Genomic DNA, 54,601 nt, shown 5'->3' on the forward strand with positions numbered 1-54,601 from the left:
TTGCCATCTTTTTCCTTTATCGGACGTTGCCCATGTTTGCTCATCCATTGTAAAGCAAGCGTCGCGTCCTGCACCTTATTTCAGTAAAAAACGCCTGCGTGGGAGGGCTATTTTCCCCGGCGATAGCGTGACAGAAGTAGCATTATTCTCAGTAGCATGCAGACGAACGGCAAAAATTTGCTATCTTTTAGTAAAAATTTACTGGAGGTGAGAGATGGATACCGTAGCTTACGCTGATTTTGCCAAACTGGAGATGCGCGTCGGCAAGATTGTCGAGGTGAAGCGCCATGACAATGCTGACAAACTGTACATTGCGCGGATTGATGTCGGCGGCCGCACGCTGCAGACGGTCACCAGCCTGGTGCCCTACTACAGCGAAGAGGAGCTGCTGGGGAAAACGGTGGTGGTGCTGTGTAATCTGGCGAAAGCCAAAATGCGTGGTGAAACTTCTGAGTGCATGCTGTTATGCGCAGAAACCGAAGACGAAAGCGAAAGCGTGCTGTTGACGCCGGAGCGAGTCATGCCGGCAGGCGTGCGGGTGGTATAACGAAAATACCCTCTCCCGACCGGGAGAGGGTTGTGTGTGAATTACGCCTCTGCAACCGAGACGCGCAGGGCCGCCAGCGCCTTACGCGCCGCCTTCAGCACCTGCTCGCACTGCTCAAGGGTGAGCGTCAGCGGCGGTTCAACGCGGATCGTCTTGGCGTTGTTTAACGTCCCGGCGACCAGCACCCGCTGTCTGAACATCTCGCTGGCAAAGTCGTAGCCAATCTCGTTATCGACAAACTCGATGGCCATCAGCATGCCTTTCCCGCGCACATCATTTACCAGGTCCGGATACTCCTGCGCCAGCAGGCGGAAACCGTCCAGCAGCATATCGCCTTTCTGCGCCGCCTGCGCCGGCAGGTTTTGCGTCAACAGCACGTTGATGGTCGCCAGCGCCGCCGCACAGGCCAGCGGGTTGCCGCCGAAGGTGGTGGTGTGCAGGAACGGGTTGTCGAACAGCACGGAGAAGACCTCCTCCGTCGCCACCGTCGCGCCGATCGGCATCACGCCGCCGCCGAGCGCTTTCGCCAGACACAGGATGTCGGGCTGAACGTTCTCATGCTCACAGGCGAACATCTTGCCGGTGCGGCCCATACCGGTCTGCACTTCGTCGAGGATCAGCAGGGCGCCAAACTCGTCGCACAGTTTGCGCACCGCCGGCAAATACCCCGTCGGCGGCAGGATCACCCCCCCTTCGCCCTGAATCGGCTCAAGGATCACCGCCGCGACGTCGTCACCGGTTTTCTTGCACTCGCTCAGCATGGTGCGCATGGCGTTGATATCGCCGAACGGCACATGGCGGAAGCCCGGCAGCAGCGGCATAAACGGTTTGCGGAAAGTCGACTTGGCGGTGGCCGACAGCGCCCCCAGCGATTTGCCGTGGAAGGCGCCGCTGGTGGCGATGAAGGTGAATTTACCTCGCGGCGACTGATAGGCTTTCGCCAGCTTGATGGCCGCCTCTACCGATTCGGTACCGCTGTTGCAGAAGAAGCTGTACTTCAGTTTGCCGGGCGTTAAGGCCGCCAGGGTTTTCGCCAGCATCGCGCGTAGCGGGTCCAGCAGTTCCTGACTGTGAAGCGGTTGTTTCGCGAGTTGATTCTCGACGGCGGATACCACAACTGGATTACGGTGCCCTACATTGAAGATGCCAAACCCGCCAAGGCAGTCGATAAACTCCTGTCCCTGGGTGTCGACAAGCGTATTTAACCCTCCCGCTTGCCACTCTACGGCTCCGTAATCCCCGCCGGCTGTGACCGATTTTCGATACTCTAAAAACCCCGGATTCACATGCTCTTTAAAGTATTCTCTAACCTCCTGGTTAAGTGCTTTCATTTCCTCATGGTCAAGCGTGCGCTTTTCAATGAGATTCAGTGCGTGTGCGCTGCAGGCCAGAGCCGATGCGCTGGAAGGTAACCTGTTCAAAATGTGCTCCTGGGGCGGACGTATCACACGATACTGGATTAAGTATTGCAGGGATTACGCCAGTTCGGCAGAAGCGGTGAAAATCGGGATAAATGCAAAGTAAAAGACGAAATGTGTAAAATTTAATCTCATGGCGCCATTATTGGCACGTTTTATTCCTGAGCTGGCGAGATTTTCTGCCTTGCGGACTTTAGCGGGACGATCCGTCGTGGTGCGGGCTGCCCCAGCGCGGGGCAACCGATGGTGAGAAAAGAGGCTTAGTCTAGCTGGGAGATCTCCATCGCCGCTCGGTCGATAATGCCAATGATCTGCTTGAGCTGGGCGGCGCTGCTGGCCTGCTGGTTCACTTTCAGGTCGAGGACCGCTTTGAAATTCTCCAGCGCGCGCTTCATCTGCGGATCTCTGCGCAGCTCGCAGCCGACCATCCGCGCCTGCAAACGCGCCTGGATATGGGCCAGGTGCTCCTGGTTCTCCGCGTGCAGCTGTTTCCCCTCTTCGCTGATGACGATTTTTTTGCGTCCGTTGTCGTCTTCCACGCTGATAAGGCCCTGGTCCTGGAGCAGATCCAGCGTCGGGTAGATCACCCCCGGGCTGGGGCTGTAGTTCCCCTGGGTGAGGGTTTCGATCTCTTTGATCAGCTCATAGCCGTGGCTGGCGCTGCGACTGAGGATGTCCAGAATAATCAGCCGCAGTTCGCCGTGGCCAAAGAAACGCTGGCGACGTCCGCCGCCGCGGCGGCCATGTTCGCCGTGTTCGCTGGGATCGCTGTGGCGCCCGCGTGGCCCACGCCCCTCTTCATGATGATGTCGCATGGTTACCTCCTGCTGTTTTTGATATATCTAATTTATATCTAAAAAATGAATGTTCGCAATGCTGGTTGATATTTATTTTTTAATCTATTGATATGTATGTAATTATTTTCTGGTTGTGGATTTTGATGCGGTTTGTTTTGACTATATCAAAAAAAGACTTGCATTCTTTTTAGTTGGCAATCATTATCATTTGCATCAAGTTTAGATATATCTATTTACCGTTCACGAAGGCGATCGATGATGACAAAAACCAAAGCAGACAAGTACCCGCAGCGTGTCCGCAATGAGCTGCGTTTCCGTGAGCTGACGGTGCTGCGCGTGGAGCGCGCAGGCGCGGCCTTCCAGCGCATCGTGCTGGGAGGCGAGGCGCTGGAAGGTTTCGTTTCCCGCGGCTTTGACGACCACACCAAGCTTTTCTTCCCGGAGCCGGGCGCGGCGTTTGCGCCGCCGCAGGTGACCGAGGAGGGGATCGACTGGGGTGAGGGCGTGCGGCCTGCTACCCGCGACTATACGCCGCTGTACGATGCCGAACGCCATGAGCTGGCGTATGACTTCTTTATCCACGATGGCGGAATTGCCAGCCGCTGGGCGCTGGAGGCAAAAGTGGGCGATAAGCTGGTGATCGGCGGTCCGCGCGGCTCGCTGGTGGTGCCGGAGGATTACGCCTGGCAGTTATATGTCTGCGATGAGTCCGGTATGCCGGCGCTGCGTCGTCGCCTGCTGGGATTGCGTCAGCTGGCGGTGACGCCGCAGGTGACGGCCATCGTCACTATCGCTGATGCGTCATATAAAGATTATTTGGCGGATCTCGACGGCTTTAACATCGAGTGGGTGGTGGGCCACAATCCGGCGTTCGTCGCCGAGCGTCTGGCCCAGGTGAAGGTGCCGGCGGAGGATTATTTCATCTGGCTGACCGGTGAAGGCGCGGTGGTGAAATCGCTGCTGGCGCGCTTTGAAGATGAGAGCATCGATCAGCAGCTGGTGCGTTCGCAGGCGTACTGGCACAGCAAGTAAAAAGCCATCGTGGTAAAACCCGGATAGCGGCGCGTAGTGCCTTATCCGGGCTAACCGCGATGCCGTTTTTTGTCGGGTGTCGGCTAACGCCTTACCCGACCTACCCTTCGGCGCTGTGACGTTGCCCCGGTAAGCGCAGCGCCACCGGGGAGGCTTATCGTTCCGCCAGCGCCTTAAACACCATCGCCACCGCGTGGGCGCCTGGGTCCATGTTGCCGAGCAGGCTGTCGCTGTTGAGATAGGACGCTCGTCCGGCGCCGGCTTTGCTCGACTGGCAGGTGCGATCCGCGCCGGCCTGCGCCGCGGCAAAAGCGGCCTGCAGGTTCTCCGGTTCGGCCAGCAGCGCCGTCAGCGCCGGCTGCAGAGCATCGATCATTGTCCGGTCGCCTTCATCGGCGCCGCCGTAAAATTTCATCTGCTCCAGACCAGCGTTCAGCGCCTCGGCCACGCTGGCGCCTTGCTCCAGTTTCTGCCCGGCAGCGGTGAAGAAGATCGACATCAATACCCCGCTGGAGCCGCCCATCACCACCGTCAGGCGTTCGCCCGTGAGCGCGAACAGCGTGGGTAGATCGTTGAGCGGCAGCTGCTGGCGCTGCAGCAGGTCGGCAATCTCACGCGCCCCGGCGGCGAAGGTGGAGCCGGTATCGCCATCGCCCACTTTGGCATCCAGCGCGTTGAGATGATCTTCAAGCCCGACGAGGGTGCTGGTCACCTGCGCGACGTAATCGCCCACCTGCGGGTTGGCAGAGGGCGTAAAGTCGACGCGTGCGCTGGCGAGAGTGGAGGGCATGATGTTAACTGTCCGCGGCTGCACCGGCCGTGGCCAGCCGGCGGTTTCCACATCCGCCAGCAGCGCTTTCTCAATACTCTCTTCCAGCACGATGGCGCTCAGCGAGAAACCCTTCATATCCAGGGCCGTCACCAGCGAGGCCGGGCCAATCAGCCAGTCAACGCGCGCCTGCAGCGGCGTGTTAACCAGTTCGCGGGTCAGGATCGCCATTTCGGCCACCGACACGCCGCCGAGGTTATTGAGCATCACCGCCAGACGGCCGGTTTCCGGCAGGGCGGCGGTCAGTTTTTCCACCATCAGGTTGATGATGTCCGCACTGTTTTGCGTGGCGATGGTGGAGGCGCCAGGCTCGCCGTGGATGCCCATTCCCAGCTCGGCGTGACCGGCCTGATGGCGCGGCGCGCTGTCGGCCTCCTGTGGCAGATGGCAGCTGGCCAGCGCCACCCCGATGCTGGCGGTGTGGTTGGCGGCGTACTGCGCTTCGCGCAGAACGGTGGCGAGGTTGTAGCCGCGTTCGGCAAAATAGCCCGCCACCTTATGGACGAACAGCGTACCGGCGATGCCCCGCGGCTGTTTGTTATCCGGCAGCGAAATGTCGTCGCCAACGATCAGCATTTCCACGTTGTAGCCAAGACGGCGCGCTTTCTCCGCCGCCAGGCCGAAGTTCAGCCGGTCGCCGGTATAGTTTTTTACGATCAGCAGGCAGCCCGCCTCGCCGGTCACCGCCTGAATGGCGGTAAGCACAGCGTCGACGCTCGGCGAGGCGAACAGATCGCCACAGACTGCGGCGGTCAGCATGCCTTTACCAATAAAGCCGACGTGCGCCGGTTCGTGGCCGGCGCCGCCGCCGGAGATCACCGCCACGTTGTTTTTATTCAGGTCGCGACGGACCACCACCCGGATCGCCGGGTCGCTCTCCAGCCGGGCGAGGTTATTCCACGGACTGGCGATGATGGTTCCCTCAATCACGTCGTTGACGAGGCTGGCGCGCTGGTTAAAAAAGAATTGAGACATAGTGGTTCCTGAAGAGTAAGCGAAAACTCACCCTCCGGAGGCAGACCTCCGGAGCGGTAACGGTCAAAGTGGATTTAGTGGCGGATAAGGCGCTGGTGGCGCATATCGAGCGTGATGGGCTCGCCGGGCTGCACGCTGTTCAGCGCCTCGCCCTGCTGGCACAGCCAGGCGATCCCCGCCGCGCGGGCGATAATCGCGCCGTGGGCCTGTTCGCTGCCGTCGCGCAGGCACAGACCTTTGACGCGACTGGCATCCAGTTGCAGGACGGTCGACGGGAACATGTTGTCGGCGATAATGATGGTCGGCTCGCCGGGCGTCGGCAGCGTCTCCTGAACGTCCTGCAGATGGCGCAGGGTGCGCTGCAGAATATCTTCGATATCGATATAGCGCGCCTGCAGATAGGGGTCATCCAGCTGGCGATACTGCTGGCTGAGCTCCATCAGCACCTGATGCCACGCCCATTCCGCCGAGCACGGCTCGGTGAGCAGACGATCGTTGGCGGCATCAAACAGATCCTCATCGTCGAGCAGGGTGTGGTGCCCGGCGAAAATCGCCGCGATGTCGGCGTTAAATTTATTCTCCGCCAGCTCGGTCAGGGCGGTGAGCTCCGCCAGCGTCTGGTCGATGGCCCGGCGCAGTCGCTGCTGCTCGCGGGCGACATCGGCGGCGGCCGGACGCACAGGTTGGATCAGGGCCAGCGGATAGCGCAGCGCGATGCCTTCGACGCGCCCGGAGGCGGCCGGGGCCGCTGCCGGTTGCGCCGCAGGCGATTCGCCGAAGTTATCGGCGGCCAGCGCCTGAAACGCCGCCAGCGCCGCATCGGCCTCTGGCCCACGGGCCAGCAGGCGCAGCTTGTCGTTGCGTCGCACCTGCAACAGGGCGATTTGGTTGAGGCTGTCCGGTTTGACGCACTTCCCGTTTTTCTCCAGCAGCAGATCGGCGTTAAAGCCTGCCAGCGCGGCGACCAGCTTCGACGCCGGACGCACGTGCAGGCCGTTGTGGTTCTGTATGACCACCGCAAGCGATTTGCTGTCGCCATCGTCGGCAAGCGTCGGCGTCGGGGCGGCGTCAGGGGTTGGCGAAGGTAAACCCAGCTGGATCCGTTTGGCCTCCAGGGCGTTCATGGCGTCGGCGATCACTTTGTCGATCCCGGCGCCGGAAGCGGCGCTGACGGTGGCCGCCAGCGTCCCCTCCACCAGCGGCGCGGCGCACAGCCGCACCTTCGCGGCAATCGCCGGATCGAGCAGATCGAGAGCGGTCTCGGCACTGAGCAACGCGCTGCCGATATCCATCATCACCAGCACGTGGTCGGTGTCGGCGACGGATTCGATCGCTTCCATGACCTTGATCGGGTCGGTGCCGATCGGGATGTCGGGGTCGTCGATCCCGGCGGCGATCGCCAGCTTGCAGCCGTCGTTGATTAACATCTGCCGGGCCAGTTCTCCGACACCTTCGCCCAGCCGGGCGCTATGAGAAACAATAACCAGGTTTACCATCGCGATTTCCTTACTCTTTGGCCGCGGCGGCCAACATCTGCATCATAAACATCACTGACGTGGCGCCCGGATCCTGATGGCCGATGCTGCGTTCGCCAAGGTAGCTGGCGCGGCCTTTGCGCGCCTGCATGGTGATGGTACTGTGGGCGCCGGCTTCCGCTGCTTTGCAGGCGGCATCCAGCGCGGCGGCGATCGACAGGTGCTGCTCGCTGGACTGGCGCAGGGAGTCCACCACCGGCAGCCAGACGTCGCACATGGTTTTATCCCCCGGCTCCGCTTTGCCGCGGTTGACGACGCCGTCCGCGCCTTCGCGGATCATCAGGTACAGTTCGTCGAGCGTCAGGCTCTGGTGAGCCTGAGTGACCTGCGCGGCGCGAATGAAGAAGGTGCCGAACAGCGGGCCGCTGGCGCCGCCGACGTTGGAGAGCAGCGTCATGCCGGTGTTTTTGAGGATAAAGCCAATATCTTTATCGGCAATCGACGGCAGCTTTTCCACCACCTTGCTGAAGCCGCGGTGCATGTTCAGGCCGTGATCGGCATCGCCGATCTCTTTATCGAGGCCGGTGAGAAAATCGCTCTCTTTGGTGAAGATATCGCCGCAGCGGTACAGCCAGTCGACGATTTGCGTTCTGTTCAGTGACATGTCGTGCTCCTTAGTTTCCCCAGTTCAGCGCCGGGGTATGAACCGGGGCGTCCCATAGCGCCAGCGTCTCATCATCCACTTTCAGCAGAGTGATGGAGAAGCCCGCCATATCCAGCGAGGTGCAGTAGCTACCGACGAGGTTGCGTTCGATGATGATGCCGGACGCTTCGCAGCGCTGGGCGAGACGGTGATACACGCCGTACAGTTCGGACAGCGGGGTGGCGCCGAGGTTATTGACCAGCGCGATGACCCGGTCGCCGTTTTGCAGCGCGGTTTTGCTCTGCTTCACTTCCTGCCACGCGCCCTTGACGGTATCCCACTGGCGCAGCGTGCGGCTGTAGGCGCCATTCTCCAGCAGGGTATCGAACATCTCATCGACGGTTTGGTCCAGCGAGCTGAAGCGACGGCGGTCGATGCCCGGCTCGCCGTGAATGCCGACGCCGAACTCCATTTCATCGTCCTGCAGGGTAAAGGAAGGTTGTCCGGCGGCCGGTACGGTGCAGGCGCCGAGGGCGATGCCAATGGAGTGGCCGAGATTATTCAGGCGGCGCCCCAGTTCAGCGCAGGCCTCCAGCGAATCGCCGCGCTCGGCGGCGGCGCCGACCAGTTTTTCGATCAGTACGGTATTGGCGACGCCGCGGCGGCCTGCGGTATAGAGACTGTCCTTCACCGCCACGTCGTCGTCGACCACCACGGTGGTGACTTTAATGCCGCTCTCATGCAGCAGCTCGGTGGCGGTTTCGAAGTTCAGGATGTCGCCGGTGTAGTTTTTGATAATCAGCAGGACGCCTTCGCCGCCGTCAATCTGCATCGCGCATTCGAACATTTTATCTGGCGTCGGCGAGGTGAAGATTTCCCCCGGGCAGGCGCCAGAAAGCATCCCCTGGCCGATATAGCCGCAGTGCATTGGCTCATGGCCGCTGCCGCCGCCGGAGAGGAGGGCGACCTTGCCGGCCACCGGCGCATCGGCGCGGGTGACGTACAGCGGGTCCTGATGCAGGGTAAGCTGCGGGTGGGCTTTAGCCAGCCCCTGTAATTGTTCATTCAGTACATCTTCAACACGGTTAATCAGCTTTTTCATTATTCAGTGCTCCGTTGGAGAAGGTTCGATGCGGCCTCTCTGCTGGCGGAGGCGGTCATCGCGTAGGGGTATCGTCTGACGGTGCAGCGTGCCTGGCGATATGATGATTCTGGCTGAGCGGACGAAAAAAAGAATGCCCCGGCGATCGGGTTTCATTACGAAACATCGCCTGCTTATTTTGTTTCTTTATGGAACGTTTTTGCTGAGAAAACGGTGAAAATGCGAGCTGGCGCGCTTTTTTTCACCTGCTTTAAGCCCCGGTCATCGCAGCCGGCACAGTAGGCGGAAAAAATTTTTCGCTGATTTTCACGCAGCTGCGCGGGAAAAGCCTGCCGCTAAAGGGGGATGGTAGGGGAATTATGCGGCAGAGGAGCGGATCGGGATCGCAATCCTGACGGAGAACAGGGCTTTTTGTTCCAATATGGAACGTAAAAATTTAACCTGTGTTTCATATCAGAACAAAAAGGCGAAAGATTTTTTTGTTCCCTGCCGGCCCTACAGTGATCGCACTGCTCCGGTACATTCCGTTGAGGCCGCGCTTTACCGGCCGGCGCGGATAACGCCAGGGCTCATCATGTCTACATGCGCACTTATTTGAGGGTGAAAGGAATGCTAAAAGTTATTCAATCTCCAGCCAAATATCTTCAGGGTCCTGATGCTGCTGTTCTGTTCGGTCAATATGCTAAAAACCTGGCGGAGAGCTTCTTCGTCATCGCTGACGACTTCGTGATGAAGCTGGCGGGGGAGAAAGTGGTGAATGGCCTGCAGAGTCACGATATTCGCTGCCATGCGGAACGGTTTAACGGCGAATGCAGCCATGCGGAAATTAACCGCCTGATGGCGATTTTGAAAAAACAGGGCTGCCGCGGCGTGGTCGGCATCGGCGGCGGTAAGACCCTCGATACCGCGAAGGCGATCGGGTACTACCAGAAGCTGCCGGTGGTGGTGATCCCGACCATCGCTTCGACCGATGCGCCGACCAGCGCGCTGTCGGTGATCTACACCGAAGCGGGCGAGTTTGAAGAGTATCTGATCTATCCGAAAAACCCGGATATGGTGGTGATGGACACGGCGATTATCGCCAAAGCGCCGGTACGCCTGCTGGTCTCCGGCATGGGCGATGCGCTCTCCACCTGGTTCGAGGCTAAAGCCTGCTACGATGCGCGCGCCACCAGCATGGCCGGGGGGCAGTCCACCGAGGCGGCGCTGAGCCTGGCCCGCCTGTGCTATGATACGCTGCTGGCGGAGGGCGAAAAGGCACGTCTGGCGGCGCAGGCCGGGGTGGTGACCGAAGCGCTGGAGCGCATCATCGAGGCGAACACCTACCTCAGCGGCATTGGCTTTGAAAGTAGCGGCCTGGCCGCCGCCCACGCGATCCACAACGGTTTCACCATTCTGGAAGAGTGTCACCACCTGTATCACGGCGAGAAAGTGGCCTTCGGCACCCTGGCGCAGCTGGTGCTGCAGAACAGCCCGATGGACGAGATTGAAACCGTGCTGGGCTTCTGCCAGCGCGTCGGCCTGCCGGTGACCCTCGCGCAGATGGGCGTCAAAGAGGGGATCGACGCGAAAATCACCGCGGTGGCAAAAGCCACCTGCGCGGAAGGGGAGACCATCCACAATATGCCGTTCGCGGTGACCCCGGAAAGCGTGCACGCCGCTATCCTCACCGCCGATCTGTTAGGCCAGCAGTGGCTGGCGCGTTAATTCGCGGTGGCTAAACCGCTGGCGCCGGTCAGCGGTTTCTCTTTCTCCCCTCTGGCAGTGGCTGCCGGAGGGGTTCTCTATGGTAAAACGCGGAAAACAGTATGACTGTTCAGACTCAGGATACCGGGAAGGCGGTCTCTGCCGTCATCGCCCAGTCATGGCATCGCTGCAGCAAGTTTATGCAGCGCGAAACCTGGCAAACGCCGCACCAGGCTCAGGGCCTGACTTTTGACTCTATCTGTCGGCGTAAAACCGCGCTGCTGACCATCGGTCAGGCGGCGCTGGAGGACGCCTGGGAGTTTATGGACGGTCGCCCCTGCGCGCTGTTTATTCTTGATGAGACCGCCTGCATCCTGAGCCGCTGCGGCGAACCGCAAACGCTGGCGCAGTTGGCTGACCTGGGATTTCGCGACGGCAGCTACTGCGCGGAGAGCATTATCGGCACCTGCGCGCTGTCGCTGGCCGCGATGCAGGGGCAGCCGATCAACACCGCCGGCGATCGGCATTTTAAGCAGGCCCTGCAGCCATGGAGCTTTTGTTCGACGCCGGTGTTCGATAACCACGGGCGCCTGTTCGGCTCTATCTCGCTTTGCTGTCTGGTGGAGCACCAGTCCAGCGCCGACCTTTCCCTGACGCTGGCCATCGCCCGCGAGGTGGGCAATTCCCTGCTCACCGACAGCTTGCTGGCGGAATCCAACCGCCACCTTAATCAGATGTACGGCCTGCTGGAGAGTATGGACGACGGGGTGATGGCGTGGAACGAACAGGGGGTGCTGCAATTTCTCAATGTTCAGGCGGCGAGTCTGCTGCATCTTGATGCCCAGGCCAGCCAGGGGAAAAATATCGCCGATCTGGTGACCCTTCCGGCGCTGCTGCGCCGGGCCATCAAACACGCCCGCGGCCTGAATCACGTTGAAGTTACCTTTGAAAGCCAGCACCAGTTTATCGACGCGGTGATCACCTTAAAACCGATCGTCGAGGCGCAAGGCAACAGCTTTATTCTGCTGCTGCACCCGGTGGAGCAGATGCGGCAGCTGATGACCAGCCAGCTGGGCAAAGTCAGCCACACCTTTGAGCAGATGTCAGCCGACGATCCGGAAACCCGGCGGCTGATCCACTTTGGCCGCCAGGCGGCGCGCGGCGGCTTCCCGGTGCTGCTGTGCGGTGAAGAAGGGGGGGGGAAAGAGCTGCTGAGCCAGGCCATCCACAATGAAAGCGAGCGGGCGGGCGGCCCCTATATCGCCGTCAACTGCCAGCTGTATGCCGACAGCGTGCTGGGCCAGGACTTTATGGGCAGCGCCCCCACTGACGATGAAAATGGCCGCCTGAGCCGCCTTGAGCTGGCCAATGGCGGCACCCTGTTTCTGGAAAAAATTGAGTATCTGGCGCCGGAGCTGCAGTCGGCCCTGCTGCAGGTGATTAAGCAGGGAGTGCTTACCCGCCTCGACGCCCGCCGCCTGATCCCGGTGGATGTGAAGGTGATCGCCACCACCACCGTCGATCTGGCCAACCTGGTGGAACAGAACCGCTTTAGCCGCCAGCTGTACTATGCGCTGCACTCCTTCGAGATTGTCATCCCCCCGCTGCGCGCCCGGCGCAACAGCATCCCGTCGCTGGTGCATAACCGGCTGAAGAGCCTGGAGAAGCGTTTCTCTTCGCGGCTGAAAGTGGACGATGACGCGCTGGCCCAACTGGTGGCCTACTCGTGGCCGGGAAATGATTTTGAGCTTAACAGCGTGATAGAGAACATTGCCATCAGCAGCGACAACGGCCACATTCGGCTAAGCAACCTGCCGGAATATCTCTTTTCCGATCGGCCGGGGGTCGATAGCGGCTCATCGCTGCTGCCGGCCAGCCTGACCTTTAGCGCCATCGAAAAAGAGGCCATCATTCACGCTGCCCGGGTGACCAGCGGGCGGGTGCAGGAGATGTCGCAACTGCTGAATATTGGCCGCACCACCCTGTGGCGCAAAATGAAGCAGTACGATATCGACGCCAGCCAGTTCAAGCGCAAGCATCAGGCCTAGCCTCCTCGATACGCGCCATGGAGAACAGGGCGTCCGACAGACGATTGCTGTAGCGTTTGAGCGCGTCGCGCAGTGGGCCAAATTGGCCATCCTCTGCCGTGCGAATGCGCTAGCGATGAGTGTGACGGGGCCCGCCGCATAACGGCGGGTAACGAGGTTAACTTTCCCCGGCGAGCGCCGGGGGAAGGCTTATTTTTTAATAACAGAGTTGAGGTCGCCGAGTTTAGCGGCGGGGTTCTTGTGGCACTGCTGCAGCATTTTCGGCACCGAGACGGTCTCGACTTCATGCCAGTCGACATAGTCCCCGCCGCTGAAGTCGGTGTTGCGATTCACTACCCAGAAGGCCACCGGGGTCATGCTTTTCGGGTTCATATCCATAAATTCCTGACAGGTCATATTCTGCGGTGTGGTTTCCTGTACCGCGAATGCCGGGCTGGTCATCAGACAGAATGTGGTCGCCGCCACGGTCAATACGAGTGCTTTAGGTAAATTCATTTTCTTCTCCAGTCATAAAATACGGCTTAAGCCCGAGCATGCTTCATCTTATTTCTCAGGACCAGAAAGCCGATGGCGCTAAATATCATTTCAACGCCGATAAATGCGGTAATAAATAACCAGCTTTGCTGCGGGTTCATTGCCAGCCACAGGCAGGCGATAATTAAATCCAGCAGACCGATAAAAATATTCCAGCCAGCGCCGCTTTGTTTTCGGGTTTTACATCCGCTGACGATGCGGGAAATACCGCCGAGAACAAATAAAAGGCCGAATAAAAAGGCCAGACTGCTCATGCCGTTGAGGGGATTGACGACAAAACTCAGGCCGAGCACGATCCAGGCGATGGCGAAGATCAGCGCCACCAGGCGTGATTTCCAGTGCTGCTGACGGAAAACAATCAGGCTGTATAGCGAATAGAAGCCGCAGATCATGAACAACATGCCGGTCACCGTGGCGAGATACCAGCCGGCGACCAATGGCCAGGCCAGACAACAGGCTCCGCAGATAAACAGCAGGGTGGCCATCATGCCGGCATGCCGTTTATATCGAATGAAGACGCGTGGGCTAAACGCATTTAAGGTGTAATGGCTAAACATAAACATAATTGCTCCGCAGATCCGGTTGGCGGCCTGACGCTGAATAAAATACGTTATGATTTATTCAGCGGGCCAAAAGAAATGTCTGAGGAAAATAGTAGGCCGTGCCATCGCCAGGCGTAAATAAGAGTGCTGAGGTCACTTTATACGCCTTGTCTGACAGCTGTCAGACAAGGCCCGCAATATCGATTCCGGGCTCTGATTCTCAACAACCACGATATTTTTTAAGCTGGCTGCGTTTGGTGATGCTTACCGATTTTAATCAGGAGTTAACGATGAAAAAAGTCATTCTGGCGAGCCTGCTGGCAACCATGATGGGGACCTCTCCGGTGTGGGCAGCAGATAACGCGACGGCAGCGCCTGCCGCGGCAGCCACAGCGCAGGTGCAGAAAGAAGCCGCCGATGTGTTACAGGTGGCGGTTCAGGGCGCGAACGCGATGCGCGACGTCCAGTTCGCCCGTCTGGCGCTGTTTCACGGCCAGCCGGAGAGCGCCAAAAAACTGACAGACGACGCCGCCGCGCTGCTGGCCGCCGATGACGCCAGCTGGGCGAAGTTCGTGAAAACCGACGCGACAGCCAAAATGATCGCCGATCGCTATGTGGTGATCAATGCGACCATCGCCTTGTCTGAAGACTATGTGGCCACCCCGGAAAAAGAGAGTGCCATTAAATCTGCCAACGAAAAACTGGCGAAAGGCGATCAGAAAGGGGCTATCGATACCCTGCGTCTGGCCGGTATTGGCGTGATTGAGAACCAGTATCTGATGCCGCTTAACCAGACCCGTAAGGCGGTGGCGCAGGCGCAAAAACTGCTGAAAGCCGGGAAGTATTACGAAGCGAATCTGGTGCTGAAAGGCGCTGAAGAGGGCATCGTGGTGGACAGCGAGATGCTGGTGGCGGGTAACTGATCCTCGTTCCACCCTGAGAGAGCGCAGAGGAAGAGACTGACAAGGATGTCCCCTTAGCGGTCGGGCAGCGGACTGCCCGACCGGAACGGCTAGCGGCCGATGAGGGCGTCGATTTCGCCATCGATCTCGCGCATGACGCCGGTGATGTGCTGTACCACCTCCAGACAGCTTGCCGGCGTCAGCGAATCAGGTCGCTTAGCCTCAAAAGGGGCGCACAGTTGTTGTAGCGCAGTAATCCCCAGGATTTGTGCTGAACCGTGCAGACGGTGCAGCGCCCGCAGAAAGGTCTGCGGTTCATGCCGGGCGATAGCCTGTCCGGCGGCCTGTAAATCTGTGGCCGACGCATCGCGGAACGTCTCCAGCATCTCAGCCATCAGCGCCTGGTCTCCCCCCGTATTTTCGGTCAGCACGCTGAGCTTCAGATGCCGGGCGGCGTTAGGTGATGCGTGGCCCACCGCTAAGCGGCTGAGCTCATGGCTCAGCGTCTGAACCGACACTGGCTTAAACAGACACATATTCATGCCGCTGGCCAGACATGCCTCCCGCGACTGCGGCAGCGCGCTGGCGGTCACTCCCCAAATCACCAGGCTCGGGTAGCGTCGGCGTAACGACGCCGCCAGCGCCAGGCCATCTTTCTTCGGCATATTGAGGTCCGTGATCAGCAGATCGTAATGTTTGCCGGCGAGCTTATTCTCCGCTTCTTCACCGTCGCAGGCTTCATCGACACTGTAGCCGATAGTGTTGAGCTGGCGTTTGAGCAACAGCCGGTTGGTGGGGTGGTCGTCCGCTATCAATATCGACAGCCCGGGCAGGGCCTGCGGCCTGGCGGGCAACGCCTGTGGCGCGTGAATCGCGCAGCGACTCACCCTGACCGGCAGCGTGATGGTGAAAGTGGTCCCCACACCCGGACGGCTGACCATCTCCAGCCGGCCCTGCATCAACGTAACCAGCTCCTGGCAAATGACCAGCCCCAGCCCGGAGCCGGTCTGCTGGCGTCCCTGGCGCGCCTGGGCATAGCGATGAAAGAGGGTGGCCTGCTCTGCTTCACTGATCCCGCAGCCGCTGTCGCTAACGATGAGGGTCAGCTCTCCCTGTGTCTCATCCGCCTGCGCCAGCCGGCAGGAGATCTGAATCGCGCCCTCGGCGGTAAACTTCAGCGCATTGCCGATGAGATTATTGAGAATTTGCCGCAGCGCCTGAGGGTCGACCCACAGCGCGATCCCCTCCTGCAGAGGGAGATGGCTATGCAGCGCGATCCCCTTCTGCTGCGCCAGCGCGCCGAAGGTGTGGCACTGCTGCGACACCACCTGCGCCACATCGCTCCACTGTGGGGTGATCTGGTATTTTCCCGACTCAATCTTGTCGATATCGAGAATATTGCCGATAAGTCCCAGCAGGGTTTGCGCCGTCGACCCCGCCAGCTCGATCGCCTCTTTACGCTGACCGACGTTCAGCTCCGGTTTCGCCAGCAGTTCCAGAAAGCCGACGATGGCGCTCACCGGCGTGCGCAGCTCGTGGCTCATGCTGGCCAGAAAGCGACTCTTGGCTTTTGTCGCTTGAATCGCTTTGTCTTTTTCCCGCTCCAGCGCGCAGGAGAGGGCTTCCTTCTGCGCCAGCTCCTCTTCCAGCCGCTGCTGAGAGTCTTTGCGTTTGCGTACTTCCCGGCACAGGGAGAGTCCCCAGCCGAGGCTGATGGCGATCAGCACCAGCGCGAAGGCGATCAGCTGGTAAAACTGGCGGCTGTACTGGCTCCAGTTCTCTATTTGCTGGCTGGAGATTTTCGACCACTTCTCGGTCATCTGCAGAATGTCCCGCGGCGGAATGGCCTGCAGCGCTTTGTTGAGCACTGCGGCCAGCACCGGTTCATCGCGTGGGATCGCCAGCCGAATGGCGGCGACCGGGAGTCCATCGATGCGGGTGTAGTGAAGATCTTGCGGATAGTAGTGATCGATCATATAGCGGGCGGAAAGCTCCGAGGCCACGGCGGCATCCGCCTCGCCTTCCTCCACCATCTTCATGGCGACACCAACGTTATCCGTCTCCACCCAGTTAACCTGCGGAAAGCGCGCTTTCAGGTCGTGGGCGGCGATCGGCCCCACCGGCAGGGCGATCCGTGCCGGGCGCGTCAGCAGATGCGGGTCGGGCGCGCTGCCGCGGGCGACCAGCACAAAGGCCACGTTAATGAGCGGCTCGCTGAGGGTGACGTAGGCCTGCGGCTGCGGGGTCAGGGTCGCGGCGGGCATGATCGCCCAATCCTCTTTTTCCATGCGCTTTGCCAGATCCTGACGATTGCGCACCAGAATAGGGTCAAACTGCAGCCCGGTCTGTAGTGAGAAAATATTCAGCATATCGGCCATGATGCCGCGCAGCTCATCTTCGTCATCCACCAGGGTAAAAGGTGGAAAGTAGGGGTTAACCAGCAGGCGGATGTGACGATGCTTCCGCAGCCAGCGCTGCTCCTCAGCGGTAAAAGGCAACGGGGTATTAAGAAACGACAGATCGCCGCGGTTGAGCCAGTTTTGCATGATCCGCATCGCGGTATCGCTGTCGATGGCGTGGATAAAACGGTCAAGGAGCTGGTGCAGCGCCGGTCGATCCTCGCGGGTGACAAAGCGGTTGTGCTGCTCCTGCTGACGAAAATAGTGTGCGATGACCAGCGATTGCGAGAAATATTTCGAGATGCAGTGGCCGGTGGTGATGTTATTGCCGATGAAATACTGATTCTCGCCGCTGACCACCGAGGCGAGAGCCTGATAGTCGCTATCGTAAAGGGTGATTTTGGCGTTGGGAAAGGCCTGTTGAATAATATCGAAAAAGGCGCAATCGCGGGTGCAGGCTAGCTTGACGCGGCGGTCGGTGGTTAGCGGCGGCAGGGGGGATTTTAGCGAGGTGACCAGCGTCGGCCAGGTTTTGATCAGCGGTGCGGATTGAACCAGGCCCGGGGCGAGCGCATCCCGGTGCGCCACCTGAGTGAGCAGGGTATCGACCTGGCGGTCGGCCAGGGCGGCCAGCGCCTGCTGCTCGGTGTCATATTGGCGGATAACCACCTTCAGCCCGAGGCTGTGCGCCATCAGCGCCAGATAGTCGGCGTTAATCCCCTGATAGCTTTCTTCGTCGCTGTCGTAGACGACGGGCGTCATCTCAGGGAGCCAGGTGCCGACGATCAGCGTTGGCTGGGCGGCCAGCCAGGCCTTTGCCTTATCGTTGAGCGGAATGTCGATCGCCGCAATGTGGGCATGGCTTTTCAGCTCCAGTTGCTTCATGGCAAACGCGGAGGGAGAGAGACTCAGCGCCAGCCCGACAATCAGGGATAAAATAAGACGAACGACCATGCCATCACCCTATTTTATTGCGTTGCGCAAAGTCATAAAGCTCAAGCAGGGAGCTGCAGCCTAATTTATCCATCAGACGGACCTTATAGGTGCTTACCGTCTTATTGCTGATATTCATTTTGCTGCCGATGGTGGTGTAGTCGATGCCGCTGAGAATATAGCGGAAGACCTTCATCTCCTGCGTTGACAGCGTATCCAGTCGGTCCTGATCGGTGATGCCGTGGGTGCAGAAGCGCTCCAGTGAAAAAGGGAAATAGCTGTAGCCATTATTGGCCGCGTCGATCGCGGCGAGGATATTATTCATTCCCTCTTTTTTACTCACAAAACCATTGGCCCCGCAGTCGGCGCTACGTTTGCCGTAAAACAGTTCATTCTTGGCGGAAATGACGATGATTTTTCCCCGGTAGCGGCGTTTTCGCAGCTGCTCCAGAACGTCTATGCCGCTGAGTTCCGGAATATCAACGTCGACGATCAGCAGGTCAGGCTGCATGGTTTCGGCGGTCTGTACCGCATGGGCGCCGCTGTCGAGTTCCGCTGCGACGGTAATGCCGTTGCTGTCGAGAAGGTTGCGAATGGCGATACGTGCCAATGGATGATCGTCAATGATTATCGCATTCATGGGGGCGTAAATCCTGATATGAAAAAAGAGGGCGATGCCTGATGCAGGTGCGGCGGGGGTTATTTTTATCGGTGCCGTAATAAGGCGCAATTGTAACACAAATCGTTTTCGGCCGGGAAAATATTGTGGATGTGTGCCTGCCGAATATATTTGCATATCGGGATGACAGCTGTAGGAAAAGGCGTTCGCTTGCTTCAGCGCTGTCTGCTGTTAAAAAAAATGCAAACGATTAATCTGCGCTTTTTAAGGTGAGGTGCCGGGAATATCGTCCGGTGACAGCTGGCAGGTAAAATAATAACAATGGTAAAAGCAAAGCGCCCCCTCTGGCGAAAATGTGCTTGGAAACGTCTGATGGCAGGAATAATCGTCCTGGCAATAAGTAACGCCGCGGTGGGAAAGGACGTGACGACCACTGAGGCGCGGACGCGCGATATGATGCGCTGTCAGGATTATCTGCAGCTGGATCCGCGCACCTGGACGCCGATGGTGATCTGGCTGATGAACGATCCTTTTTCCCTGCAGCCGCCGGAGTGGACCGACTTCCATGAAGCCGAGCTGGTGCTGACGCCGATCCTCACCGAAATCTGCCGTCAGGAGCCAGATGCCTGGCTGACTTCGCTGCGGGAACGGCTCAATTCTTATCAGCAGGTGCGGTCGCTGAACTAAGCGACCGCGGTAAAGCGGCAGAAAAAGTGACTAAACGTGCAGTTAGCGGCCAATTTCTGCGCCGAAGATCAGCAGCGGCCCGCTTTTTTCGACAGGGCGTCGCAGGTTTTGCTCGCTGGCGTCGGGTTGGCGCCGGCACAGATGGCATCCGAGACGGTGCTACTACCGCCCAGCGGGATCAGTCCATACAGTTTCGGCTCGGCGGCTTTAGTCACATAGCAGCGATGGCGGGTGTTGCCGATGGTCGCCACAAAGTTGGTTTTCACATCCTGCTGCTTCGCATCGGAAATGGTCACCTGCGAAACATCGACATTAAAGGCAAAAGCGGCGGCTTCTTTCATTTCGCTTTCCGTCGCCATCGGTGGTTTAGCTACGCAACCCGTTAATAACAGTGCCAGACAGGTACTGACTGATATATCCCGTATTTTCATATTTTCATCCTTTTGTGTGAGTCAGCGGGTTGTATATATGAGCGACGGGAGGGGGGCGTTGATTTTGATCAGCTGGTACAGGGAAGGGGTATTTTTCGGAAATTGGCCTGAATTGTTAAAGTTATCGTGAGCAGTATGAATTCCAGCGTTGCGGGAATGAAAGGTGTTTTATGCCGACCTTGCGTAGTAAGACAGAGTAAACAGGAACGCGGCAATGATGGACTGGCTTCGGGAGGTGGACAACGCAGATGGCCTGCGCAAACTTTTGCCAGGATAGAGCACTGTCTATTTTAGCGTAAGCGTAAATTTTCCTTTTCGCGATAACGGATTTTTTTATCCTCTTAGCGGAATGGCAAGAAAATGCTGACCACGCGCATTGCTCAACGGCTTATGTTGCCATTTTATCGCTATTCTAAAATTTAGAAACAAAAAAGCCACTCTTTCGAGTGGCCTAACTATATGTATTTACTGCTAAAATTTGGTGGCCCCTGTTGGGTTTGAACCAACGACCAAGCGATTATGAGTCGCCTGCTCTAACCACTGAGCTAAGGGGCCGTGGCGAGGGATTATAAAGTAACTGACGGTTGCAATCCAGCGTAAAGCGCGCAGCTGCTGTTTTTATAAACAATGCATTTTCAATCCTTTATAATCATGTTTTAGCCATACAGCCGGAGAAAACATGATTAGCGATATCCTTGCGCCGGGCCTGCGCGTCGTCTTTTGCGGTATCAACCCGGGGAAGTCTTCCGCCCATACCGGCTTTCATTTTGCCCATCCTGGCAACCGCTTCTGGAAGGTCATCCATCAGGCCGGCTTTACCGATCGGCAGCTCAGGCCGGAAGAGGAGCTGCAGCTGCTGGATACGCGCTGCGGCATCACCATGCTGGTTGAGCGTCCGACGGTGCAGGCCAGCGAGGTCGCCCTGCAGGAGCTGCGCAGCGGCGGCCGTGAGCTGGTGAAGAAGATTGAGGAGTATCAGCCGCAGGCGCTGGCGGTGCTCGGCAAGCAGGCCTTCGAGCTGGCCTTTAACCAGCGCGGGGCGAAGTGGGGGAAACAGGCGATGACCATTGGCACGACCCAGGTGTGGGTGCTGCCCAATCCCAGCGGTTTAAACCGGGCGACGCTCGATAAGCTGGTGGCGGCCTATCGTGAACTGGATGATGCCCTGGCGACCCGCGGTCAGTAGCGGAGAGCGGCGGCTTTCCCCGAGCGGCCAGCGAAACGCCATAAAAAAAGCTCCCCGCAGGGAGCTTTTTAACCGGCTTTGGACGCTGTCCCGCGACGATTAATCGTCGAGGAAGCTACGCAGCACTTCAGAACGGCTCGGGTGGCGCAGTTTACGCAGCGCCTTCGCTTCGATCTGACGGATACGTTCGCGAGTAACGTCGAACTGTTTACCCACTTCTTCCAGCGTGTGGTCGGTGTTCATGTCGATACCGAAACGCATACGCAGGACTTTCGCTTCACGAGCGGTAAGGCCGGCCAGCACGTCGTGCGTTGCCGCACGCAGGCTCTCGGTGGTCGCGGAATCCAGCGGCAGCTCGAGGGTGGTATCCTCGATGAAATCCCCCAGATGCGAATCTTCATCGTCGCCGATCGGCGTTTCCATGGAGATAGGCTCTTTGGCGATCTTCAGCACTTTACGGATTTTGTCTTCCGGCATCAGCATGCGCTCAGCCAGCTCTTCCGGGGTCGGTTCACGGCCCATCTCCTGCAGCATCTGACGGGAGATACGGTTGAGCTTGTTAATGGTCTCAATCATATGCACCGGAATACGGATGGTGCGCGCCTGATCCGCGATGGAGCGGGTGATCGCCTGACGGATCCACCAGGTAGCGTAGGTCGAGAACTTGTAGCCGCGACGGTATTCGAACTTATCCACCGCTTTCATCAGACCGATGTTGCCTTCCTGAATCAGGTCGAGGAACTGCAGACCGCGGTTGGTGTATTTCTTGGCGATCGAGATAACCAGACGCAGGTTCGCTTCCACCATCTCTTTCTTCGCACGGCGGGCTTTCGCTTCACCGATGGACATGCGACGGTTGATATCCTTCACCTGCTCGATGGTCAGGCCGGTCTCTTCTTCGATCTGCTGCAGCTTCTGCAGGCCGCGCTGCACGTCTTCTTTCACTTCCAGCAGCTTCTCGGACCACGGCTTGTTCATCGCCACCGCGGCGTTGAACCAGGTTTCGCTGGTTTCGTTGCCGGTGAACAGGGTGATGAAGTTTTTCTTCGGCATTTTGCACTGCTCAACGCACAGCTTCATGATGATACGTTCCTGAGTACGAACGCGATCCATCATGCTACGCATGCTGTTGACCAGGTAATCGAACTGCTTCGGCACCAGGCGGAACTGCTTGAAGACTTCAGACAGCTTCAGGATCTCTTCCTGGGCGGCGGCATGGCTACGACCTTTGGCTTTGATAGTGTCGCGCGTCAGCTCGTACTGGGTACGCAGCTCGGCGAACTTCTCACGGGCCAGCTCAGGGTCGATGCTGTTGTCGTCATCGCTGTTGTCGTCGGCGTCTTCATCTTCGTCTTCGTCTTCGTCGTCATCCATCTCTTCCTGAGACAGCTCGGAGCCAACGTGGGTGGCGGTCGGCGCCATATCTTCTTCGGCATTCGGATCGACGAAACCGGTGATCAGATCGGACAGACGGGCTTCTTCCGCTTCCACGCGGTCGTACTGCTCAAGCAGGTAGGTGATCGCTTCCGGGTATTCGGCAACGGAGCACTGCACCTGGTTGATGCCGTCTTCAATGCGTTTGGCGATGTCGATTTCGCCTTCACGGGTCAGCAGCTCTACGGTACCCATTTCACGCATGTACATGCGCACCGGGTCGGTCGTACGCCCGATTTCGGATTCCACGCTGGAGAGCACCTGCGCGGCGGCTTCGGCAGCATCTTCATCCGCGGTGTTTTCGGCAAGCATCAGATCATCGGCATCCGGTGCTTCTTCCATCACCTGAATGCCCATGTCGTTGATCATTTGGATGATGTCTTCGATCTGATCGGAATCGACGATATCTTCCGGCAGATGGTCATTGACCTCGGCATAGGTCAGATAGCCTTGCTCCTTACCACGTTGGACAAGAAGCTTCAGCTGTGACTGCGGGTTTTGCTCCATAAGACGGTATCCACACTTAATTCGTTTGATTGGTGTCGACAGGCGGGCTGTCGACATTTAAAGCGAGGGCGTACTTATATTATTGCCGCTGCGCCTCTGCGCGGCTGTCGGGGGCTTCCCGATCGATACTCGGCACTTAAGCCGTTAAATACGGTGTCCTTCACGTTGCTCTGCGTTCTGCTGCTGCATCAATGCAACGTGAATGACTGAGTCTGTCATTTATTTCTTCGCCAGCTCCTGGCTGATGGTCCAGAGCTCCCGGCGTTCCTCACTGCTTAAACCGTGTGTGCGATCGCGAGCAATCAACTCTTCCTGTCGCAGTTCCAGCAGTGAATCAAACATATGGTTGAGCGAGTCGGTGAAGGTTTGTTCAGCGATATCTTTATCTGCTATATCGTCCCACATCGACAGTTTTTCAAGGGTTGCGGCCTCTTTTGTGCCGCGATATTGCTCTAAAAGTTGCCCGGTAGTCAGACCAGGCTGCGCCAGACAGCTCTTCACCAGCTCGCCGAACAGGCTCAGCCCCGGCATTTTGCGCGAGTCCAGCCCCTCCAGCGGTGGGACTAACGGCGCCAGATCCGGGTTTTGCACCAGCAGTCCTATCAGTATACGCATGGTCGTGCGTTTTAGCTGTGGCGCGGGGCGCGGGGCGCCATTTTCCGCCTGTTTTGGCATTAAACGTTCAAGCTGGGCGTCATCTAAAATGCCCAGCTTGTTGCCCAGCTCCTGACGCAAATAGATGCGCAGGGTTTCGCCCGGTACCTGGGTTATCAGCGGCAGCGCCAGCGTGCTCAGCTGCGCGCGCCCGTCCGGCGTGCTGAGGTCGACCTGCGGCAGCAGGCTGTTAAACAAGAACGTGGAGAGCGGCTGAGCCTGCTCCATCCGCGCCTCGAACGCCGCTTTGCCCTCTTTACGCACCAGCGTATCCGGGTCTTCGCCGTCAGGCAGAAACATAAAGCGCAGCTGGCGACCATCGGTCATGTACGGCAGCGCCGTCTCCAGCGCGCGCCAGGCGGCATCGCGGCCGGCCCGGTCGCCGTCGTAGCAGCAGATGACGTTATTGGTCACCCGGAACAGCAGCTGGATATGATCGGCCGTGGTCGAGGTACCCAGCGAGGCGACAGCATAATTGATGTCGTACTGCGCCAGCGCCACGACGTCCATATAGCCTTCGACAACCAGCAAACGCGGTGGTTCGGGGTTGTCCTGCTGCGCTTCATACAGGCCATATAGCTGACGGCCTTTATGGAATATGTCGGTTTCCGGGGAGTTGAGATACTTCGGCAGGGCATCGCCCAGCACCCGTCCGCCAAACCCAATCACCCGGCCTCGCTTATCGCGGATGGGGAACATCACCCGTTCGCGGAAGCGGTCGTAACTGCGTCCCTGATCGTTGGTGACCAGCATGCCGGCATCAATAAGCGACTGGCGATTTTCCTGATTGCCGCCAAAACGTTTTAAAACGTTATCCCAACCTGGGGGAGCATAGCCGATGGCAAAGCGCGTAATCACCTCGCTGCTTAACCCCCGTTTTGCCAGGTACTGGCGCGCAGGGTCGGCGGCGGGCTGCATCAGAGACTGTTGATAAAACGTATTCAGACCATCCAGTAACTGGTAGAGGTTCTGCCGTTGATGGCGCTCTATCTGGCTGGGTCCGTTGCCTGCTTCATAAGGCACTTCGAGGTTGTGCATGGCGGCCAGCTCTTCGACCGTTTCCACGAACTCGAGCTTGTCGTAGTTCATCAGGAAATCGATAGCATTGCCGTGCGCCCCGCAGCCGAAGCAGTGGTAAAACTGTTTTTCACCGTTGACGGTGAAAGAGGGGGTTTTTTCGTTATGGAACGGACAGCACGCGTGAAAATTTTTGCCCTGCTTTTTCAGCTTTACCCGCGCATCGATCAGATCGACGATGTCGGTTCTGGCAAGCAGATCGCTAATAAATACACGTGGAATTCGTCCAGCCATAAGCCCCGTTATTTCTGATGACTATAAACGAAAATAAGCCGCGCATTCCTTTCGGAAGCACGGCCTTACAACTACAACTCGGTCTGAATTGAGAGCGTCGCTCTCAACAGATTAGTACAGACGAGTACGGCGTGCGTTTTCGCGAGCCAGTTTCTTCGCGTGACGTTTCACTGCAGAAGCTTTAGCGCGCTTACGTTCGGTAGTCGGTTTTTCATAGAACTCACGACGACGAACTTCCGCCAGAACACCTGCTTTTTCGCAGGAACGCTTGAAGCGACGCAGAGCTACGTCGAACGGCTCGTTTTCACGTACTTTAATTACCGGCATGTGCCTCTCACCTTTGATTAATTCGGTTTGCCGCTGGCCGCAATGCCAGCTTATTTCAAAATGGTGCGGAATTTTACTGCAACTACTGCTGCTTTGTAAAGCACCTGCGCCTTTTTTGAAAGGGACTTTTATAAGGGTGAGGAGTATACACGAAGAGAGCACCAGGGGTGAGCAAAGTTTTACATCGCCGGTCATTGGACCTACACTGCGCGGTATTGAAGCGAGGTAAAACAACTCATGCGTGTACTGGGCATTGAAACATCCTGCGATGAAACCGGCATCGCGATTTATGACGACCAGCAAGGTCTGTTAGCCAACCAATTGTATAGTCAGGTGAAACTGCATGCGGACTACGGCGGCGTGGTGCCGGAGCTGGCATCGCGCGACCACGTGCGCAAAACGGTGCCGCTGATCCAGGCGGCGCTGAAAGAGGCCGGCCTGACGGCGAAAGATATCGACGCCGTCGCCTATACGGCGGGTCCTGGCCTGGTCGGCGCGCTGCTGGTCGGGGCGACCGTTGGCCGGTCGCTGGCCTTCGCCTGGAACGTGCCGGCGATCCCGGTACACCATATGGAAGGGCACCTGCTGGCGCCGATGCTGGAAGATAACCCGCCGGCGTTCCCGTTCGTCGCGCTGCTGGTTTCCGGTGGCCATACGCAGCTGATCAGCGTCACCGGTATCGGCCAGTACGAACTGCTGGGCGAGTCGATTGACGATGCGGCGGGCGAAGCCTTTGATAAAACCGCGAAACTGCTGGGGCTGGATTATCCCGGCGGGCCGATGCTGTCGAAAATGGCGTCCCAGGGTACTGAAGGCCGCTTCGTCTTCCCGCGTCCGATGACCGACCGTCCGGGGCTGGACTTCAGCTTCTCCGGACTGAAGACCTTCGCCGCCAACACCATTCGCAGCAACGGCGACGATGAACAAACCCGCGCCGACATCGCCCGCGCGTTTGAGGATGCGGTTGTCGATACGCTGATGATTAAATGTCGCCGCGCGCTGGAGCAAACCGGCTTTAAGCGTCTGGTGATGGCGGGAGGCGTGAGCGCCAACCGCACCCTGCGGGCGAAGCTGGCGGAGATGATGCAAAAACGCGGCGGTGAGGTATTCTACGCCCGCCCTGAGTTCTGTACCGATAACGGCGCGATGATCGCCTACGCCGGCATGGTGCGTCTGCAAACCGGCGCCAAAGCTGAGCTCGGCGTGACGGTCCGCCCGCGCTGGCCGCTGGCCGAACTACCTGCCGCCTAAAGCGTCCTGAAACAGGCCGACGTCACGTCGGCCTGCCTACCTGACTACTCCATACTTTTACACAGTGAGCAGATGGCACCCTGATGCTTATGTGAATGCATCACGTCCGGGCGCTCGTACTCTTCCTCACAGCTAACGCATTGATACACGGTGGTCGAGGCGTTCCCCGCCGCGTCATAGCGCGGTTCGGCGATCCCGTCATCCACCTGCTTAATATAGTAGCGCCCGCGGGTGAGAATCCCCATCAGCGGGGTCATGACAAAGGCGACGACCAACGCGATCAGCGGCGAGAACGGCGCCAACGTCGTCCCCAGCAGGCCGAAGAAAGCGCAGATCGACAGCCCGGCGGCCAGGCCAAAGGAAACCACGCCCACCGGGTTAACGTTGTAGATCATGCCGCGACGATATTCCGGCTGCGCCGGGGCCAGCTTGAGCAAGCCTTTATTAAAGGTGATGTCGGTCGCCACCACCACGACCCAGGCGATAGCGAAGTTGGAGTAAAAGCCGAGGATCCACGACAGGGCGCTGAACATATCGCCTTCCATCAGCGCCAGGGCAATCGCCAGATTGACCACCACAAAAATAATCCGCCCCGGATAGCGTTTGGTGGTGCGGGTCCAGGCGCTGGTCCACGCCAACGAGCCGGAGTAGGCATTGGTGACGTTAATTTTGATCTGCGAGATCACCACCAGCACCACCGCCAGCGTCAGGGCCAGCCAGCCGGGCACCAGATTATCGAAGACGCTGACGAACTGCTGCACCGGTTCGGTATTGTGCACCGCCGGAAAACGGGTCAACAGATAGAAGCCGAGGAAGGCGCCGATGATCTGTTTGATCGCGCCTAACACCACCCAGCCCGGGCCTGCGGAAAAGACCGCCAGCCACCAGCTTTTACGGTTCTCCGCGGTTTTAGGCGGCATAAAGCGCAGGTAATCAATTTGCTCGCCAATTTGCATGATCAGCGACAGGCATACCCCGGCGCCGAGCATGATGGCGGTGATGTCCACCGTCGACGCGCTGTTTTTACCAGCGAAATGCAGGAAGCCGTCCACCAGCTGCGGATCTTTGACAATCAGCCACACCACCGGCACCACCATCAGCACCAGCCACAGTGGAGTGGTCCATACCTGCAGGCGGGTCAGGGCTTTCATGCCATAGACCACCAGCGGGAGCACCATCAGGGTGGCGATCAGATACCCCATCCACAGCGGTATCCCGAGGCCCACCAGCAGCCCCTGGGCCATGATCGAGCCTTCGAGGGCGAAGAAGATAAAGGTGAAGCCGGCAAAAATAATGCTGGTGATCACTGAGCCGAAATAGCCGAAGCCGGCGCTGCGGGTGATCAGGTCAAGGTCAATGTTGTAGCGCGCGGCGGTGATCGCCAGCGGAATGCCGGTGAGGAAGATCACCAGCGCCGCCACCAGGATCGAATAGATGGCGTTGCTGGTGCCCCAGGCCATACCGATGCTGGCGCCGATGGAAAAGTCCGCCAGATAGGCGATGCCGCCCAGCGCCGTGACCGCGACGACGCCCGGTCCCCAGCGGCGGAAGCTCAGCGGGGCGTAACGTAAGGTGTAATCTTCTAAGGTTTCCCGGGAGCCGGAAGTCCGCGCTGTCGCGGGTAATTCAGGGTTGAGATCCAGTGATGACATAGTCATTCCTTAATGGTTAGGCATGACTTGAATTAGCAAACCTTATGCCATATTGCAGGGCAGGCGTGGCGGGGAGGGGAGCGCAGGGTGATAGAAGAGAGAGCAGGGGTTGCACCATCCGGACGCGTCTGCGCCCGGCTGGTGCAACAGGCCTATTTGCCGAGCATGCCTTTGTCTTCGAGGAAGGCGATAATGGTGCTCAGGCCGTCTCCCTGCTTCAGATTGGTGAAGGTCCACGGGCGATCGCCGCGCATACGCTGGGTATCGCTGGCCATCACCTCCAGCGAAGCGCCGACATAGGGGGCAAGGTCGGTTTTATTGATCACCAGAAAATCGGATTTGGTGATCCCCGGCCCGCCTTTGCGCGGGATCTTCTCCCCTTCGGCCACGTCAATGACGTAGATGGTCAGATCCGCCAGCTCCGGGCTGAAGGTGGCGCTCAGGTTATCGCCGCCGCTTTCCACGAAGATAAGGTCGAGGTTACCGAACTTTTCACTCAGCGCTTCCACGGCGGCGAGGTTCATCGAGGCATCTTCGCGGATCGCTGTGTGCGGGCAGCCGCCGGTTTCTACACCGACAATGCGTTCAGGGGCCAGCGCGCCCGCTTCGGTGAGGATGCGCTGATCTTCTTTGGTATAGATGTCGTTAGTGACCACCGCCAGCTGCCAGGTATCGCGCATCGCTTTGCACAGCGCTTCCAGCAGGGCGGTTTTACCAGAGCCGACCGGGCCGCCGACGCCGACGCGCAGCGGGTGTTTATAAGAATTCATGGCTTCTCCTAGGAACGGAATAATCGGGAGTATTGGGTTTCATGCCGGGCAGAGGCGATGGCGGCGAGCGGCGTGGCCGATCCGATATCGCCGTCCGGCGCGGCCAGTGCGCGGGGCATCGCCGCCGCGTAGTGGTCGCAAAGACGTAAAATGAGCTGCTGGGCGGCCTGCTGGCCGAAGGGCACCAGCTTGACGCCGGCCATTACGGCGCTCTCAATCCAGCTGTAGCCCAGGCTTAAGGCCATCTCGGGCAGCGCGATGCGCCAGCGCACGCCGAGCCAGGCCATCCCGGCGAGCTGGCTTTGCTGGCACAGCGTGCGCCACGGCGGCGGGCAGTCCGGCTGCCAGTCGCTCAGCAGGCGGGCAAACGCCGCGCCGCGGTTGCGCTCTTCCTCCCGCAGTTCACGGGTCTCCCGGCAGGCCAGCAGATAAGCCGTCCAGCGCCGGGCCGCGGCGATATCGCCTTGTTCGCAGGCGCGGTACAGGCGGGCGAACAGCGGCAGGTCAACGGTAAAAAAGCCTTCCGTCATCTGCCGTCGCTGCCAGCGCTCGAAGGCCGCGACGTCCGGCACCCAGCAGGCTTCCACAGCCCACTCCAGCCCCTGGGACCAGCTGTAACCTCCTACCGGCAGGTTGCTGCTGGCCAGCTGCATCAGCCGCAGGCGTTGTTCCGCTGTCGACATGCTAGTGGCTGTGAGCGTGGTGGTCATGATGAGCATGATGATGACCGTGGCTTTCGCTGGCGTAAGCGCCGGCTTCCGGCTCGAACGGCAGCTGGCCAAAGGTCACCGTCAGGCCGAACTGGCGCAGCATATCGTCCAGCACGTGATCGTGATGGTAGCGCAGCTCGCCCGGCATAATCTGCAGCGGTACGTGACGGTTGCCGAGGTGATAGCAGGCCTTCGCCAGCATAAACGGGTCGTCGCAGCGCACCACCGACACCCCTTCATCAGCGGCAATCACCTGCACAAATTCGGTGCCGTCTTCGTTACTCAGCACATCGCCGCCGCGCAGCAGCAGGCCGCGGGGCAGCAGCAGACCGGCTTCCCGGCCATCGTTGAGGGTAACTTTTACCCGGCTTTTGACGCGAACATCAATCGGCAGCGTAACGCTGGCGGTCGCGGCGGCGGGGGTCTCCAGACGTTGAGTTAAATAAAGCATCCGCACTCCTTAAAACAGAAAATAACGTTGCGCCATCGGCAGAACCTCTGCCGGCTCGCTGGTGATGAGTTCGCCATCCACTCGCACCTCATAGGTCTGCGCGTCGACGGTGATGTTAGGCTGCAGGCTGTTGTGCACCATGTCGGCTTTCTGCACCGTGCGGCAGCCTTTCACCACGGCAATCGCGCTGCGCAGGTTCAGCCGCTCGGCTACGCCATGGTCCGCCGCTGCCTGCGACAGGAAGGTGAGGCGGCAGTGATGGCGGGCGCTGCCCAGCGCGCCAAACATCGGACGGTAGTGTACCGGCTGCGGGGTCGGAATAGAGGCATTGATATCGCCCATCGGCGCGATGGCGATCATGCCGCCCTTGATCACGGTGGCCGGTTTCACGCCGAAGAAGGCAGGCGACCAGACCACCAGGTCCGCCAGCTTACCCACCTCAATGGAGCCGACTTCGTGCGCGATGCCGTGGGTCAGCGCCGGGTTGATGGTGTATTTGGCGATGTAGCGCTTCACGCGGAAGTTGTCGTTATCCCCGGTCTCCTCCGCCAGCGCGCCGCGCTGCACCTTCATGCGGTGCGCCACCTGCCAGGTGCGGAGAACCACTTCTCCGACGCGGCCCATGGCCTGCGAATCGGAGGAGGTGAGCGAGAAGGCGCCAAGGTCGTGCAGCACGTCTTCTGCGGCGATGGTTTCCCGGCGAATGCGCGACTCGGCAAAGGCCACGTCCTCGGCGATGTCCGGGTCCAGATGGTGGCAGACCATCAGCATATCGAGATGTTCGTCGATGGTGTTGAGGGTGTAGGGCAGCGTTGGGTTGGTGGAGGACGGCAAAATGTTCGGGTGGGCGCAGGCGGTGATGATGTCCGGCGCATGGCCGCCGCCGGCCCCTTCGGTATGAAAGGTGTGAATGGTGCGCCCGCCGATGGCGGCAAGGGTATCTTCCACAAAACCGGACTCATTGAGGGTGTCGCTGTGCAGGGCGACCTGAATATCCATCTCATCGGCGACGGTTAATGCGCAGTCGATCGCCGCCGGGGTGGCGCCCCAGTCCTCATGGATCTTCAGGCCAATAACGCCCGCCGCCACCTGCTCGCGTAGAGCGTCCGGCTGAGAAACGTTGCCCTTGCCCAACAGGCCGATATTAACCGGCAGGCTGTCGGCCGCCTGCAGCATGCGTGAGATATACCATGGCCCCGGGGTGCAGGTGGTGGCATGGGTACCCGCCGCCGGGCCAGTACCGCCGCCGACCATGGTGGTCACGCCGGAGACCAGCGCCTCTTCCGCCTGCTGCGGACAGATCCAGTGAATATGGGTATCGATCCCGCCGGCGGTGACGATTTTTCCTTCGGCGGCAATCACTTCCGTCGCGGCGCCGATGGGGATGGTGACGTTGGGCTGGATGTCGGGGTTGCCGGCTTTGCCGATGGCGAAGATCCGGCCGTCCTTCACGCCGATATCGGCCTTAACGATGCCCCAGTGATCGACGATCAGCGCGTTGGTGAGCACCAGGTCAACACAGTCGGCGGCCAGCATCTGTCCCTGGCCCATCCCGTCGCGGATCACTTTGCCGCCGCCGAATTTGACCTCTTCCCCGTAGGTGGTCAAATCGTCCTCCACCTCGATCCACAGCTCGGTATCGGCCAGGCGCACCTTATCGCCGACGGTGGGGCCGAACATGTCGGCATAGGCCTGGCGTGAAATATTACTCATCGTTTGCCTCCAGTGGGCCCATGACTTCGCTGCGGAAGCCGAAGACGGCGCGGTGACCGGCGAAGGCCACCAGCTCAACCTCGCGTTTCTGGCCAGGTTCAAAGCGTACCGCCGTGCCGGCCGGGATATTCAGGCGATAGCCGGTGGCCTGCTGACGGTCGAACTTCAGCGCCGGGTTGACCTCGGCGAAATGGTAGTGCGAACCGACCTGAATCGGCCGATCGCCGTGGTTTTCAACGACCACGCGACAGGTCGCCCGGCCGGTGTTGAGGGCTATCTGGCCGGGCTTAACGTGATATTCACCAGGGATCATGGCGCTGCCTCAGATAATCGGGTTGTGAACGGTGACCAGCTTCGAGCCGTCCGGGAAGGTGGCTTCGACCTGGATATCCGGGATCATTTCCGGGACGCCTTCCATCACCTGCTCGCGGGTCAGGACGTGACGACCTTCCTCCATTAGCGAGGCCACGCTTTTGCCGTCGCGGGCGCCTTCCATAATAAAGGCGCTGATCAGGGCCACGGATTCCGGATAGTTGAGCTTCAGGCCGCGGGCCAGGCGGCGTTCCGCCACCAGCGCGGCGGTAAACAGCAACAGCTTGTCTTTTTCTCGGGGGGTCAGTTCCATAACGTTCTCTTAAGTCAGCCAGATTCGGGGGAGTACGGGGGACTTGCCGGTGAGATGAGGACGCAGAAACTGCCAGACGTCGCGCATCACCTGCTGGCAAATCAGATTATCGTCACTGAGGAAGCGCACCGTCAGTAGGTGGTCGGTCAGGCTGGCGCCGGCGTAGAGGCCGAGCGGCGCCAGCGCGTCGCGCACCCCGTCGAGCAGGGCATCGGTTGCCGGATAGCACAGCAGCGTGCCGACCCAGGGACGTCCAGCGATGCTGGAGAGCTCTCCCTCCTGCAGGTGCAGGCGCTCGACCAGCAGCGGCTCATTGTCCACCCATACCTCCAGCCGGTTGCTGAGGGTGCCGTGGCTGAAGGTTTCGCCGATCACCGGGCGGCCAAGGCAGAGCAGATCCCAGGCCAGCAGGGTGCTGGAGGCACACAGGTGAAAGGTGGTGGACAGCCGGGCGTTCGCCCCGGGAAAGAAGATGGCATCCTGCGGGAGCCACTCCAGGGTCGCCTGCGGGGCGAGGGTCAACTGCTGGCGCAAAAGCGCTTGCGCGCCGCTGCTGCGGTAAAACTTGCTGGCGCCAGGCATGGTGATCAGGGTATGGCAGCCGGGATCAAGGTGGGCGCTAATCGTCAGTTCATCACCGCCGACGATGCCGCCGGGGGGGTGAAGCAGATAGAGGTGACAGGTCTCTTCTTCCGGGTAAAACGGGCGCTGGACGGTCAGCGGGCCGACGTGTTGGGCGCTGGCGAGAACGGTCTTGCCGCCGGCCTGCTGAAAGCGCAGATCCAGCGTGGCCTGCCAGCCTTTTTTGAGTGGTGGTAACACGGTGCCGTGCAATGTTGCGCCCCTGCAAAATCAAGATAAAACAGCAGCAATGAGTATTGATCGGCGGGAGATTATCCCGGTCATACGAAACGCTTATGTCATCTGTTACCCGCAGCGTCGCATTGGGCGCGAGGGGAAAGCGGCATAACCGCTCCGGATTATTCACCCGGATAATCATTGCCGTCAATATCCTGATCCGCTGCCTAGCCGCTGCGGAAAAGGCGCCAGCGGGGGGGACGCCGCGCCGCTGGTCGCTGGCGTGATTTTTGCTGTGGGTCACCGCTAACGCATTGTTACAAAAGAGGGATGTGGTGAAGATCGCCAATCATGACGACGTAAGGCGAAAAGGCGGGTGAGACAGGTAAATAGAAGCGGGGATCCCTCCGGCTGGCGGGGCCGGGAGGGGAGATTACTTCTCTTCTGGCGTTTTTTTCTTCTTCACACGCGTCCAGATTTTGCTCTCCTGGCGGCGCCACAGACGCTGAATGTTGTCGTGATGGCGCAGGAGGATCAGGCAGGAGAGCATCGACACCGGGAAGGTGTACTGCGGTTTAAACCACCAGACGTAGAACGGAGCGATCAGCGCGCTGACGATAGCGCCAAGGGAAGAGTAACCGCTGAGCAGGATGGTCAGCAGCCAGGTCCCGGCCATCACGCCGGTCAGGTCGAGGCCGATGGGGGCGATAGCGCCGAAGGCCGTGGCGACGCCTTTACCGCCGCGGAAATGAAAGAAAACCGGCCAGATATGGCCCACGCAGGCGGCAATCGCCACTAAACCCAGCCAGAACGGCGTCAGGCCCAGCGCCCAGGCGCCCCATACCGGCAGCATGCCCTTCAGCACATCAAAAATAAGTACCGCTACGGCCGCCCCTTTTCCGCCAATTCGTAGTACGTTAGTGGCCCCGGGGTTGCCTGAGCCGCTGTCGCGTGGGTCGGGCAGGCCAGCAAGGCGACATACCAGAATGGCGCTGGAAATGGAGCCGCAGAGGTAGGCGAGGAGTACCAGTCCAGGCGCGATTGCACTCATAACGCTGTTCCGTTTTGAAAATGTCGTTGTATTCTCTGCATCTGTGGATAATACGCATAATTCGCCGGAAGTGGTATCCGGTTTAGCTAAAAAGCAGGCAGGGCGTGATGGATATTGTATTTATAGAGCAACTTTCGGTAATCACCACCATTGGTGTTTATGACTGGGAACAAACCATTGAGCAGAAGCTGGTGTTCGATATCGAAATTGCATGGGATAACCGCAAGGCGGCCGCCAGCGATGATGTCAGCGATTGCCTCAGCTATGCTGATATCAGCGAGCGCGTCATCGCGCATGTTGAGGGGGGAAAATTCGCGTTAGTGGAGCGGGTGGCGGAAGAGGTGGCCGACCTGCTGCTGGAGACATTCCAGTCGCCATGGGTGCGCATTAAAGTCAGCAAACCTGGCGCCGTGGCTCGCGCGGCAAACGTCGGGGTGATTATTGAACGTGGCCTTAATCTGAAACAAAACTTTTCAGGTCATACTTGTTAAACAAATTGCGTTTATACCGGTCATAGCATCCGGTCATCAGGCAATTTTACTGGCGATCTTCTACCAGAACGGCAGGCGAATCCTTGTGTACGCCGTGTATGCTGCGGATTGTGCGCCCTCTGGCAGTCGGGTTGTGCCTGTTGAACGATACCGTGTTCCTGGTTTTTTTCATTTTACTTTTTTAAAGGGTTTAATTGGATGAGCGATATACACTCGCTGCTGGTGGCGGCAATATTGGGTGTGGTTGAGGGGTTGACAGAGTTTTTACCTGTTTCCAGTACCGGTCATATGATTATTGTTGGTCACCTGCTGGGGTTTGAAGGTGATACGGCAAATACCTTTGAAGTGGTTATTCAGCTAGGCTCGATACTCGCCGTGGTGGTCATGTTCTGGCGTCGCCTGTTCGGCCTGATCGGCATCCATTTCGGCAGGCCGCCGGAGCACGAAGGTAAAGGCAGCGGTCGCTTGTCGCTTATCCATATCCTTCTCGGCATGATCCCCGCGGTGGTGATGGGGCTTATTTTCCACGACACCATTAAATCTTTGTTTAACCCGGTAAACGTGATGTACGCCCTGATTGTCGGCGGTGTGCTGTTAATTGCGGCGGAAGTGCTGAAGCCGAAACAGCCGCGCGCGGTCGGGATTGACGATATGACCTATCGTCAGGCGTTCGTTATCGGCTGCTTCCAGTGCCTGGCGCTGTGGCCGGGCTTCTCCCGCTCAGGGGCGACCATCTCCGGCGGCATGCTGATGGGCGTCAGCCGCTACGCGGCGTCGGAATTCTCATTCCTGCTGGCGGTACCGATGATGATGGGCGCCACGGTGCTGGACGTCTACAAGAGCATCGGCTTCCTCAACATGGGCGATGTCCCGATGTTTGCCGTCGGCTTCGTGATGGCGTTTATCGTGGCGCTGATTGCGATTAAAACCTTCCTGCAGCTGATCAAACGGATCTCGTTCATTCCGTTCGCTATCTACCGCTTTATCGTCGCGGCAGCGGTTTACGTGGTCTTCTTCTAAGGCCTGCGCCCTCAGCCTTGCGGCTGGGGGCAACGCTGTTCCTTCCACTGCGCCACCGCCGCAATTCTCCGCCGCGTCAGCTCCTCGCGAATTTCCGCCCCTTTAAACCCCGCCGCCACCACCTCTTTGGTGGAGACCGACCGCGCCACTTCCCAGGCCTCTAATAGCAGGCGCCCCTGCGGATAATCGCTAGCCTCGAAACCGGTGCGCCCGCGAACGTCGGCTTCACTGGTGAGGGCGATCTGCTGCACGCGCTGCGGTTTACGCCAGGCGTCAATGCTGTCGAAGAGTTTGACGAGGGTTTTCGGCTGCAGGATCGGTAGGGTGTGGATCAGATCATGATACTCCGCCACCAGTTTCGCGAGATCGCGGATATCGTTCGGCACCCGCAGACGCGCGCAGAGCTGTTCCACCAGCTTGACTCCCGCCGGGCCATGGCCGTGGTGACGCGGCCAGAGCGCTTTCGGCGTCAGCCCTTTGCCGAGGTCATGGCATAGGGTGGCGAAGCGCACATCGACGTCCGGCGACAGCATCGCGGCCATCGTGACGGTCATCAGGGTGTGCAGGCCGGTGTCGATTTCCGGGTGCCATTTGGCTGGGGCCGGCACACCGTACAGGGCGTCAATCTCCGGGAACAGCACCTTGAGGGCCTGGCAGTCGCGCAGCGTCTGAAAAAAGACCTGCGGGTTGCGGGTGGTCAACGCGCTTTCCGTCTCTTTCCACACCCGCTCCGGCGTTAAATGGGCCAGTTCGCCGGCCTCAACCATGGCGGCCATCAGGGTCTGGGTCTCTTCGGCAATGCGAAAACCGAGATGGGCATAGCGGGCGGCAAAGCGCGCCACGCGCAGCACGCGCAGCGGATCTTCGCTAAAGGCGGGGGAGACATGGCGCAGCAGACGCTGGCGGAGATCGTTTTGTCCGCCGTAGGGGTCGATAATTGCGCCGTCGGCGTCCTGGGCGAGGGCGTTGACCGTCAGGTCACGGCGCAGCAGATCCGCTTCGAGGGTGACGTCCGGGGCGGCATAGCAGGTAAAACCGGTATAGCCTGCGCCGGATTTGCGCTCGGTGCGGGCCAGGGCATACTCTTCCCGGCTTTGCGGATGAAGGAACACGGGAAAGTCACGGCCTACCTGCTGATAGCCCGCGTCAAGCATCTGTTGCGGGGTGGCGCCCACCACCACCCAGTCTCGGTCTTTGACCGGCAGTCCTAACAGCGCGTCGCGCACCGCACCGCCGACCAGATAACTCTTCACGCCTGATTCTCCCGTATCTGTTTTTTGCAAGATGATACGTAAGTCTGGCAGAGAAGACGAATTAGTTCATCCACCGGTCTTTACGTTTGCGGCTTGGCACCAGATGCGGCAGCACCAGACCCAGCAGCAGACCGACGCCCAACACGCCGCCGCCGTACATAAACCACTGCATGATAATGGTGCGCTGTTTGTCATCAAGCTGCAGATTCGCCGCATTCACCTTCTTCTGCGCGACAACCAGCTCATTTTTCAACTTTTGGTTCTCGTCTTTCAGCGCGTTGATCACGCTGTCGCTGCCGGCGACTTTCTTCTGCATATCCGCCGTGCGCTGGTTCCAGGTGGCGTCGATATTATTCAGCTTATCGGTCAGCGTTTTGACCTGGTTTTCCAGATCCGGGACGCGGGTGCGCAGGCTGGGCTCGTTGCTCAGCTCTTTCAGCGGGATCCAGGCAGTACGCCCATTGGCGTCGCGGATCTGCGCGTAACTGGTGCTGTCGTTGGTTTGCAGCACCGCCACTTCTTCCCCGGCGTTGATGGTGCCGACCAGACGATAATTATCGCCCGGGCCGCTGCGAACCCAGGTGTTCAGCTCATCGGAAACGTAGCGCTTTTCTTCTGCGTGAACCGCCGTGGCGGCGCTAAGCGCGAGCAAAGTAAAAGTAATCAGGCGTAATTTTGGCATCAGGTCATCGTTTGGTCATAAAAAGTGGAACGATAGTAGAGGCATCGCCAGAGCGACGCAAAGTTTTCCGCCACAATCGGAATCATCCAGGAGGTGGCCCGGCAAAAAGCGCGTTGCATGGCGATTCGCCGCAAAATACTATCTACTGACAAAAAATATCGTCGTAAGTTCGCCGCAATTTGTCGGCGCAGCACAGAAGCGGAAGAATTCAGTCATGGCTCAAGAAATCGAACTTAAGTTTATCGTCGCTCAGGATGGGGTAGAGACGCTGCGCGAGCAGCTCAATGCGCTCGAGGCGAAACATACGCCCGCGGGCCAGTTGCTGAACATTTATTACGAAACCGCCGATAATTGGCTGCGTCGTCACGACATGGGGCTGCGCATCCGCGGCGATCAGGGCCGTTATGAAATGACGCTGAAAATCGCCGGTCGGGTGGTGGGCGGCCTGCACCAGCGCCCGGAATACAATATTCCCCTGGATAAACCGGAGCTGGCGCTTGAGCGCCTGCCGGCGGAGGTCTGGCCGCAAGGGGAACTTCCGACCGCGCTGGCGGAGCATGTCCAGCCGCTGTTCAGCACCGATTTTGCCCGTGAACGCTGGGTGATCCAGGAAGGAAAGAGTGAGATTGAGATTGCCCTCGATCGCGGCGAAGTGAAGGCGGGCGAGCATCAGGAGCCGATCTGCGAGCTGGAGCTGGAGTTGCTCGCCGGGGAGACCGCCGATCTGCTGCGCTTCGCGCATCGTTTGCTGGAGAGCGGCGTCCTGCGTCAGGGGAGCCTGAGCAAAGCCGCGCGCGGGTATCATCTGGCGCAAGGCAACAATGAGCGCCCGGTGGCCCGGCTGGCGGTGCTGCCGGTGGCGGCGAAGGCCAGCGTGGAGCAGGGGCTGGAGGCGGCGCTGGAGAGCGCCCTGGCGCACTGGCTGTATCACGATGAGGTCTGGCTGCGCGGCAACGCGAAAGCTAAAGCGGAAATCCTGCTGGCGTTGGCCCGCGTGCGCCATGCCCTCGTGCTGTTCGGCGGCATCGTGCCGCGGAAGGCGACCACCCACCTCCGCGCCTTGCTGAACGACGCCGAAGCCGCGCTGCTGGCCGCGGACACCGCCGAGGAGGCGTTATTCCGCACCGAGGTCGTCGCCGCCAAACTGGCGCTGACCGAATGGCTGGTCCAGCGCGGCTGGCGTCCGTTCCTCAACGAGGCGGGAGAGAAAAAAATAGCCGGATCGTTCAAACGGTTTGCCGATATTAACCTCTCGCGGGTGGCGGCCGAGCTGCGCAGCGCCGTGCAGCATCTGGCGGTTGAAGATGCCGCCGACCAGTTGCCGAAGCTGTCCCGCGATATCGACAGCGTCCAGCTGCTGGCGGGCGCCTATGGCGACGCCGTCGCGCCGTGGCTGGAGAACTGGCAGGAGCTTCAGCGTGCGATAGAGCATGATGACCGCAGCGTCTTTGAATATTTCCGTCGCCAGGCGCTGGCTGCCGAGCCGTTCTGGCTGCATAGTGGAAAACGATAATTACAGGCCAGGGAGCCCCTATGATGCCGCTTTCTTCGCAGTTACAGCAGCACTGGCAGACGGTCGCTGACCGCCTGCCAGCGGATTTTCCCGTCGCCGAACTGAGCCCGCAGGCCCGGTCGGTGATGGCGTTCAGTGATTTTGTCGAACAGAGTGTGATCGCCCAGCCAGGCTGGCTGAACGAGCTTGCGGACTCCTCGCCGGAGGCGGAAGAGTGGCGGCATTACGAGACCTGGCTGCAGGATCGCCTGCAAGCGGTGGCTGACGAAGCGGGGTTGATGCGAGAGCTGCGTCTTTTCCGCCGCCAGATGATGGTCCGCATTGCCTGGGCGCAGGCGCTGTCGCTGGTAAGCGAAGAAGAGACGCTGCAGCAGCTGAGCGTCCTGGCAGAGACCCTGATTGTCGCCGCTCGCGACTGGCTGTATGCCGCCTGCTGTAAGGAGTGGGGAACGCCCTGCAACGCTGAGGGTCAGCCGCAGCCGCTGCTGATCCTCGGGATGGGAAAGCTGGGCGGCGGCGAGCTGAACTTCTCTTCCGATATCGATCTGATTTTTGCCTGGCCTGAGCATGGCGCCACCCGCGGCGGCCGCCGCGAGCTGGATAACGCCCAGTTCTTTACCCGCCTGGGGCAGCGGCTGATCAAGGCGCTCGACCAGCCGACGCAGGACGGCTTTGTCTATCGGGTGGACATGCGCCTGCGACCGTTTGGCGACAGCGGGCCGCTGGTGCTCAGCTTTGCGGCACTGGAGGATTATTACCAGGAGCAGGGCCGGGACTGGGAACGCTACGCGATGGTGAAAGCGCGGATCATGGGCGATAACGACGACGCCTACGCCAGCGAGCTGCGCGCGATGCTTCGCCCCTTCGTCTTCCGCCGCTATATCGACTTCAGCGTGATCCAGTCGCTGCGTAACATGAAAGGGATGATCGCTCGCGAAGTGCGGCGTCGCGGGCTGAAAGACAACATCAAGCTCGGTGCCGGCGGGATCCGTGAAATTGAGTTTATCGTGCAGGTCTTTCAGCTGATCCGCGGCGGTCGCGAACCTGCGCTGCAGCAGCGGGCGCTGCTGCCGACGCTGGCGGCGATTGATGAGCTGCATCTGCTGCCGGAAGGCGACGCGGCGCTGCTGCGCGCGGCCTATCTGTTCCTGCGCCGGCTGGAAAATCTGCTGCAGAGCATCAACGATGAGCAGACCCAGACTCTGCCGCAGGATGAACTGAACCGCGCCAGGCTGGCGTGGGGGATGCATACTGACGACTGGGAGACGCTGAGTGCGCAGCTGGCGAGCCATATGGCCAGCGTGCGGCGGGTGTTTAATGAGCTGATCGGCGATGATGAGGCTCAGTCGCCGGATGAGCAGCTCGCCGAGTACTGGCGCGAGCTGTGGCAGGATGCGCTGGAAGAAGATGACGCCAGCCCGGCGCTGGCGCATTTAAACGACGCCGACCGCCGCAGCGTGCTGGCGCTGATTGCCGATTTCCGTAAAGAGCTGGATCGGCGCACCATCGGCCCGCGCGGCCGCCAGGTGCTGGATCAACTGATGCCGCATCTGCTGAGCGAAATCTGCTCGCGCGCCGATGCGCCGCTGCCTCTGGCTCGGATCACGCCGCTGTTGACCGGGATCGTCACTCGCACCACCTATCTTGAACTGCTGAGCGAATTCCCCGGCGCGCTGAAGCACCTGATTACGCTCTGTGCCGCGTCGCCGATGGTCGCCAGCCAGCTGGCGCGCCACCCCCTGCTGCTTGATGAGCTGCTGGATCCCAACACCCTCTATCAGCCGACGGCGACCGATGCCTATCGCGATGAGCTGCGTCAGTATCTGCTGCGGGTGCCGGAAGAGGATGAAGAGCAGCAGCTGGAGGCATTGCGCCAGTTCAAGCAGGCGCAGCAGCTGCATATCGCCGCGGCGGATATCGCTGGCACGCTACCGGTGATGAAGGTTAGCGATCACTTAACCTGGCTTGCCGAAGCCATCCTCGACGCGGTGGTGCAGCAGGCATGGGGACAGATGGTGGCCCGCTACGGCCAGCCGACCCATCTGCACGATCGCCAGGGGCGCGGCTTCGCCGTCGTCGGCTACGGCAAGCTCGGCGGCTGGGAGCTGGGCTACAGTTCCGATCTCGACCTGGTGTTCCTCCATGACTGCCCGCCGGAGGTGATGACCGACGGCGAGCGGGAGATCGACGGCCGTCAGTTCTACCTGCGGCTGGCTCAGCGGATCATGCATCTGTTCAGCACCCGCACTTCGTCCGGTATTCTCTACGAAGTTGACGCCCGGCTGCGCCCTTCCGGCGCGGCGGGGATGCTGGTCACCACCGCCGACGCGTTTGCCGACTATCAGCAGAACGAAGCCTGGACATGGGAGCATCAGGCGCTGGTGCGCGCTCGCGTGGTCTATGGCGACCCGGCGCTGCAGGCGCGATTTGACGCCATTCGGCGCGATATTCTGACCACCGTGCGGGATGGCGCGACCCTGCAGACCGAGGTTCGCGAGATGCGCGAGAAGATGCGCGCCCACCTTGGCAACAAACATACCGATCGTTTTGATATCAAAGCCGATGCCGGTGGGATCACGGATATTGAATTTATTACCCAGTATCTGGTCCTACGCTATGCCAGCGACAAGCCAAAGCTGACCCGCTGGTCTGATAACGTGCGTATTCTCGAGCTGCTGGCGCAGAACGACATCATGGACGAGGAGGAAGCGCGAGCTTTAACGCACGCGTACACCACCTTGCGTGATGCGCTCCATCACCTGGCCCTGCAGGAGCTGCCGGGACACGTGGCGCCGGAGGCATTCAGCCGGGAGCGTGAGCAGGTCAGCGCCAGCTGGCAGAAGTGGCTGATGGCTTAACTATAAAATCGGGTGTGCTATTATCGCGCGCAAAGTTTGCGTCTCGCAGGAGAGAGTCATGAAAGTAACGCTGCCGGAGTTTGAACGTGCAGGAGTGTTGGTGGTGGGTGATGTGATGCTGGACCGCTACTGGTACGGCCCCACCAGTCGTATTTCCCCGGAAGCCCCGGTGCCGGTGGTGAAGGTGGAAAATATCGAAGAACGTCCTGGCGGCGCGGCAAACGTAGCGATGAACATCGCCTCCCTGGGGGCGACGTCGCGCCTGGTGGGATTGACCGGGATTGATGACGCCGCTCGCGCGCTGAGCCAGGCGCTGGCCAACGTCAATGTGAAGTGCGACTTCGTCTCCGTCCCGACTCACCCGACCATCACCAAGCTGCGGGTGCTGTCGCGCAACCAGCAGCTGATCCGCCTCGACTTTGAAGAGGGCTTCTCCGGCGTTGATCCGCAGCCGATGCACGAGCGCATTCAGCAGGCGCTGGGCGCCATTGGCGCGCTGGTTCTCTCGGATTACGCCAAAGGGGCGCTGACCAGCGTCCAGACGATGATCAAGCTCGCCCGTGAAGCAGGCGTGCCGGTGCTGATCGATCCGAAAGGTACCGATTTCGAACGCTATCGCGGCGCAACGCTGCTCACCCCGAACCTCTCTGAGTTTGAAGCGGTGGTGGGCAAGTGCCAGGATGAAGCGGAGATCGTTGAGCGCGGCATGAAGCTTATCGCCGAATTCGAACTGTCAGCGCTGCTGGTGACGCGCTCAGAGCAGGGGATGACGCTGCTGCAGCCGGGGCGTCCGCCGCTGCATATGCCGACCCAGGCTCAGGAAGTGTACGATGTCACCGGCGCCGGCGACACGGTGATTGGCGTGCTGGCGGCGACCCTCGCCTCCGGCAACACCCTGGAAGAGGCCTGCTATTTCGCCAACGCCGCGGCGGGCGTGGTGGTCGGTAAGCTGGGAACCTCCACCGTTTCTCCTGTCGAACTGGAAAATGCGGTTCGCGGCCGGGCTGAGACCGGCTTCGGCGTGATGAGCGAAGCGGAACTCAAACAGGCGGTAGCGGCCGCGCGTAAGCGCGGCGAGAAAGTGGTGATGACCAACGGCGTCTTCGACATTCTGCATGCCGGTCATGTTTCCTATCTGGCGAATGCGCGCAAGCTGGGCGACCGTCTGATCGTGGCGGTCAACAGCGATGCCTCCACCAAACGTCTGAAAGGCGAAACCCGCCCGGTGAACCCGCTGGAACAGCGGATGATCGTGCTGGGGGCGCTGGAGGCGGTCGACTGGGTGGTCTCCTTCGAAGAAGATACACCGCAGCGCCTGATTGCCGGGATCCTGCCGGATCTGCTGGTGAAAGGCGGCGACTACAAACCGGAGCAGATCGCCGGCAGTGAAGAGGTCTGGGCGAACGGTGGCGAAGTGCTGGTGCTCAACTTTGAAGATGGTTGCTCAACCACCAACATTATTAAGAAAATACAAAAAGATAGCGAAAAATAACCGTTTCGCTATTCCCCCGCCATAACGGTGCGGCATCACGGCCTGCGATAGCGATATCGCGGGCCGTTTTTATTTAATGATGTGGAAAATGATTTGGCGCAATAAATAATCATATTAAGCGCATTTTTCGTACAAATGGCGTTAAGGTAAGCGTAAATACTGAAGTGAGTAAAAGGCATATGACTGATCAGAACATCCACCGCTGAAGGAGTATGCGCATGAACCATAACGACATGTATTCAATGAAGAATTTTGATTTTTTGGCACGGAGTTTCGCCAGAATGCACGCCCAGGGCCAGCCAGTTGATCTTCAGGCCATTGTCGGCAATATGGATGAAGAACATCGTGAATGGTTTTGCCAGCGCTATGAACTGTACTGTCGTCAGGTGAACAGCCCGGCGGAAGCCGCACACTAAGCCAACGCAAACGGGCCCCTGAGGGCCCGTTTTTTTACTGCTGCTCTTCGCTGCCAGGCGTCGTCGCCGGGCGGTTTTCGAGGTCATTCAGGCGCTGTTCCAGCAGCGCCAGTTTTTCGCGGGTCCGCAGCAGAACCTGAGTCTGCACGTCAAACTCTTCGCGGCTAACCAGGTCCAGACGGGTCAGCTGCGACTGCAGCGCCTGGCGGATTTTCTTTTCAACATCCTCACCCAGATCGCGAAGTCCTTTTGGCATCGACTCATGGACCTGGCGGGCGATTTGTTCAATTTTTTTCGGGTCAATCATGGTGGTTTCCTGCTCGGGTTGGATGATTGATCATTGTAGTGCGAACCAGGCCGCCTATAAACCAGAAATGTTTGAAGCTTATGCATTGCCGAGGATAGTCAATAGCGTTATAGTTATCTCGCTTATTCTCAGGGCGGGGCGAAATTCCCCACCGGCGGTAAATCAACCATGGCGTTGAAAGCCCGCGAGCGCTTCCCGTGACTACGGGAAGGTCAGCAGATCCGGTGTAATTCCGGGGCCGACGGTTAAAGTCCGGATGGGAGAGAGTAACGGCACAGTCGGGCCCAGGCCCGCTCGCGTTGACTTTTGCCGCTAAACCGGCGCTCCTAAGACTGCCCTGATTCTGGTAACCATAATTTTAATGAGGTTTTTTTTACCATGAATCAGACGCTCCTTTCTTCTTTTGGTACCGCTTTTGAACGTGTGGAACACGCTTTGGACGCCCTGCGCGAAGGCCGCGGCGTGATGGTGCTTGACGATGAAGACCGTGAAAACGAAGGCGATATGATCTTCGCCGCCGAAACCATGACCGTAGAGCAGATGGCGCTGACCATTCGTCACGGCAGCGGCATTGTGTGCCTGTGCCTGACCGAAGATCGCCGCAAACAGCTGGATCTGCCGATGATGGTGGAGAACAACACCAGCGCCTACGGCACCGGCTTTACCGTCACCATCGAAGCGGCGGAAGGCGTGACCACCGGCGTTTCCGCTGCTGACCGCGTGACCACCGTCCGCGCGGCGATTGCCGACGGCGCGAAACCTTCCGATCTCAACCGTCCTGGCCACGTTTTCCCGCTGCGGGCGCAGCCGGGAGGCGTACTGACCCGCGGCGGCCACACCGAAGCCACTATTGACCTCGTGACCCTCGCTGGCTTCAAACCGGCAGGCGTGCTGTGCGAGCTGACCAATGACGATGGCACCATGGCGCGCGCGCCGGAGTGCATCGCGTTCGCTCAGCAGCACAATATGGCGGTGGTCACGATTGAAGATCTGGTGGCCTATCGTCGCGAACATGAGCGTAAAGCCAGCTAATCAGCGGCTCACAACGCCAGTGAAAACAGCCCGCTTATTAGTGGGCTGTTTTGTTTCTGTGCCTTAACCGATGCCCATCGTCTGGAGCACCACCAGACTCAGCCCCATCACCGACATCCCGCACAGGACGCCATAGCTCGGGTTGCTTTGCGGATCGATCTCTTTCGCCAGCGGCATCAGTTCATCGACCGACAGCGCCACCATAATCCCGGCGACGGCGGCCATGATTGCGCCCATGACCATCGGCGAGACCAGGCTACCCAGAATCAGCCACGCCAGCACGCCGCCCAAAATCTCCGCCATGCCGGAAAGACCGGCCCAGAGCACCGCCTTACTGCGCGATCCGGTGGCGGCATATACCGGCCCGGCAACGGCCAGTCCTTCAGGAATATTGTGCAGGGCGACGGCAAGCGCCACACCCATGCCAAGCTCGAGGTTGTTGCTGGCCGTGACATAGGTGGCGATCCCTTCCGGAAAGTTATGCAGGCTGATACCCAACGTCAGCAGAATGGCGGTGCGGCGTAAATTGCGCGGGCGCGGCGCGGCGGGGGTCATCAAATCCTGCGGGTGGGCATGCGGCAGCAGGCGATCGAGACCAAAGTAGCCCAGCAGGCCGAAAACAAACATTCCGTAGCCGAGCAGCGGCGACATGTCCTCGGCGGCCAGCGCGGCAGGCAGCATTTCCATCAACGAAATCAACAGCATGATCCCGGCGGCAAAGCCGAGGGAGAAGCCCAGCAGGCGGTTAGAGGGTTTCTGGCCAATCACGCCAAAAATGGCGCCTATAAAGGTTGCGCTACCGGCTAACAGCGTCAATATTAAGGGTGATGACATCGCTTCTCTCCCTGCGAAAATAAGTGCATAGGAGTATATTGCCTGAGGATGCGCGTACGGGACAGCTCCCTTTACCGCGAATTACATTCAAATTTTCTGACGATCATCATCATGGTTATCTGAGTTTATCCTGGCGCAAAAGCGCGTAATGTGAGCACATCACATTGACACCCTAAGGATATCATCATGTCCCGTACCCGAATGCCCGCGTTGTTTCTCGGCCATGGCAGCCCAATGAACGTGCTGGAAGACAACCGCTATACCCGCGCCTGGGCTCACCTGGGCGAAACCCTGCCGCGTCCGAAAGCGATCGTGGTGGTCTCTGCGCACTGGTTCACCCGCGGTACGGGCGTGACGGCGATGGAGGCCCCGAAGACCATTCACGACTTCGGCGGTTTCCCGCAGGCGCTGTATGACACCCATTACCCGGCGCCGGGCTCCCCGGCGCTGGCGCAACGGCTGGTGGAGCTGCTCTCGCCGGTGCCGGTCACTCTCGATAAAGAAGCCTGGGGATTTGACCATGGCTCGTGGGGCGTGCTGATCAAGATGTATCCGCAGGCGGATATCCCGATGGTTCAGCTGAGCATCGACAGCACCAAACCACCGGCCTGGCATCTCGAAATGGGGCGAAAGCTGGCCTCGCTGCGTGATGAAGGGATTATGCTGGTGGCCAGCGGCAACGTGGTGCACAACCTGCGTACCGCCCGCTGGCATGGCGAGAACACGCCGTATCCGTGGGCGGAGTCCTTCAACAACTACGTGAAGGCGAATCTGCAGTGGCAGGGCCCGGACGATCAGCACCCGCTGGTTAACTACCTGGCACACGAAGGGGGCTCGCTCTCCAACCCCACGGCGGAGCATTTCCTGCCGCTGTTATACGTGCTGGGGGCATGGGATGGCGTGGAGGCGATTTCGACCCCGGTCGATGGCATCGAGATGGGCTCGCTGAGTATGCTGTCGGTGGTGGTTGGCGCCTGATAAAAATTGAGCTCCGGCGGCGGTATCGTCGCCGGAGCGCGACATTATTCGACGAAAATGTGCGGATAGAAACGCGACAGATCCTGGGTAATCAGCGCCCGGTCTTCACGAATGCCGATCCCGGCGGGCTGATCGTTGATGAGCCAGCTGCCAATCAGCGTGTAGCTGTCACCAAACTTCGGCAGCGGGTAAAATTCCTGCACGATAGTGCCTTCTTCCCCATACGGACCTTCCACCGACTCCACCACCTTGCCCTGTTCAACGATCGATACGTTGGCGCCTTCGCGGGAGAAGATCGGCTTAATGACGTACTTCTCCATCTCCGGATGGGCATCTTCGCTGAAGTAAGCCGCCAGCAGATTTGGGTGATTGGGGAACATTTCCCACAGCATCGGCAGCAGCGCTTTGTTGGAGATGATGCTCTTCCACGCCGGCTCCAGCCAGCGAACGCCGGCGTCTTCCAGCTTGGTGGAGAACATCTCCCGCAGCATAAACTCCCACGGATAGAGCTTGAACAGGTTGCCAATCACCTGATCCTGGAGATCGGTAAACTGGCCTTTTTCACCCAGTCCAATATCTTCGATGTAGAGGAATTCCGTCGCCAGCCCCGCCTCGGCGGCGCAGTCCTGCAGATATTGCACGGTGCCGCGATCTTCAACGGTATCGCGGCAGCAGGCCATATGCAGCAGCTGGAAGCCAAACTGCTCGCGCAGCTCACCGAAGCGATCGATCAGCTTCTCCTGCAGGCTATTGAACTGGTCGCTGCCCGCCGGCAGCTTGCCGGCGTTGAGCTGGTCTTCCAGCCAGATCCACTGGAAGAAGGCCGCTTCATACAGCGAGGTCGGCGTGTCGGCATTGTTCTCCAGCAGCTTCGGCTCGCCGACGCCATCCCAGGCCAGGTCGAGACGTGAGTAGAGTGACGGCTGGTTGGTTTTCCACGACTGGCGCACAAAGCCCCAGGTGTGTTTAGGGATGCGGAATTTGGCCATCAGCTCATCGCTGGCGATCACTTTTTCCACCACCTGAAGACACATCTGATGCAGCTCGGCGGTGACCTCCTCCAGCTTTTCCACCTGGGCGAGGCTCAGCTTGTAATAAGCCTCTTCGCTCCAGTAGGGCTCGCCGTACATGGTGTGGAAGTTGAAGCCGTATTCGGTCGCTTTCTCGCGCCAGTCCGGGCGCTCGGTAATGCTGACTCTTTCCATGTTGCTTAGCCGCCCATTGAGCGAGAAGAAGAGGTTGAGCCTGCGGCGCTACGCTGCATAGTCGACTGCTTCGCCACCGACTCGCCGAAGCCCCCGCGGGTGACGGTCGTGGTGGTTGCCGGTTTCGGCGCCATCGCGGTTTTCGGCACGTTCATGGTGCGGCCCGGCTGGGCGGCGCCATAGCTCTTACCGCTGGCGTCAGTGTACTGACCGTAGGCCGGGCTGGCAGGGTTTTTGGAGCTGAACAGCGGCTGCTGTTGCGCCATGCCGCCGCCCATCAGGCGGCCCATCATGTAGCCGGCCATCAGCGGCATCCAGAAGCTGCCGCTGCTTTGCGCCTGGGCCTGGTTTTCCGGGGCGACGCCCGCCTGGGCAGGCGTTTGCTGGCACTGACCTTCGCCAAACTCGGCGACGCAGTCTTCGCGGGTGGCATATTTCGGCGCGGTGCGCTCTGCCTCTTTCACCGCGTTGGTGTAGGCCGTGGTGCATTCGGCTGCTTTGCCCGGGTTGGCGGCGGAGCAGTCATCGGCGTTCTGGTACAGCGAGACCGTTTCGTCGCTTTTTTCACAACCGGCAAGCATAAAGACCGCGGTGACGGCCAGGGCGACCGGCGTCAGGTGGCGTGCGCTCCAGCTTTTGCGGAACGACGAATGATTAATATTTTTTGTCCGTTTCATATTTGTCTTCCAGGACCCAGTGGTATGGCGTGTGTTAACGCTCAGGATAGAGGATGAGTGGTGGAAAATGAAGCGAAGAGGGGCGCTAAGCGGGGGATCTTTACGTTGCCTTACGTTTAACGCATCGCCTGTCCGACGGACAGGCGATGCGCGTCACAGTATGAAAATTACTGACGGAACGGATTGCTGCCGCTGCTATGGGTCGTCGTCCGTGCGGACGCCGGCTTCATAGCCGCAGTCGTGTTGCCGTAACCATCGGCAGTGGCATCCTGCTGCGGATTCTCCGGCGCGACGCTGTCGGCAGAGGTCGAGATCGGTTTGCCCAAGGTGTTGTTCAGGGCGATCAGATCCTGCTCGTTCAGCGTACCTAACGCCGACTTGATGTTCAGCTCGTTGATCAGGTAGTTGTAGCGCGCATTAGAGAGCTGCTGTTTGGCGTTGTACAGCGTGGTGGTGGCGTCGAGGACGTCAACGATAGTACGGGTACCCACCGAGTAGCCAGCTTCCATCGCATCCAGGGAGCTTTGCGCAGAGACCACCGCCTGTTTGTAGGCGTTGATGCTGCTGATAGAGGCATTCACGTTGTTAAACGAAGAACGCACGGTCTGGACCACGCTGCGGTGAGCGCTTTCCAGCTGCTCGCTGGCGCCGACGAAATTGTACTGCGCCTGTTTGACCTGCGAGTTAACCATCCCGCCCTGGTACAGCGGCAGGGAGAAGCTCAGGCCGATTTTGTTCTGACCGATATCAGCATCTTGCGAGATGCTTTTTGAGCCGCTGTAGCGGTTGTTGGAAACGCCCGACGAGGCGTTTAAATCCAGGGTCGGCAAATGGCCGTCCTGCGCCTGGCGAATCTGCTCGCGGGCCAGGTCCTGATTCAGACGCGCCTGCAGCAGCGACAGGTTGCGGTTCTCGGCTTCCTTCAGCAGGGCGTTCACCGCCTGCGGTTTGCTGGTTTTGAAGCCGTCTACGTTCAGGGAGGCCAGCTCCGGGTAGTAGTTGCCGGTAACCTGGCGCAGCTCTTCCACGGCGTTGTCGAGATCGTTACGTGCGGTCACTTCGTTCGCCAGCACGGCGTCGTATTGTGAGCGGGCGTTCTGCACGTCGGTGATCGCCACCAGACCGACGTTAAAGCGCTGGGTGGTTTGATCCAACTGACGGTAAATAGCCTGTTTCTGCGCTTCGGTATAAGAGAGCGTGTCGATGGCGGCCAGCACTTTGAAATAGGCCGTCGCGGTATTCAGAATCAGCGTTTGCTGATCGGTTTGATACGTGACATCCTGAATGCCTGCCGCTTTTTCCTGCAGCGTCAGGGCGCGCCATTTCGACATATCAAACAGAACCTGCGTTAACTGCAGCGAGCCGCTGGTGACGTTAGAATTCTGGTCTTTATAATCACGGAAGCCGCTGGTATAGGTATAATCCGCTCCCAGCCCGAGCTGAGGCAGTAATGGACTGCGCGCTTCGTTGATCTTTTCGAATGCGGCGTCACGATCGGCTGCCGATTTACGCAGATCGGGGTTGCTGATGCGCGCCTGCTGGTAAACCTGAAGCAGGTTTTCCGCCTGGCTCATGGCGCTGAACCCGGTCAGGCTCAGGCCGATAAGAATGGGGAGCAATTTCTTCATTTGCATTCCTTGTTGTGAAGCATTTAGCGCTGGTCTAATTCTAAGAAAAATTCCGCTGATTGTATCGATTCTGCCGCCGTAAAAAGTTGGCGTTACGTGCCATCCGGCGGTAATTTGCACCAATCTAACATACGGACCGTAAAACGGTAGCCAAACGGTCTGGAAATCCCTCATTTCGGATTAGCAGGACATAACAATGAGCAAACCCATCCACCAGGGAATTACCTTCTCCAAAAATGATGTAGAAATTATTGCACGCGAAACGCTGTATCGTGGTTTTTTTTCACTCGATTTATACCGTTTTCGCCACCGCCTGTTTAACGGCGGCATGAGCGGCGAAGTCACCCGTGAAATTTTTGAGCGCGGGCATGCCGCCGTCTTGCTACCCTTTGACCCGGTGCGGGACGAAGTGGTGCTGGTCGAACAAATCCGTATCGCCGCCTATGATACCAGCGAGAGCCCGTGGCTGCTGGAAATGGTCGCCGGCATGATCGAGGCGGGTGAGACGGTGGAAGATGTCGCCCGTCGGGAAGCGCTGGAAGAGGCCGGGCTTGAAGTTGGGCGGACGAAACCAATATTAAGCTATCTGGCCAGTCCTGGCGGCACCAGTGAACGGTTATCGATCCTGGTGGGCGAAGTTGATGCATCGACGGCAAAAGGCATTCACGGCCTGGCCGAGGAAAATGAGGATATTCGGGTGCATGTGGTAAGCCGGGAGCAGGCTTACCAGTGGGTAGAAGAGGGGAAAATCGACAACGCAGCCTCTGTCATCGCCTTGCAATGGCTGCAATTGCATTATCACAATTTACGAAACGAGTGGACAAAATGAAGCGTTATACACCTGACTTCCCTGAGATGATGCGCCTGTGCGAGACCAATTTCGCCCAGTTGCGCCGCCTGTTGCCGCGAACGGATGCAGCGGGTGAGAAGGTGAGCTATCAGGTGGGAAGCGCGCAATATCGGTTAACGATAACGGAATCAACCCGCTACACTACTCTGGTGGCGATAGAGCAGACTCTGCCAGCGGTGAGCTACTGGAGTCTGCCATCCATGACCGTTCGCCTCTACCATGACGCCATGGTGGCCGAAGTGTGTTCGAGTCAGCAGATCTTTCGCTTCAAAGCGCGATATGATTATCCTAATAAAAAGTTGCATCAACGCGACGAAAAGCATCAAATTAACCAGTTTCTGGCCGACTGGCTGCGTTACTGTTTAGCACATGGAGCGATGGCGATTCCGGTTTGTTAGCGTCGTTAAACCTAAGGACACCATTTGGAAAGCCTGTTAAACCTACCTCTGGCTGGTGAGGCCAGAGTCAGGATCTTACAAATTACTGATACTCACCTGTTTGCTGAAAAACATGAAACGTTGTTAGGCATCAATACCTGGGAAAGCTATCAGGCCGTACTGTCGGCCATTCATGCCTCACAGCGTCCATGCGATTTGATTGTCGCAACAGGCGATCTGGCGCAGGATCACTCCTCCGCGGCCTACCAGCATTTTGCTGAGGGCATCGCGAGTTTTGCTGCACCCTGCGTCTGGCTACCGGGCAACCATGATTTCCAGCCGGCGATGTACAGCACCCTGCAGGAGTCGGGTATTTCCCCCGCCAAGCGCGTGTTTCTCGGCGACCACTGGCAGATCCTGCTGCTGGACAGCCAGGTGTTCGGCGTTCCCCATGGCGAGCTGAGCGACTTCCAGCTGGAATGGCTCGAACATAAGCTGGCGGAGGCGCCGGAGCGTTATACCTTACTTCTGCTGCATCATCATCCGCTGCCGGCCGGCTGCAGCTGGCTGGATCAACACAGTCTGCGCAACGCCGGCGCGCTGGACAGCGCGCTGAGCGCCTGGCCTCGGGTGAAGCATCTGCTGTGCGGCCATATTCATCAGGAACTGGATCTCGACTGGAATGGCCGACGTATGATGGCGACGCCGTCGACCTGCGTTCAGTTCAAGCCGCACTGCGCCAATTTCACCCTCGATACGGTGTCGCCGGGCTGGCGCTGGCTGGAGCTTCACCCTGACGGAACGCTGACCACCGAAGTGTGCCGCCTGGAAGGCGCGGCGTTTCATCCGGATATTGCTTCAGAAGGCTACTGATGGCGACGCTTCTTTATCTGCACGGCTTTAACAGTTCCCCGCGCTCGGCGAAGGCGACGGCGTTAAAGACCTGGCTGGCGCAGCACTATCCTGAGATCGCCATGGTGGTGCCTGAGCTGCCGCCTTACCCGGCGGAAACGGCGGAGCTGCTGGAGTCCATCGTGCTGGAGCACGGCGGCGAGCCGCTGGGGGTCGTAGGGTCGTCGCTGGGCGGCTACTACGCCACCTGGCTGTCGCAATGCTTTATGCTGCCAGCGGTCGTGGTTAACCCGGCGGTGCGGCCGTTTGAGCTGCTGAACAATTTTCTCGGCCACAATGAGAATCCGTACACCGGGCAACAATATGTGCTAGAGTCTCGCCATATTTACGATCTCAAAGTCATGCAAATCGACCCGCTCGAAGCGCCGGATTTACTCTGGCTGCTGCAGCAGACCGGGGATGAAGTGCTTGATTACCGCCAGGCCGTTCATTACTACGCCTCCTGCCGGCAGACGGTGGAGGAGGGCGGTAATCACGCATTTGTCGGCTTTGACGATCATTTCACTCAGATTATCGAATTTCTCGGCCTGCGCTAAACGGCCCTGAACGACCTACGAATACACACCATGACGCAATCTTCATATAACGCTGATGCCATTGAGGTACTCACCGGGCTAGAGCCGGTGCGCCGCCGTCCGGGCATGTATACCGACACCACCCGTCCTAACCATCTTGGTCAGGAAGTGATTGATAACAGTGTGGACGAAGCGCTGGCAGGCCACGCCAAACGCGTGGAAGTGATCCTTCACGCCGACCAGTCCCTCGAGGTGATTGACGACGGGCGCGGGATGCCGGTCGACATTCACCCGGAAGAGGGGGTGCCGGCGGTTGAGCTGATCCTCTGCCGACTGCACGCGGGCGGTAAGTTTTCCAACAAAAACTACCAGTTTTCCGGCGGCCTGCACGGGGTGGGGATTTCGGTGGTCAACGCCCTGTCTAAACGCGTGGAGGTCAACGTGCGTCGCGACGGTCAGGTCTACAGCATCGCCTTTGAGAATGGTGAGAAAGTAGAAGACCTGCACGTCACCGGCACCTGCGGTAAACGCAACACCGGGACCAGCGTCCATTTCTGGCCTGACGAAAGCTTCTTCGATAGCCCGCGCTTCTCCGTTTCGCGTTTGACCCACTTGTTAAAAGCGAAAGCGGTGCTGTGCCCGGGCGTGGAAATTGTTTTCCGCGATCAGGTCAACAACAGCGAGCAGAGCTGGTGCTATGCCGATGGCCTTAACGACTACCTTAGCGAAGCGGTGAACGGCCTGCCGCTGCTGCCGGAAAAACCCTTCGTCGGCACCTTCTCCGGTGAGACGGAGGCGGTGGACTGGGCGCTGCTGTGGCTGCCGGAAGGCGGCGAGCTGCTGACCGAGAGTTATGTCAACCTGATCCCGACCATGCAGGGCGGGACGCACGTCAACGGCCTGCGCCAGGGGCTGCTGGACGCGATGCGTGAGTTCTGCGAGTACCGTAATATTCTGCCGCGCGGGGTGAAACTGTCGGCGGAAGATATCTGGGATCGCTGCGCCTACGTGCTGTCGGTGAAGATGCAGGATCCGCAGTTCGCCGGGCAAACCAAAGAGCGCCTGTCGTCGCGCCAGTGCGCGGCGTTCGTCTCTGGCGTGGTGAAAGACGCCTTCAGCCTGTGGCTGAACCAGAACGTGCAGGCTGCGGAGCTGCTGGCGGAGATGGCCATCTCCAGCGCCCAGCGTCGTCTGCGCGCCGCCAAGAAAGTGGTGCGCAAAAAGCTGACCAGCGGTCCGGCGCTGCCGGGTAAGCTGGCCGACTGCACCGCCCAGGATCTGAACCGTACCGAACTGTTCCTCGTCGAAGGGGACTCGGCGGGCGGGTCAGCCAAGCAGGCGCGCGATCGTGAATATCAGGCGATCATGCCGCTGAAAGGCAAGATCCTTAATACCTGGGAAGTCTCTTCCGATGAAGTGTTAGCTTCGCAAGAAGTGCACGACATTTCGGTGGCGATTGGTATTGACCCGGATAGCGATGATTTAAGCCAGCTGCGCTACGGCAAAATTTGTATTCTGGCGG

53 protein-coding genes, 1 tRNA gene, 3 pseudogenes and 1 riboswitch (2 of these 58 cut by a window edge) are annotated in these 54,601 nt (G+C 59.2%); of the genes and pseudogenes, 22 read left to right on the forward strand and 35 right to left on the reverse strand.

What is annotated here, in order from left to right; genetic code table 11:
- Positions 1 to 7, reverse strand: the start of a protein-coding gene (gene ebgR, locus ACLH1I_RS17065) for a transcriptional regulator EbgR (protein ID WP_009485173.1). The gene continues 977 nt to the left of window position 1, outside the view; 7 of the gene's 984 nt are visible here — the first part of the coding sequence; it begins with the start codon at positions 5 to 7; the stop codon falls past the left edge of the window.
- 207 nt (positions 8 to 214) lie between these two features.
- On the opposite strand from ebgR, the gene ACLH1I_RS17070 reads away from it, so the two are divergent.
- On the forward strand, positions 215 to 547 hold the full coding sequence (locus ACLH1I_RS17070; protein WP_048295612.1) for a tRNA-binding protein: 333 nt from the start codon (positions 215 to 217) through the stop codon (positions 545 to 547).
- A gap of 41 nt (positions 548 to 588) precedes the next feature.
- On the opposite strand, the gene ygjG is transcribed toward ACLH1I_RS17070, so the two are convergent.
- Together ygjG and ACLH1I_RS17080 are read right to left on the reverse strand one after the other, a co-directional pair.
- Positions 589 to 1,968: a putrescine aminotransferase gene (gene ygjG / locus ACLH1I_RS17075; RefSeq protein WP_025999194.1), complete on the reverse strand. Its 1,380-nt coding sequence runs from the start codon at positions 1,966 to 1,968 to the stop codon at positions 589 to 591.
- Between the two features lie 257 nt (positions 1,969 to 2,225).
- On the reverse strand, positions 2,226 to 2,780 hold the full coding sequence (locus ACLH1I_RS17080; protein WP_004206098.1) for a PadR family transcriptional regulator: 555 nt from the start codon (positions 2,778 to 2,780) through the stop codon (positions 2,226 to 2,228).
- Between the two features lie 237 nt (positions 2,781 to 3,017).
- On the opposite strand from ACLH1I_RS17080, the gene ACLH1I_RS17085 reads away from it, so the two are divergent.
- A complete protein-coding gene (locus tag ACLH1I_RS17085) occupies positions 3,018 to 3,794 on the forward strand; it encodes a siderophore-interacting protein (RefSeq protein WP_072140370.1) in 777 nt (258 codons plus the stop codon).
- A gap of 154 nt (positions 3,795 to 3,948) precedes the next feature.
- Here the strand turns inward: ACLH1I_RS17085 and ACLH1I_RS17090 are convergent, their stop codons facing one another.
- The 5 genes and pseudogenes from ACLH1I_RS17090 to ACLH1I_RS17110 all read right to left on the reverse strand — a co-directional run bounded on the left by ACLH1I_RS17090 (position 3,949) and on the right by ACLH1I_RS17110 (position 9,176).
- The gene (locus ACLH1I_RS17090) at positions 3,949 to 5,598 is read right to left on the reverse strand and encodes a glycerone kinase (RefSeq protein WP_004206095.1); all 1,650 of its coding nucleotides are present in this window, start codon (positions 5,596 to 5,598) and stop codon (positions 3,949 to 3,951) included.
- Between the two features lie 74 nt (positions 5,599 to 5,672).
- A complete protein-coding gene (gene dhaM, locus ACLH1I_RS17095; RefSeq protein WP_198079826.1) occupies positions 5,673 to 7,094 on the reverse strand; it encodes a dihydroxyacetone kinase phosphoryl donor subunit DhaM in 1,422 nt (473 codons plus the stop codon).
- A gap of 10 nt (positions 7,095 to 7,104) precedes the next feature.
- Entirely contained in the window at positions 7,105 to 7,737 is a 633-nt protein-coding gene (gene dhaL, locus ACLH1I_RS17100; protein WP_017899726.1) for a dihydroxyacetone kinase subunit DhaL, read from the reverse strand.
- A 10-nt stretch (positions 7,738 to 7,747) separates the two neighbouring features.
- Positions 7,748 to 8,818, reverse strand: a complete 1,071-nt coding sequence (gene dhaK, locus ACLH1I_RS17105) for a dihydroxyacetone kinase subunit DhaK (protein WP_004206091.1) — start codon at positions 8,816 to 8,818, stop codon at positions 7,748 to 7,750.
- 173 nt (positions 8,819 to 8,991) lie between these two features.
- Positions 8,992 to 9,176: pseudogene (locus tag ACLH1I_RS17110) on the reverse strand (hypothetical protein).
- A 251-nt stretch (positions 9,177 to 9,427) separates the two neighbouring features.
- Between ACLH1I_RS17110 and ACLH1I_RS17115 the strand changes: the two are divergent.
- Both ACLH1I_RS17115 and dhaR read left to right on the forward strand, forming a co-directional pair.
- Complete coding sequence (locus tag ACLH1I_RS17115) at positions 9,428 to 10,525, forward strand: glycerol dehydrogenase (protein ID WP_049004695.1); 1,098 nt, start codon at positions 9,428 to 9,430, stop codon at positions 10,523 to 10,525.
- Positions 10,526 to 10,626: 101 nt separating this feature from the next.
- Positions 10,627 to 12,552 (forward strand): dihydroxyacetone kinase operon transcriptional regulator DhaR, encoded by a 1,926-nt coding sequence (gene dhaR, locus ACLH1I_RS17120; RefSeq protein WP_411302863.1) that lies wholly within the window; start codon positions 10,627 to 10,629, stop codon positions 12,550 to 12,552.
- Here dhaR and ACLH1I_RS17125 read toward each other — a convergent pair.
- From ACLH1I_RS17125 to ACLH1I_RS17135, 3 genes and pseudogenes are all read right to left on the reverse strand, one after another.
- A pseudogene (locus ACLH1I_RS17125) lies at positions 12,530 to 12,661 on the reverse strand (cobalamin adenosyltransferase); the annotation flags it as partial. The gene dhaR and the pseudogene ACLH1I_RS17125 overlap by 23 nt on opposite strands.
- A gap of 80 nt (positions 12,662 to 12,741) precedes the next feature.
- Positions 12,742 to 13,047: an acid-activated periplasmic chaperone HdeB gene (hdeB, locus tag ACLH1I_RS17130; RefSeq protein ID WP_004206087.1), complete on the reverse strand. Its 306-nt coding sequence runs from the start codon at positions 13,045 to 13,047 to the stop codon at positions 12,742 to 12,744.
- Between the two features lie 26 nt (positions 13,048 to 13,073).
- Positions 13,074 to 13,649, reverse strand: a complete 576-nt coding sequence (locus ACLH1I_RS17135; protein WP_049004694.1) for an HdeD family acid-resistance protein — start codon at positions 13,647 to 13,649, stop codon at positions 13,074 to 13,076.
- 239 nt (positions 13,650 to 13,888) lie between these two features.
- Here ACLH1I_RS17135 and ACLH1I_RS17140 point away from each other — a divergent pair, with 239 nt between their 5' ends.
- A complete protein-coding gene (locus tag ACLH1I_RS17140) occupies positions 13,889 to 14,551 on the forward strand; it encodes a YfdX family protein (RefSeq protein ID WP_072140371.1) in 663 nt (220 codons plus the stop codon).
- An 89-nt stretch (positions 14,552 to 14,640) separates the two neighbouring features.
- On the opposite strand, the gene ACLH1I_RS17145 is transcribed toward ACLH1I_RS17140, so the two are convergent.
- Complete coding sequence (locus ACLH1I_RS17145; RefSeq protein WP_198079825.1) at positions 14,641 to 17,883, reverse strand: ATP-binding protein; 3,243 nt, start codon at positions 17,881 to 17,883, stop codon at positions 14,641 to 14,643.
- 4 nt (positions 17,884 to 17,887) lie between these two features.
- Entirely contained in the window at positions 17,888 to 18,502 is a 615-nt protein-coding gene (gene evgA, locus ACLH1I_RS17150; protein ID WP_004205283.1) for an acid-sensing system DNA-binding response regulator EvgA, read from the reverse strand.
- 300 nt (positions 18,503 to 18,802) lie between these two features.
- Here evgA and ACLH1I_RS17155 point away from each other — a divergent pair, with 300 nt between their 5' ends.
- Positions 18,803 to 19,168 (forward strand): HdeA/HdeB family chaperone, encoded by a 366-nt coding sequence (locus tag ACLH1I_RS17155; RefSeq protein ID WP_075201815.1) that lies wholly within the window; start codon positions 18,803 to 18,805, stop codon positions 19,166 to 19,168.
- 68 nt (positions 19,169 to 19,236) lie between these two features.
- Here ACLH1I_RS17155 and ACLH1I_RS17160 read toward each other — a convergent pair whose 3' ends face one another.
- Both ACLH1I_RS17160 and ACLH1I_RS17165 read right to left on the reverse strand, forming a co-directional pair.
- The gene (locus ACLH1I_RS17160) at positions 19,237 to 19,509 is read right to left on the reverse strand and encodes a hypothetical protein (protein WP_004205279.1); all 273 of its coding nucleotides are present in this window, start codon (positions 19,507 to 19,509) and stop codon (positions 19,237 to 19,239) included.
- Between the two features lie 569 nt (positions 19,510 to 20,078).
- Positions 20,079 to 20,154: transfer RNA gene (locus tag ACLH1I_RS17165), tRNA-Ile, on the reverse strand.
- A gap of 124 nt (positions 20,155 to 20,278) precedes the next feature.
- On the opposite strand from ACLH1I_RS17165, the gene mug reads away from it, so the two are divergent.
- On the forward strand, positions 20,279 to 20,785 hold the full coding sequence (mug, locus tag ACLH1I_RS17170) for a G/U mismatch-specific DNA glycosylase (RefSeq protein WP_004205266.1): 507 nt from the start codon (positions 20,279 to 20,281) through the stop codon (positions 20,783 to 20,785).
- A 99-nt stretch (positions 20,786 to 20,884) separates the two neighbouring features.
- Here the strand turns inward: mug and rpoD are convergent, their stop codons facing one another.
- From rpoD to rpsU, 3 genes are all read right to left on the reverse strand, one after another.
- Positions 20,885 to 22,726, reverse strand: coding sequence for an RNA polymerase sigma factor RpoD (gene rpoD, locus ACLH1I_RS17175; protein ID WP_004174339.1), 1,842 nt, complete (start codon positions 22,724 to 22,726; stop codon positions 20,885 to 20,887).
- Between the two features lie 219 nt (positions 22,727 to 22,945).
- The gene (gene dnaG / locus ACLH1I_RS17180; protein ID WP_017899733.1) at positions 22,946 to 24,691 is read right to left on the reverse strand and encodes a DNA primase; all 1,746 of its coding nucleotides are present in this window, start codon (positions 24,689 to 24,691) and stop codon (positions 22,946 to 22,948) included.
- Between the two features lie 111 nt (positions 24,692 to 24,802).
- Complete coding sequence (rpsU, locus tag ACLH1I_RS17185) at positions 24,803 to 25,018, reverse strand: 30S ribosomal protein S21 (protein ID WP_001144069.1); 216 nt, start codon at positions 25,016 to 25,018, stop codon at positions 24,803 to 24,805.
- 237 nt (positions 25,019 to 25,255) lie between these two features.
- Between rpsU and tsaD the strand changes: the two genes are divergently transcribed.
- Positions 25,256 to 26,269, forward strand: coding sequence for a tRNA (adenosine(37)-N6)-threonylcarbamoyltransferase complex transferase subunit TsaD (gene tsaD / locus ACLH1I_RS17190; protein WP_002916879.1), 1,014 nt, complete (start codon positions 25,256 to 25,258; stop codon positions 26,267 to 26,269).
- 44 nt (positions 26,270 to 26,313) lie between these two features.
- Here tsaD and ACLH1I_RS17195 read toward each other — a convergent pair whose 3' ends face one another.
- The 8 genes from ACLH1I_RS17195 to ACLH1I_RS17230 form a co-directional block, all read right to left on the reverse strand.
- The gene (locus ACLH1I_RS17195) at positions 26,314 to 27,921 is read right to left on the reverse strand and encodes a purine-cytosine permease family protein (RefSeq protein ID WP_004205264.1); all 1,608 of its coding nucleotides are present in this window, start codon (positions 27,919 to 27,921) and stop codon (positions 26,314 to 26,316) included.
- Positions 27,922 to 28,073: 152 nt separating this feature from the next.
- Positions 28,074 to 28,691, reverse strand: coding sequence for an urease accessory protein UreG (ureG, locus tag ACLH1I_RS17200; protein ID WP_002916877.1), 618 nt, complete (start codon positions 28,689 to 28,691; stop codon positions 28,074 to 28,076).
- 8 nt (positions 28,692 to 28,699) lie between these two features.
- A complete protein-coding gene (locus tag ACLH1I_RS17205; protein ID WP_198079824.1) occupies positions 28,700 to 29,374 on the reverse strand; it encodes an urease accessory protein UreF in 675 nt (224 codons plus the stop codon).
- Position 29,375: 1 nt separating this feature from the next.
- Positions 29,376 to 29,852 (reverse strand): urease accessory protein UreE, encoded by a 477-nt coding sequence (gene ureE, locus ACLH1I_RS17210; RefSeq protein WP_017899736.1) that lies wholly within the window; start codon positions 29,850 to 29,852, stop codon positions 29,376 to 29,378.
- A 9-nt stretch (positions 29,853 to 29,861) separates the two neighbouring features.
- Positions 29,862 to 31,565 carry an urease subunit alpha gene (ureC, locus tag ACLH1I_RS17215; protein ID WP_017899737.1) on the reverse strand — a complete coding sequence of 568 codons (1,704 nt, stop codon included), beginning with the start codon at positions 31,563 to 31,565 and terminating at the stop codon, positions 29,862 to 29,864.
- On the reverse strand, positions 31,558 to 31,878 hold the full coding sequence (locus ACLH1I_RS17220) for an urease subunit beta (protein WP_004205259.1): 321 nt from the start codon (positions 31,876 to 31,878) through the stop codon (positions 31,558 to 31,560). Before ACLH1I_RS17220 ends, ureC begins: the two co-directional genes overlap by 8 nt.
- 9 nt (positions 31,879 to 31,887) lie before the next feature.
- The gene (locus ACLH1I_RS17225; protein WP_002916871.1) at positions 31,888 to 32,190 is read right to left on the reverse strand and encodes an urease subunit gamma; all 303 of its coding nucleotides are present in this window, start codon (positions 32,188 to 32,190) and stop codon (positions 31,888 to 31,890) included.
- Between the two features lie 9 nt (positions 32,191 to 32,199).
- Entirely contained in the window at positions 32,200 to 33,024 is an 825-nt protein-coding gene (locus ACLH1I_RS17230; protein WP_032456633.1) for an urease accessory protein UreD, read from the reverse strand.
- Here ACLH1I_RS17230 and ACLH1I_RS17235 point away from each other — a divergent pair.
- Positions 33,014 to 33,160, forward strand: a complete 147-nt coding sequence (locus ACLH1I_RS17235; protein ID WP_032426100.1) for a hypothetical protein — start codon at positions 33,014 to 33,016, stop codon at positions 33,158 to 33,160. The genes ACLH1I_RS17230 and ACLH1I_RS17235 overlap by 11 nt on opposite strands.
- A 261-nt stretch (positions 33,161 to 33,421) precedes the next feature.
- Here the strand turns inward: ACLH1I_RS17235 and plsY are convergent, their stop codons facing one another.
- The gene (gene plsY / locus ACLH1I_RS17240) at positions 33,422 to 34,039 is read right to left on the reverse strand and encodes a glycerol-3-phosphate 1-O-acyltransferase PlsY (RefSeq protein ID WP_004205257.1); all 618 of its coding nucleotides are present in this window, start codon (positions 34,037 to 34,039) and stop codon (positions 33,422 to 33,424) included.
- Between the two features lie 107 nt (positions 34,040 to 34,146).
- Between plsY and folB the strand changes: the two genes are divergently transcribed.
- Both folB and bacA read left to right on the forward strand, forming a co-directional pair.
- Complete coding sequence (folB, locus tag ACLH1I_RS17245) at positions 34,147 to 34,530, forward strand: bifunctional dihydroneopterin aldolase/7,8-dihydroneopterin epimerase (RefSeq protein ID WP_004150923.1); 384 nt, start codon at positions 34,147 to 34,149, stop codon at positions 34,528 to 34,530.
- 198 nt (positions 34,531 to 34,728) lie between these two features.
- The gene (gene bacA, locus ACLH1I_RS17250; RefSeq protein WP_004205255.1) at positions 34,729 to 35,550 is read left to right on the forward strand and encodes an undecaprenyl-diphosphate phosphatase; all 822 of its coding nucleotides are present in this window, start codon (positions 34,729 to 34,731) and stop codon (positions 35,548 to 35,550) included.
- Between the two features lie 11 nt (positions 35,551 to 35,561).
- Here bacA and ACLH1I_RS17255 read toward each other — a convergent pair whose 3' ends face one another.
- Both ACLH1I_RS17255 and ACLH1I_RS17260 read right to left on the reverse strand, forming a co-directional pair.
- On the reverse strand, positions 35,562 to 36,803 hold the full coding sequence (locus ACLH1I_RS17255) for a multifunctional CCA addition/repair protein (protein WP_017899740.1): 1,242 nt from the start codon (positions 36,801 to 36,803) through the stop codon (positions 35,562 to 35,564).
- A 61-nt stretch (positions 36,804 to 36,864) separates the two neighbouring features.
- Positions 36,865 to 37,485 carry a TIGR04211 family SH3 domain-containing protein gene (locus tag ACLH1I_RS17260; RefSeq protein WP_004205252.1) on the reverse strand — a complete coding sequence of 207 codons (621 nt, stop codon included), beginning with the start codon at positions 37,483 to 37,485 and terminating at the stop codon, positions 36,865 to 36,867.
- A gap of 214 nt (positions 37,486 to 37,699) precedes the next feature.
- Here ACLH1I_RS17260 and ACLH1I_RS17265 point away from each other — a divergent pair, with 214 nt between their 5' ends.
- Genes ACLH1I_RS17265 through hldE form a run of 3 tightly spaced genes read left to right on the forward strand, consistent with a single transcriptional unit; the run spans position 37,700 to position 43,348 of the window.
- Complete coding sequence (locus tag ACLH1I_RS17265; protein WP_023319168.1) at positions 37,700 to 38,998, forward strand: inorganic triphosphatase; 1,299 nt, start codon at positions 37,700 to 37,702, stop codon at positions 38,996 to 38,998.
- 20 nt (positions 38,999 to 39,018) lie between these two features.
- Positions 39,019 to 41,856, forward strand: a complete 2,838-nt coding sequence (glnE, locus tag ACLH1I_RS17270) for a bifunctional [glutamate--ammonia ligase]-adenylyl-L-tyrosine phosphorylase/[glutamate--ammonia-ligase] adenylyltransferase (protein WP_198079823.1) — start codon at positions 39,019 to 39,021, stop codon at positions 41,854 to 41,856.
- Between the two features lie 58 nt (positions 41,857 to 41,914).
- Positions 41,915 to 43,348 (forward strand): bifunctional D-glycero-beta-D-manno-heptose-7-phosphate kinase/D-glycero-beta-D-manno-heptose 1-phosphate adenylyltransferase HldE, encoded by a 1,434-nt coding sequence (gene hldE / locus ACLH1I_RS17275; protein WP_017899743.1) that lies wholly within the window; start codon positions 41,915 to 41,917, stop codon positions 43,346 to 43,348.
- 80 nt (positions 43,349 to 43,428) lie between these two features.
- Here hldE and ACLH1I_RS17280 read toward each other — a convergent pair.
- Positions 43,429 to 43,575: pseudogene (locus ACLH1I_RS17280) on the reverse strand (hypothetical protein); the annotation flags it as partial.
- On the opposite strand from ACLH1I_RS17280, the gene glgS reads away from it, so the two are divergent.
- Positions 43,567 to 43,764: a cell surface composition regulator GlgS gene (gene glgS / locus ACLH1I_RS17285; protein ID WP_004205248.1), complete on the forward strand. Its 198-nt coding sequence runs from the start codon at positions 43,567 to 43,569 to the stop codon at positions 43,762 to 43,764. The pseudogene ACLH1I_RS17280 and the gene glgS sit on opposite strands and share 9 nt — an antisense overlap.
- A 34-nt stretch (positions 43,765 to 43,798) precedes the next feature.
- Here glgS and ubiK read toward each other — a convergent pair whose 3' ends face one another.
- Positions 43,799 to 44,071: a ubiquinone biosynthesis accessory factor UbiK gene (ubiK, locus tag ACLH1I_RS17290; protein WP_004174355.1), complete on the reverse strand. Its 273-nt coding sequence runs from the start codon at positions 44,069 to 44,071 to the stop codon at positions 43,799 to 43,801.
- 120 nt (positions 44,072 to 44,191) lie between these two features.
- Positions 44,192 to 44,343, forward strand: a riboswitch (FMN riboswitch).
- 106 nt (positions 44,344 to 44,449) lie between these two features.
- Here ubiK and ribB point away from each other — a divergent pair.
- Complete coding sequence (gene ribB, locus ACLH1I_RS17295; RefSeq protein WP_017899745.1) at positions 44,450 to 45,103, forward strand: 3,4-dihydroxy-2-butanone-4-phosphate synthase; 654 nt, start codon at positions 44,450 to 44,452, stop codon at positions 45,101 to 45,103.
- Positions 45,104 to 45,166: 63 nt separating this feature from the next.
- Here ribB and zupT read toward each other — a convergent pair whose 3' ends face one another.
- On the reverse strand, positions 45,167 to 45,937 hold the full coding sequence (zupT, locus tag ACLH1I_RS17300; protein WP_017899746.1) for a zinc transporter ZupT: 771 nt from the start codon (positions 45,935 to 45,937) through the stop codon (positions 45,167 to 45,169).
- 186 nt (positions 45,938 to 46,123) lie between these two features.
- Between zupT and ygiD the strand changes: the two genes are divergently transcribed.
- Positions 46,124 to 46,915 (forward strand): 4,5-DOPA dioxygenase extradiol, encoded by a 792-nt coding sequence (gene ygiD, locus ACLH1I_RS17305; RefSeq protein WP_004205244.1) that lies wholly within the window; start codon positions 46,124 to 46,126, stop codon positions 46,913 to 46,915.
- A 44-nt stretch (positions 46,916 to 46,959) separates the two neighbouring features.
- Here ygiD and ACLH1I_RS17310 read toward each other — a convergent pair whose 3' ends face one another.
- From ACLH1I_RS17310 to tolC, 3 genes are all read right to left on the reverse strand, one after another.
- The gene (locus ACLH1I_RS17310; RefSeq protein WP_017899748.1) at positions 46,960 to 48,120 is read right to left on the reverse strand and encodes a glutathionylspermidine synthase family protein; all 1,161 of its coding nucleotides are present in this window, start codon (positions 48,118 to 48,120) and stop codon (positions 46,960 to 46,962) included.
- 5 nt (positions 48,121 to 48,125) lie between these two features.
- On the reverse strand, positions 48,126 to 48,797 hold the full coding sequence (locus ACLH1I_RS17315) for a DUF1190 family protein (RefSeq protein ID WP_002916849.1): 672 nt from the start codon (positions 48,795 to 48,797) through the stop codon (positions 48,126 to 48,128).
- 167 nt (positions 48,798 to 48,964) lie between these two features.
- Positions 48,965 to 50,425, reverse strand: a complete 1,461-nt coding sequence (tolC, locus tag ACLH1I_RS17320) for an outer membrane channel protein TolC (RefSeq protein WP_004205242.1) — start codon at positions 50,423 to 50,425, stop codon at positions 48,965 to 48,967.
- A gap of 196 nt (positions 50,426 to 50,621) precedes the next feature.
- Between tolC and nudF the strand changes: the two genes are divergently transcribed.
- The 5 genes in view from nudF to parE are tightly spaced (at most 30 nt apart) and all read left to right on the forward strand, a layout consistent with a single transcriptional unit that may run on beyond the window.
- Positions 50,622 to 51,254, forward strand: a complete 633-nt coding sequence (gene nudF / locus ACLH1I_RS17325) for an ADP-ribose diphosphatase (RefSeq protein WP_004205241.1) — start codon at positions 50,622 to 50,624, stop codon at positions 51,252 to 51,254.
- A complete protein-coding gene (locus tag ACLH1I_RS17330; RefSeq protein ID WP_004205239.1) occupies positions 51,251 to 51,673 on the forward strand; it encodes a DUF1249 family protein in 423 nt (140 codons plus the stop codon). The genes nudF and ACLH1I_RS17330 overlap by 4 nt, the downstream gene beginning before the upstream one ends.
- A 24-nt stretch (positions 51,674 to 51,697) precedes the next feature.
- Positions 51,698 to 52,525, forward strand: a complete 828-nt coding sequence (cpdA, locus tag ACLH1I_RS17335) for a 3',5'-cyclic-AMP phosphodiesterase (protein WP_004205237.1) — start codon at positions 51,698 to 51,700, stop codon at positions 52,523 to 52,525.
- A complete protein-coding gene (gene yqiA, locus ACLH1I_RS17340) occupies positions 52,525 to 53,100 on the forward strand; it encodes an esterase YqiA (RefSeq protein WP_004205236.1) in 576 nt (191 codons plus the stop codon). The genes cpdA and yqiA overlap by 1 nt, the downstream gene beginning before the upstream one ends.
- A gap of 30 nt (positions 53,101 to 53,130) precedes the next feature.
- Positions 53,131 to 54,601, forward strand: the 5' portion of a protein-coding gene (gene parE, locus ACLH1I_RS17345) for a DNA topoisomerase IV subunit B (RefSeq protein WP_004205235.1). 425 nt of this gene lie beyond the right edge of the window; only the first 1,471 of its 1,896 coding nucleotides appear in the window; its start codon is at positions 53,131 to 53,133; the stop codon falls past the right edge of the window.

This window comes from Klebsiella sp. 1SOBk10mer, from assembly GCF_046602535.1.
GTDB lineage: Bacteria > Pseudomonadota > Gammaproteobacteria > Enterobacterales > Enterobacteriaceae > Klebsiella > Klebsiella quasipneumoniae.

What these genes read in the sequence shown, in the direction of transcription:
- ureG (WP_002916877.1), bottom strand. Translation starts at nt 28,691, where the DNA reads ATGAATTCTTATAAACACCCGCTGCGCGTCGGCGTCGGCGGCCCGGTC.
- ACLH1I_RS17155 (WP_075201815.1), top strand. Translation starts at nt 18,803, where the DNA reads ATGGTAAAAGCAAAGCGCCCCCTCTGGCGAAAATGTGCTTGGAAACGT.
- ureC (WP_017899737.1), bottom strand. Translation starts at nt 31,565, where the DNA reads ATGAGTAATATTTCACGCCAGGCCTATGCCGACATGTTCGGCCCCACC.
- ygiD (WP_004205244.1), top strand. Translation starts at nt 46,124, where the DNA reads ATGTCCCGTACCCGAATGCCCGCGTTGTTTCTCGGCCATGGCAGCCCA.
- ACLH1I_RS17310 (WP_017899748.1), bottom strand. Translation starts at nt 48,120, where the DNA reads ATGGAAAGAGTCAGCATTACCGAGCGCCCGGACTGGCGCGAGAAAGCG.
- tolC (WP_004205242.1), bottom strand. Translation starts at nt 50,425, where the DNA reads ATGAAGAAATTGCTCCCCATTCTTATCGGCCTGAGCCTGACCGGGTTC.
- hdeB (WP_004206087.1), bottom strand. Translation starts at nt 13,047, where the DNA reads ATGAATTTACCTAAAGCACTCGTATTGACCGTGGCGGCGACCACATTC.
- zupT (WP_017899746.1), bottom strand. Translation starts at nt 45,937, where the DNA reads ATGTCATCACCCTTAATATTGACGCTGTTAGCCGGTAGCGCAACCTTT.
- glnE (WP_198079823.1), top strand. Translation starts at nt 39,019, where the DNA reads ATGATGCCGCTTTCTTCGCAGTTACAGCAGCACTGGCAGACGGTCGCT.
- ACLH1I_RS17145 (WP_198079825.1), bottom strand. Translation starts at nt 17,883, where the DNA reads ATGGTCGTTCGTCTTATTTTATCCCTGATTGTCGGGCTGGCGCTGAGT.
- bacA (WP_004205255.1), top strand. Translation starts at nt 34,729, where the DNA reads ATGAGCGATATACACTCGCTGCTGGTGGCGGCAATATTGGGTGTGGTT.
- hldE (WP_017899743.1), top strand. Translation starts at nt 41,915, where the DNA reads ATGAAAGTAACGCTGCCGGAGTTTGAACGTGCAGGAGTGTTGGTGGTG.
- ACLH1I_RS17070 (WP_048295612.1), top strand. Translation starts at nt 215, where the DNA reads ATGGATACCGTAGCTTACGCTGATTTTGCCAAACTGGAGATGCGCGTC.
- ACLH1I_RS17135 (WP_049004694.1), bottom strand. Translation starts at nt 13,649, where the DNA reads ATGTTTATGTTTAGCCATTACACCTTAAATGCGTTTAGCCCACGCGTC.
- ACLH1I_RS17330 (WP_004205239.1), top strand. Translation starts at nt 51,251, where the DNA reads ATGAAGCGTTATACACCTGACTTCCCTGAGATGATGCGCCTGTGCGAG.
- ACLH1I_RS17205 (WP_198079824.1), bottom strand. Translation starts at nt 29,374, where the DNA reads ATGTCGACAGCGGAACAACGCCTGCGGCTGATGCAGCTGGCCAGCAGC.
- ACLH1I_RS17225 (WP_002916871.1), bottom strand. Translation starts at nt 32,190, where the DNA reads ATGGAACTGACCCCCCGAGAAAAAGACAAGCTGTTGCTGTTTACCGCC.
- ACLH1I_RS17115 (WP_049004695.1), top strand. Translation starts at nt 9,428, where the DNA reads ATGCTAAAAGTTATTCAATCTCCAGCCAAATATCTTCAGGGTCCTGAT.
- rpoD (WP_004174339.1), bottom strand. Translation starts at nt 22,726, where the DNA reads ATGGAGCAAAACCCGCAGTCACAGCTGAAGCTTCTTGTCCAACGTGGT.
- ubiK (WP_004174355.1), bottom strand. Translation starts at nt 44,071, where the DNA reads ATGATTGACCCGAAAAAAATTGAACAAATCGCCCGCCAGGTCCATGAG.
- ACLH1I_RS17160 (WP_004205279.1), bottom strand. Translation starts at nt 19,509, where the DNA reads ATGAAAGAAGCCGCCGCTTTTGCCTTTAATGTCGATGTTTCGCAGGTG.
- evgA (WP_004205283.1), bottom strand. Translation starts at nt 18,502, where the DNA reads ATGAATGCGATAATCATTGACGATCATCCATTGGCACGTATCGCCATT.
- tsaD (WP_002916879.1), top strand. Translation starts at nt 25,256, where the DNA reads ATGCGTGTACTGGGCATTGAAACATCCTGCGATGAAACCGGCATCGCG.
- dnaG (WP_017899733.1), bottom strand. Translation starts at nt 24,691, where the DNA reads ATGGCTGGACGAATTCCACGTGTATTTATTAGCGATCTGCTTGCCAGA.
- ACLH1I_RS17260 (WP_004205252.1), bottom strand. Translation starts at nt 37,485, where the DNA reads ATGCCAAAATTACGCCTGATTACTTTTACTTTGCTCGCGCTTAGCGCC.
- ACLH1I_RS17140 (WP_072140371.1), top strand. Translation starts at nt 13,889, where the DNA reads ATGCTTACCGATTTTAATCAGGAGTTAACGATGAAAAAAGTCATTCTG.
- ribB (WP_017899745.1), top strand. Translation starts at nt 44,450, where the DNA reads ATGAATCAGACGCTCCTTTCTTCTTTTGGTACCGCTTTTGAACGTGTG.
- folB (WP_004150923.1), top strand. Translation starts at nt 34,147, where the DNA reads ATGGATATTGTATTTATAGAGCAACTTTCGGTAATCACCACCATTGGT.
- ACLH1I_RS17195 (WP_004205264.1), bottom strand. Translation starts at nt 27,921, where the DNA reads ATGTCATCACTGGATCTCAACCCTGAATTACCCGCGACAGCGCGGACT.
- rpsU (WP_001144069.1), bottom strand. Translation starts at nt 25,018, where the DNA reads ATGCCGGTAATTAAAGTACGTGAAAACGAGCCGTTCGACGTAGCTCTG.
- dhaL (WP_017899726.1), bottom strand. Translation starts at nt 7,737, where the DNA reads ATGTCACTGAACAGAACGCAAATCGTCGACTGGCTGTACCGCTGCGGC.
- yqiA (WP_004205236.1), top strand. Translation starts at nt 52,525, where the DNA reads ATGGCGACGCTTCTTTATCTGCACGGCTTTAACAGTTCCCCGCGCTCG.
- ureE (WP_017899736.1), bottom strand. Translation starts at nt 29,852, where the DNA reads ATGCTTTATTTAACTCAACGTCTGGAGACCCCCGCCGCCGCGACCGCC.
- dhaM (WP_198079826.1), bottom strand. Translation starts at nt 7,094, where the DNA reads ATGGTAAACCTGGTTATTGTTTCTCATAGCGCCCGGCTGGGCGAAGGT.
- ACLH1I_RS17315 (WP_002916849.1), bottom strand. Translation starts at nt 48,797, where the DNA reads ATGAAACGGACAAAAAATATTAATCATTCGTCGTTCCGCAAAAGCTGG.
- plsY (WP_004205257.1), bottom strand. Translation starts at nt 34,039, where the DNA reads ATGAGTGCAATCGCGCCTGGACTGGTACTCCTCGCCTACCTCTGCGGC.
- ACLH1I_RS17090 (WP_004206095.1), bottom strand. Translation starts at nt 5,598, where the DNA reads ATGTCTCAATTCTTTTTTAACCAGCGCGCCAGCCTCGTCAACGACGTG.
- dhaR (WP_411302863.1), top strand. Translation starts at nt 10,627, where the DNA reads ATGACTGTTCAGACTCAGGATACCGGGAAGGCGGTCTCTGCCGTCATC.
- glgS (WP_004205248.1), top strand. Translation starts at nt 43,567, where the DNA reads ATGAACCATAACGACATGTATTCAATGAAGAATTTTGATTTTTTGGCA.
- ACLH1I_RS17265 (WP_023319168.1), top strand. Translation starts at nt 37,700, where the DNA reads ATGGCTCAAGAAATCGAACTTAAGTTTATCGTCGCTCAGGATGGGGTA.
- nudF (WP_004205241.1), top strand. Translation starts at nt 50,622, where the DNA reads ATGAGCAAACCCATCCACCAGGGAATTACCTTCTCCAAAAATGATGTA.
- ACLH1I_RS17220 (WP_004205259.1), bottom strand. Translation starts at nt 31,878, where the DNA reads ATGATCCCTGGTGAATATCACGTTAAGCCCGGCCAGATAGCCCTCAAC.
- mug (WP_004205266.1), top strand. Translation starts at nt 20,279, where the DNA reads ATGATTAGCGATATCCTTGCGCCGGGCCTGCGCGTCGTCTTTTGCGGT.
- ACLH1I_RS17080 (WP_004206098.1), bottom strand. Translation starts at nt 2,780, where the DNA reads ATGCGACATCATCATGAAGAGGGGCGTGGGCCACGCGGGCGCCACAGC.
- ACLH1I_RS17085 (WP_072140370.1), top strand. Translation starts at nt 3,018, where the DNA reads ATGATGACAAAAACCAAAGCAGACAAGTACCCGCAGCGTGTCCGCAAT.
- dhaK (WP_004206091.1), bottom strand. Translation starts at nt 8,818, where the DNA reads ATGAAAAAGCTGATTAACCGTGTTGAAGATGTACTGAATGAACAATTA.